This window comes from Pigmentiphaga litoralis (genome assembly GCF_013408655.1).
Classification (GTDB): domain Bacteria; phylum Pseudomonadota; class Gammaproteobacteria; order Burkholderiales; family Burkholderiaceae_B; genus Pigmentiphaga; species Pigmentiphaga litoralis_A.
This window is the reverse complement of sequence record NZ_JACCBP010000001.1, coordinates 2792866-2849425: the sequence shown is the minus strand read 5'-3', so window position 1 is coordinate 2849425 and position 56560 is coordinate 2792866. Positions and strand designations below refer to the sequence as shown.

General features: G+C 65.2%; 54 protein-coding genes and 1 other RNA gene (2 of these 55 running past the window's edge). 25 read left to right on the top strand and 30 right to left on the bottom strand.

Annotated features, from left to right (window positions below; translation table 11 throughout):
- The 7 genes from HD883_RS12830 to apbC all read right to left on the bottom strand — a co-directional run.
- A protein-coding gene (locus tag HD883_RS12830) for a formate dehydrogenase subunit alpha (RefSeq protein WP_179584868.1) crosses the window boundary here: on the bottom strand, window positions 1–1854 show its 5' portion. Its footprint begins 1113 nt before the window's first position; the window shows 1854 of its 2967 coding nt (coding positions 1–1854); its start codon is at window positions 1852–1854; its stop codon lies beyond the left edge, outside the window.
- Between the two features lie 13 nt (window positions 1855–1867).
- On the bottom strand, window positions 1868–2077 hold the full coding sequence (locus tag HD883_RS12825) for a ubiquinol-cytochrome c reductase iron-sulfur subunit N-terminal domain-containing protein (RefSeq protein WP_373563360.1): 210 nt from the start codon (window positions 2075–2077) through the stop codon (window positions 1868–1870).
- Window positions 2078–2239: 162 nt separating this feature from the next.
- Entirely contained in the window at window positions 2240–2872 is a 633-nt protein-coding gene (locus HD883_RS12820) for a TorD/DmsD family molecular chaperone (protein ID WP_179584872.1), read from the bottom strand.
- Window positions 2869–4953 carry a 4Fe-4S binding protein gene (locus tag HD883_RS12815; RefSeq protein ID WP_179584874.1) on the bottom strand — a complete coding sequence of 695 codons (2085 nt, stop codon included), beginning with the start codon at window positions 4951–4953 and terminating at the stop codon, window positions 2869–2871. Before HD883_RS12815 ends, HD883_RS12820 begins: the two co-directional genes overlap by 4 nt.
- Before the next feature lie 55 nt (window positions 4954–5008).
- Window positions 5009–5647 (bottom strand): DUF3306 domain-containing protein, encoded by a 639-nt coding sequence (locus HD883_RS12810; RefSeq protein WP_373563359.1) that lies wholly within the window; start codon window positions 5645–5647, stop codon window positions 5009–5011.
- A gap of 245 nt (window positions 5648–5892) precedes the next feature.
- Entirely contained in the window at window positions 5893–6471 is a 579-nt protein-coding gene (locus HD883_RS12805) for a DUF3305 domain-containing protein (RefSeq protein WP_179584878.1), read from the bottom strand.
- A 38-nt stretch (window positions 6472–6509) separates the two neighbouring features.
- Window positions 6510–7598 carry an iron-sulfur cluster carrier protein ApbC gene (gene apbC / locus HD883_RS12800; RefSeq protein ID WP_179584880.1) on the bottom strand — a complete coding sequence of 363 codons (1089 nt, stop codon included), beginning with the start codon at window positions 7596–7598 and terminating at the stop codon, window positions 6510–6512.
- A 189-nt stretch (window positions 7599–7787) separates the two neighbouring features.
- On the opposite strand from apbC, the gene mobA reads away from it, so the two are divergent.
- The 3 genes from mobA to mobB are packed head-to-tail and all read left to right on the top strand — an operon-like array spanning window position 7788 to window position 10265.
- Window positions 7788–8393: a molybdenum cofactor guanylyltransferase MobA gene (mobA, locus tag HD883_RS12795; RefSeq protein ID WP_179584882.1), complete on the top strand. Its 606-nt coding sequence runs from the start codon at window positions 7788–7790 to the stop codon at window positions 8391–8393.
- Window positions 8394–8397: 4 nt separating this feature from the next.
- Complete coding sequence (gene moeA / locus HD883_RS12790; protein ID WP_179584884.1) at window positions 8398–9717, top strand: molybdopterin molybdotransferase MoeA; 1320 nt, start codon at window positions 8398–8400, stop codon at window positions 9715–9717.
- Window positions 9717–10265: a molybdopterin-guanine dinucleotide biosynthesis protein B gene (mobB, locus tag HD883_RS12785; protein ID WP_179584886.1), complete on the top strand. Its 549-nt coding sequence runs from the start codon at window positions 9717–9719 to the stop codon at window positions 10263–10265. Before moeA ends, mobB begins: the two co-directional genes overlap by 1 nt.
- Here the strand turns inward: mobB and HD883_RS12780 are convergent.
- From HD883_RS12780 to HD883_RS12770, 3 genes are all read right to left on the bottom strand, one after another.
- Window positions 10249–11151, bottom strand: coding sequence for an NAD(P)-dependent oxidoreductase (locus tag HD883_RS12780; RefSeq protein ID WP_179584888.1), 903 nt, complete (start codon window positions 11149–11151; stop codon window positions 10249–10251). The two genes, mobB and HD883_RS12780, sit on opposite strands and share 17 nt — an antisense overlap.
- A 120-nt stretch (window positions 11152–11271) precedes the next feature.
- Window positions 11272–12774 carry a tripartite tricarboxylate transporter permease gene (locus HD883_RS12775; protein ID WP_179584890.1) on the bottom strand — a complete coding sequence of 501 codons (1503 nt, stop codon included), beginning with the start codon at window positions 12772–12774 and terminating at the stop codon, window positions 11272–11274.
- 10 nt (window positions 12775–12784) lie between these two features.
- Complete coding sequence (locus tag HD883_RS12770) at window positions 12785–13249, bottom strand: tripartite tricarboxylate transporter TctB family protein (RefSeq protein ID WP_179584892.1); 465 nt, start codon at window positions 13247–13249, stop codon at window positions 12785–12787.
- A 216-nt stretch (window positions 13250–13465) separates the two neighbouring features.
- Here HD883_RS12770 and HD883_RS27465 point away from each other — a divergent pair, with 216 nt between their 5' ends.
- Window positions 13466–14011 (top strand): response regulator transcription factor, encoded by a 546-nt coding sequence (locus HD883_RS27465; protein ID WP_373563358.1) that lies wholly within the window; start codon window positions 13466–13468, stop codon window positions 14009–14011.
- Here the strand turns inward: HD883_RS27465 and HD883_RS12760 are convergent.
- Entirely contained in the window at window positions 14004–15017 is a 1014-nt protein-coding gene (locus HD883_RS12760) for a Bug family tripartite tricarboxylate transporter substrate binding protein (protein ID WP_179584894.1), read from the bottom strand. The genes HD883_RS27465 and HD883_RS12760 overlap by 8 nt on opposite strands.
- Before the next feature lie 94 nt (window positions 15018–15111).
- On the opposite strand from HD883_RS12760, the gene HD883_RS12755 reads away from it, so the two are divergent.
- A complete protein-coding gene (locus HD883_RS12755) occupies window positions 15112–16254 on the top strand; it encodes a branched-chain amino acid ABC transporter substrate-binding protein (RefSeq protein ID WP_179584896.1) in 1143 nt (380 codons plus the stop codon).
- A gap of 94 nt (window positions 16255–16348) precedes the next feature.
- Here the strand turns inward: HD883_RS12755 and msrA are convergent, their stop codons facing one another.
- Together msrA and HD883_RS12745 are read right to left on the bottom strand one after the other, a co-directional pair.
- Entirely contained in the window at window positions 16349–16897 is a 549-nt protein-coding gene (gene msrA / locus HD883_RS12750; protein ID WP_179584898.1) for a peptide-methionine (S)-S-oxide reductase MsrA, read from the bottom strand.
- Between the two features lie 124 nt (window positions 16898–17021).
- Entirely contained in the window at window positions 17022–17357 is a 336-nt protein-coding gene (locus HD883_RS12745) for a c-type cytochrome (protein WP_179584900.1), read from the bottom strand.
- 152 nt (window positions 17358–17509) lie between these two features.
- Here HD883_RS12745 and lgt point away from each other — a divergent pair, with 152 nt between their 5' ends.
- Entirely contained in the window at window positions 17510–18301 is a 792-nt protein-coding gene (gene lgt, locus HD883_RS12740; RefSeq protein WP_179584902.1) for a prolipoprotein diacylglyceryl transferase, read from the top strand.
- 98 nt (window positions 18302–18399) lie between these two features.
- Here the strand turns inward: lgt and HD883_RS12735 are convergent, their stop codons facing one another.
- The 8 genes from HD883_RS12735 to HD883_RS12700 form a co-directional block, all read right to left on the bottom strand.
- Window positions 18400–19176, bottom strand: coding sequence for an SIMPL domain-containing protein (locus HD883_RS12735; RefSeq protein WP_179584904.1), 777 nt, complete (start codon window positions 19174–19176; stop codon window positions 18400–18402).
- A gap of 74 nt (window positions 19177–19250) precedes the next feature.
- The gene (locus HD883_RS12730; RefSeq protein WP_179584905.1) at window positions 19251–20069 is read right to left on the bottom strand and encodes a sulfite exporter TauE/SafE family protein; all 819 of its coding nucleotides are present in this window, start codon (window positions 20067–20069) and stop codon (window positions 19251–19253) included.
- A 107-nt stretch (window positions 20070–20176) separates the two neighbouring features.
- Window positions 20177–20360: non-coding RNA, 6S RNA (gene ssrS / locus HD883_RS12725), on the bottom strand.
- A gap of 138 nt (window positions 20361–20498) precedes the next feature.
- On the bottom strand, window positions 20499–20810 hold the full coding sequence (locus tag HD883_RS12720; RefSeq protein WP_179584907.1) for a cell division protein ZapA: 312 nt from the start codon (window positions 20808–20810) through the stop codon (window positions 20499–20501).
- Window positions 20797–21183 (bottom strand): hypothetical protein, encoded by a 387-nt coding sequence (locus HD883_RS12715; RefSeq protein ID WP_179584909.1) that lies wholly within the window; start codon window positions 21181–21183, stop codon window positions 20797–20799. Before HD883_RS12715 ends, HD883_RS12720 begins: the two co-directional genes overlap by 14 nt.
- A gap of 135 nt (window positions 21184–21318) precedes the next feature.
- On the bottom strand, window positions 21319–22161 hold the full coding sequence (gene panC, locus HD883_RS12710) for a pantoate--beta-alanine ligase (RefSeq protein WP_179584911.1): 843 nt from the start codon (window positions 22159–22161) through the stop codon (window positions 21319–21321).
- 124 nt (window positions 22162–22285) lie between these two features.
- The gene (locus HD883_RS12705; RefSeq protein WP_179584913.1) at window positions 22286–23170 is read right to left on the bottom strand and encodes a segregation and condensation protein A; all 885 of its coding nucleotides are present in this window, start codon (window positions 23168–23170) and stop codon (window positions 22286–22288) included.
- Between the two features lie 12 nt (window positions 23171–23182).
- Window positions 23183–23374, bottom strand: a complete 192-nt coding sequence (locus HD883_RS12700) for a DUF3460 family protein (RefSeq protein WP_179584915.1) — start codon at window positions 23372–23374, stop codon at window positions 23183–23185.
- A 216-nt stretch (window positions 23375–23590) separates the two neighbouring features.
- Between HD883_RS12700 and HD883_RS12695 the strand changes: the two genes are divergently transcribed.
- Window positions 23591–23821, top strand: coding sequence for a DUF6356 family protein (locus HD883_RS12695; protein ID WP_179584917.1), 231 nt, complete (start codon window positions 23591–23593; stop codon window positions 23819–23821).
- Here the strand turns inward: HD883_RS12695 and metG are convergent.
- Window positions 23814–25877 carry a methionine--tRNA ligase gene (metG, locus tag HD883_RS12690; protein WP_179584925.1) on the bottom strand — a complete coding sequence of 688 codons (2064 nt, stop codon included), beginning with the start codon at window positions 25875–25877 and terminating at the stop codon, window positions 23814–23816. The two genes, HD883_RS12695 and metG, sit on opposite strands and share 8 nt — an antisense overlap.
- 81 nt (window positions 25878–25958) lie before the next feature.
- Window positions 25959–26867, bottom strand: a complete 909-nt coding sequence (locus tag HD883_RS12685; protein WP_179584927.1) for a LysR family transcriptional regulator — start codon at window positions 26865–26867, stop codon at window positions 25959–25961.
- 61 nt (window positions 26868–26928) lie between these two features.
- Between HD883_RS12685 and HD883_RS12680 the strand changes: the two genes are divergently transcribed.
- A complete protein-coding gene (locus HD883_RS12680) occupies window positions 26929–28038 on the top strand; it encodes a 4-oxalomesaconate tautomerase (RefSeq protein WP_179584929.1) in 1110 nt (369 codons plus the stop codon).
- Between the two features lie 110 nt (window positions 28039–28148).
- Window positions 28149–29126 (top strand): Bug family tripartite tricarboxylate transporter substrate binding protein, encoded by a 978-nt coding sequence (locus HD883_RS12675; protein ID WP_179584931.1) that lies wholly within the window; start codon window positions 28149–28151, stop codon window positions 29124–29126.
- Window positions 29127–29236: 110 nt separating this feature from the next.
- On the opposite strand, the gene HD883_RS12670 is transcribed toward HD883_RS12675, so the two are convergent.
- On the bottom strand, window positions 29237–29593 hold the full coding sequence (locus HD883_RS12670; RefSeq protein WP_179584933.1) for a hypothetical protein: 357 nt from the start codon (window positions 29591–29593) through the stop codon (window positions 29237–29239).
- A gap of 118 nt (window positions 29594–29711) precedes the next feature.
- On the bottom strand, window positions 29712–31031 hold the full coding sequence (locus HD883_RS12665; RefSeq protein WP_179584935.1) for a hemolysin family protein: 1320 nt from the start codon (window positions 31029–31031) through the stop codon (window positions 29712–29714).
- Between the two features lie 439 nt (window positions 31032–31470).
- On the opposite strand from HD883_RS12665, the gene HD883_RS12660 reads away from it, so the two are divergent.
- Both HD883_RS12660 and HD883_RS12655 read left to right on the top strand, forming a co-directional pair.
- Complete coding sequence (locus tag HD883_RS12660) at window positions 31471–33276, top strand: autotransporter assembly complex protein TamA (protein WP_179584937.1); 1806 nt, start codon at window positions 31471–31473, stop codon at window positions 33274–33276.
- Window positions 33273–37436 (top strand): translocation/assembly module TamB domain-containing protein, encoded by a 4164-nt coding sequence (locus HD883_RS12655; RefSeq protein WP_179584945.1) that lies wholly within the window; start codon window positions 33273–33275, stop codon window positions 37434–37436. The genes HD883_RS12660 and HD883_RS12655 overlap by 4 nt, the downstream gene beginning before the upstream one ends.
- 663 nt (window positions 37437–38099) lie before the next feature.
- Here HD883_RS12655 and HD883_RS12650 read toward each other — a convergent pair.
- Window positions 38100–39143 carry a Bug family tripartite tricarboxylate transporter substrate binding protein gene (locus tag HD883_RS12650; protein WP_179584947.1) on the bottom strand — a complete coding sequence of 348 codons (1044 nt, stop codon included), beginning with the start codon at window positions 39141–39143 and terminating at the stop codon, window positions 38100–38102.
- Window positions 39144–39283: 140 nt separating this feature from the next.
- Window positions 39284–39871 (bottom strand): cupin domain-containing protein, encoded by a 588-nt coding sequence (locus tag HD883_RS12645; RefSeq protein ID WP_179584949.1) that lies wholly within the window; start codon window positions 39869–39871, stop codon window positions 39284–39286.
- 196 nt (window positions 39872–40067) lie between these two features.
- On the opposite strand from HD883_RS12645, the gene HD883_RS12640 reads away from it, so the two are divergent.
- The 5 genes from HD883_RS12640 (at window position 40068) to HD883_RS12620 (ending at window position 45601) form a co-directional block, all read left to right on the top strand.
- Window positions 40068–40841 (top strand): TetR/AcrR family transcriptional regulator, encoded by a 774-nt coding sequence (locus HD883_RS12640; protein ID WP_179584951.1) that lies wholly within the window; start codon window positions 40068–40070, stop codon window positions 40839–40841.
- Window positions 40842–40928: 87 nt separating this feature from the next.
- A complete protein-coding gene (gene dcd / locus HD883_RS12635) occupies window positions 40929–41495 on the top strand; it encodes a dCTP deaminase (protein ID WP_179584953.1) in 567 nt (188 codons plus the stop codon).
- 88 nt (window positions 41496–41583) lie between these two features.
- The gene (locus HD883_RS12630) at window positions 41584–43845 is read left to right on the top strand and encodes an arginine/lysine/ornithine decarboxylase (RefSeq protein ID WP_179584955.1); all 2262 of its coding nucleotides are present in this window, start codon (window positions 41584–41586) and stop codon (window positions 43843–43845) included.
- Complete coding sequence (locus HD883_RS12625) at window positions 43845–45119, top strand: NAD(P)/FAD-dependent oxidoreductase (protein ID WP_179584957.1); 1275 nt, start codon at window positions 43845–43847, stop codon at window positions 45117–45119. The genes HD883_RS12630 and HD883_RS12625 overlap by 1 nt, the downstream gene beginning before the upstream one ends.
- Window positions 45119–45601: an NUDIX hydrolase gene (locus HD883_RS12620; RefSeq protein ID WP_179584959.1), complete on the top strand. Its 483-nt coding sequence runs from the start codon at window positions 45119–45121 to the stop codon at window positions 45599–45601. The genes HD883_RS12625 and HD883_RS12620 overlap by 1 nt, the downstream gene beginning before the upstream one ends.
- Here the strand turns inward: HD883_RS12620 and HD883_RS12615 are convergent.
- On the bottom strand, window positions 45573–46310 hold the full coding sequence (locus HD883_RS12615; RefSeq protein WP_179584961.1) for a GntR family transcriptional regulator: 738 nt from the start codon (window positions 46308–46310) through the stop codon (window positions 45573–45575). The two genes, HD883_RS12620 and HD883_RS12615, sit on opposite strands and share 29 nt — an antisense overlap.
- A gap of 103 nt (window positions 46311–46413) precedes the next feature.
- Between HD883_RS12615 and HD883_RS12610 the strand changes: the two genes are divergently transcribed.
- From HD883_RS12610 to HD883_RS12600, 3 genes are all read left to right on the top strand, one after another.
- Window positions 46414–47391: a Bug family tripartite tricarboxylate transporter substrate binding protein gene (locus tag HD883_RS12610; RefSeq protein ID WP_257022159.1), complete on the top strand. Its 978-nt coding sequence runs from the start codon at window positions 46414–46416 to the stop codon at window positions 47389–47391.
- Window positions 47392–47435: 44 nt separating this feature from the next.
- A complete protein-coding gene (locus HD883_RS12605) occupies window positions 47436–48245 on the top strand; it encodes a sulfite exporter TauE/SafE family protein (RefSeq protein WP_179584965.1) in 810 nt (269 codons plus the stop codon).
- A 73-nt stretch (window positions 48246–48318) separates the two neighbouring features.
- Window positions 48319–49749, top strand: a complete 1431-nt coding sequence (locus HD883_RS12600; protein ID WP_179584967.1) for an amidohydrolase family protein — start codon at window positions 48319–48321, stop codon at window positions 49747–49749.
- 16 nt (window positions 49750–49765) lie between these two features.
- On the opposite strand, the gene HD883_RS12595 is transcribed toward HD883_RS12600, so the two are convergent.
- A complete protein-coding gene (locus tag HD883_RS12595) occupies window positions 49766–51013 on the bottom strand; it encodes a multidrug effflux MFS transporter (protein ID WP_179584969.1) in 1248 nt (415 codons plus the stop codon).
- A gap of 110 nt (window positions 51014–51123) precedes the next feature.
- On the opposite strand from HD883_RS12595, the gene HD883_RS12590 reads away from it, so the two are divergent.
- Window positions 51124–51558, top strand: a complete 435-nt coding sequence (locus tag HD883_RS12590) for a MarR family winged helix-turn-helix transcriptional regulator (protein ID WP_179584971.1) — start codon at window positions 51124–51126, stop codon at window positions 51556–51558.
- On the opposite strand, the gene HD883_RS12585 is transcribed toward HD883_RS12590, so the two are convergent.
- Entirely contained in the window at window positions 51555–52820 is a 1266-nt protein-coding gene (locus tag HD883_RS12585; protein ID WP_179584973.1) for a lipoprotein-releasing ABC transporter permease subunit, read from the bottom strand. The two genes, HD883_RS12590 and HD883_RS12585, sit on opposite strands and share 4 nt — an antisense overlap.
- 142 nt (window positions 52821–52962) lie before the next feature.
- Between HD883_RS12585 and HD883_RS12580 the strand changes: the two genes are divergently transcribed.
- The 5 genes from HD883_RS12580 to HD883_RS12560 all read left to right on the top strand — a co-directional run.
- Complete coding sequence (locus HD883_RS12580) at window positions 52963–54072, top strand: esterase (RefSeq protein ID WP_218863158.1); 1110 nt, start codon at window positions 52963–52965, stop codon at window positions 54070–54072.
- Between the two features lie 31 nt (window positions 54073–54103).
- Window positions 54104–55273: a glycine cleavage T C-terminal barrel domain-containing protein gene (locus HD883_RS12575; protein WP_179584975.1), complete on the top strand. Its 1170-nt coding sequence runs from the start codon at window positions 54104–54106 to the stop codon at window positions 55271–55273.
- A 42-nt stretch (window positions 55274–55315) separates the two neighbouring features.
- Window positions 55316–55696, top strand: a complete 381-nt coding sequence (gene gcvH, locus HD883_RS12570) for a glycine cleavage system protein GcvH (protein ID WP_179584977.1) — start codon at window positions 55316–55318, stop codon at window positions 55694–55696.
- 189 nt (window positions 55697–55885) lie between these two features.
- Window positions 55886–56308, top strand: a complete 423-nt coding sequence (locus tag HD883_RS12565; protein WP_179584979.1) for a hypothetical protein — start codon at window positions 55886–55888, stop codon at window positions 56306–56308.
- Between the two features lie 90 nt (window positions 56309–56398).
- Window positions 56399–56560, top strand: the start of a protein-coding gene (locus HD883_RS12560) for a TolC family protein (RefSeq protein ID WP_179584981.1). It continues 1083 nt past the right edge of the window; 162 of the gene's 1245 nt are visible here — the first part of the coding sequence; the start codon lies at window positions 56399–56401; the stop codon falls past the right edge of the window.

The window sequence follows — 56560 nt, the reverse complement described above, 5'->3', positions numbered from 1 at the left end:
GCGCAGGATGTCTTCGACCACGGGCTCGTCCATGCCCTTGACCTTCTGCATCTTGTACGGCTTGACCAGTTCATTGGCAAAGCCCAGCTTTTGCGCCAGCTGATACATGATCATGTGGTCGGAACGGCTTTCCCACAGCGGCTCGATGACCTTCTCGCGCCATTGCAGCGAGCGGTTCGACGCGGTACAGGATCCGCTGGTCTCGAACTGGGTCGAGGCCGGCAGCAGGTACACGGCGCGGTTGGGGTTCAGGTCTTCGGCCTTGCCGGGCATGGCAGCCATGGCGGCGGTGGCCGACGGATACGGGTCGATCACGACCAGCATGTCCAGCTTGTCCATCGCGCGCTTCATTTCCAGACCGCGGGTCTGCGAGTTGGGCGCGTGACCCCAGAAGATGACCGAACGCAGGTTCGAATCCTGGTCGATGAGCGCATTGTCTTCCAGCACGCCGTCGATCCAGCGCGACACGGTCATGCCGGACTTGGTCATCATCGCGGGCGACGAATAGCGGCCCTTGATCCATTCGTAGTCGACGTCCCAGACCTTGGCAAAGTGCTTCCACGAACCTTCGGCCAGGCCATAGTAGCCAGGCAGCGAGTCGGGGTTCGGGCCGACGTCGGTCGCGCCCTGCACGTTGTCATGGCCGCGGAAAATGTTGGTGCCGCCGCCGACCTTGCCGATGTTGCCCAGGGCCAGCTGCAAGATACAGGACGCGCGGACCATGGCGTTGCCGATGGTGTGCTGGGTCTGGCCCATGCACCACACGAGCGTGCCCGGACGGTTTTCATGCAGCGTGCGCGCCAGGCGGGCCACGGTTTCTTCATTGACGCCGCAGGCTTCCTCGACCTTTTCGGGGGTCCACTTGGCCAGCACGTCGGCCTTGACCTGGTCCATGCCGTACACGCGGGCATTCAGGTAGGCCTGGTCTTCCCAGCCGTTCTTGAAGATGTGATACAGCACGCCGAACAGGAAGGCGATGTCGGAACCCGACCGGATGCGGATGTGTTCGTCGGCCTTGGCGGCCGTGCGCGTGAAGCGGGGGTCGACCACGATCACCTTGCAGCCGGCTTCCTTGGCGTGCAGCAGATGGAGCATGGACACTGGGTGCGCTTCCGCTGCGTTCGAACCGATATACAGGGCCGACTTGGCCTTCTGCATGTCGTTGAACGAGTTGGTCATGGCGCCGTAGCCCCACGTGTTGGCCACGCCGGCCACGGTGGTGGAGTGGCAGATACGCGCCTGGTGGTCGCAGTTGTTGCTGCCCCAGAAGCTCATGAACTTGCGCAGCAGGTACGACTGTTCGTTGCTGTGCTTGGACGAGCCCACGACATAGACCGAGTCGGGGCCGCTTTCCTTGCGCAGCTGAAGCATGCGCGCCGAGATTTCTTCCAGTGCCGTATCCCAGCTGATGCGCTCGTACTTGCCGTTGACCAGCTTCATGGGATAACGCAGGCGGTGTTCGCCGTGGCCGTGTTCACGCAGCGACGCGCCCTTGGCGCAATGCGCGCCCATGTTGATGGGCGAGTCGAACACGGCTTCCTGACGGACCCAGACGCCGTTTTCAACGACGGCGTCGACCGAACAGCCGACCGAACAGTGCGAACAGACCGTGCGCTTGACGGTGACCGGCGTGTTGCCGATGCCGACCTTGGCGCCATCGGCGGCGGTGGCCTTGCGCACCAGGGTCAGTTGGGCGGCCGCGAGGCCCGCGCCGACACCGACACCCGACCGGCGCAGGAAGGTGCGGCGGTCCATGGTGGGCAGCGCCTGGGAAACGCCCCGGCGCAGGCTTTGTAAGAATGTGGATGCGGCGGCGCCGTGATCGGCCCCACCGGTTTTCTTGGTCAGCAACATGCCGCGCTCCGGATTAAACGAGGGTGGTCTTGTAGTAGCGCTTCACGTGTTCACTGACGTGATAGCCACCGCCGCGCTTGGGCGCGGGCGGCGTGGCGACCGCCGCGGTGGCGACAGGCTTGACGTGGGGCATGACGACGGCGCCCGCCGCCACGGCACCCGTGGAAGCCGCCGCGATGAAGAACCCCCGGCGGGACAGACGAGATGGGTTGTTGTCGCTCAAGGCGGTCTCCTGGAAATCTGACAGATATGAAGCAATTTGCATACTGTACCTGGGACGCATGCTCAGCGGCAAATCGCCGGCATAGCTATTTCCCCTGGCGTAGTGGTGGTGCGACGCGGAAAAACAGGCAAGCTTTCGATCATCGAAAGCTTGTGATGAAACTTACGCGAGAATGTCGAAACCTTGCGATTCCACGCTCATGAACGCTTGCGTGAAAACCGCCAGGGCGGCGTAGAAGCTGGCTCGCGGATGGCTGGTCAGGGCGGCGCACAGGGGCTCGACCCAAGGCTGCAGGTGGTCGCCAAAGAACTGGCGCTGGTGCGTCAGGTTGGCCACGGCCACGTCGTCCCCCGCGATCAGGTAACGCATCACCTCGCATTCGTAAGCGATGTGATCTTCGGTGTCGGGCATCTGTTCGTCGCGGCCCAGGCCCAATTCGGCCAGGTCGTGACGCAGCTTGATCAGGGGCTTCTCGTTCAAAAAGCCGCTCAGGTAGTGCGAGCCATACAGATAGATTTCGGGCTTGCCGATGCCGCCGAACAGCGTGTCGTATTCGGCGTGGATCTGCGCATCGGTCAGCGCGCGGGCCGATGCGACCAGGGCCTGCCACGAACTTTCCAGGTAGGCGCCCGCCGTGGGGGCGTCCGTGGGTGCTTCGCGCAGTTGCGCAAGCAGTTCGGCGGCGGGTGGGGCGTAGTACAGCTGCGCGAGCAGGCCATACACGTCGGCGCGGGCGGTTTCTTCGTCCATCTGGGACGAAGAAATGGCATCCAGGGATACGGAAGCGCTGCTCATAGCTCGGTGATCTTCGATTCGTTCTGGGCGGTGTACAGGTCGACGACGCGGCAATCGCCGCACATCTTCAGGCGTTCCAGGGCCGCGCCCTGGAACATGGCATGGCCACTGAGCTTGCCCAGCATGGCTTCGATCGCCTTGACCGTTCCAAAGGGCTTGCTGCAGCGGATGCACTGGTAGGGCTGCACTTCGTTCAGCACGCGAGACGCCTTGCGTTCCGGCGTCAGCAACAGGCGCGGCACCAGGGTGATGGCGTCTTCGGGGCAGGTGGTTGCGCACAGGCCGCATTGCACGCAGTTCTTTTCAACGAAGCGCAGCTGCGGGCGTTCGGCGTTGTCGCCCAGCGCGCTGGCCGGGCAGGCGTTGACGCAGCTCAGACAGAGCGTGCAGGCGTCCTTGTTCACATTCAGCGTGCCGAAGGGCGAGCCCGCGCCGGGAATGCCGGCGGGCAGCGCGATGGCTTCGGGCAGGGCTTCGGGCGCGGGCGCCTGCTGGATCAGGTGATCGATCGCCATGTCCAGCGTGCTGCGCTTTTCTTTCGCGACGGCAAAACGCGCGGGCTGGCGCGGTGTGGCGGCGCGCTGTGCCGCGACCGATTGCAGCGCGGCGTCCAGCACGGCGGGCGTGTCGGCGCGGATCAGGCGCAGGTGCGTCCCGGCATAGCCCAGCCCGGTCAGGATGGCTTGCGCGATGTCCATCTGCGCCTGCAGGCCGTCCAGGTATTGCGGGGCTTCTTCGTGCGTGGTCAGCACGGCAACCTGCGTTGCGCCAAACGCAATCGCGCTGAGCCACAGGTCGATGCCGGTGCTGGCCGTGTGCCACAGGCCTGCCGGGATCACGTGGGCCGGTACGCCATGCGCCTGCTTCAGTTGCGCGGCGCGGCCCAGCTTGTCGACCAGCTCGCGGCCGGCTTCCTGGCTGTGCAGCAGCAACACGGCGTCCTTGCCGCCCGCCTTGGTGTAGGTCGAGAGCAGGGTGCGAAAGTTCAGGCCCTGTTCCGATGCGCGGGGCGTGGCGTACGTGAGCGCGCCCGTGGGGCACGCGGTCGTACAGGCGCCGCAGCCCACACACAGATTGGGATTCACTTCGATGCGTTGACGGTGCTTGTCGCTGCTGATGGCCAGCGCCGAACAGATACGGATACAGGCATCGCAGCCGACCACTTCGTTGCGGCTGTGCGCGCACAGCGACTGCTTGTAGTCAAAGAACTTGGGCTTGTCGAACTCGCCCACCATGTCGCGCAGCTTCAGCAACGTGGGCAGGCTGACGCCGTCCCAGCGGAAGTAGCCTTGCGGCGGTGCATGCTGTGCAAACGCCGGTTCGGCACGCAGGTCCAGCACCAGGTCGAAGGGTTCTGCATCGGTCACGACCGGGCGATTGAAATCGATCGCGCCGGCCACCGTACAGGCGTTGACACAGGCTTGCTGCACGTTGCGGTCCAACGTGGCCCACCTGGCCATGTCGACCTGGTAATCCAGGCCGATCGCGCCGTCCGGACAGACGGTCAGACAGGCGTTGCAGCGGGTGCACAGGTCCAGGTCGATCGGATTGTCGCGGGCCCAGGTCAGCTCGAACGCGCCGAGCCAGCCGGTCAGGCTCGTGACGGTGCCGCCCAGCACCGGATAGCGGCGTTCCTGCGATGCCCCGGTCAGGCCCGGACCCTGCGTGAAGATCGTCACGTTCAGCACGTCGCTGACCATGTCGGCCGCGCGTTCGGCCTGGTCCATCGGGCCGATGATCAACAGGCGGCCCGCGCTTTTGTACGTGACGGTCGACACCGGTTCCGGTTCGGGCAGGCGCGCGGCGGCCAGCAGGGCGGCGATCTTGGGCGTGGCCTGCGACGCATCGCGGCTCCAGCCGCCGGTCTCGCGGATGTTGACGAAACGGATCGGAGACACCGCGCCTTCGGTGGCCGCGCCCAGTTCGGCGAACAGGCGTTTTTCCTGCGTACAGGCCACGACCACGTCGTCCCCCGACTGGATCGCCTGCTGGTAGGCGCCCGCATCCCGGCGGCACAGGGTCGAGTGCAGCGTGAGCGGTTCGTTGAGGGCGTTGCCCAACGCAGTCGCGTCGAGGGGCATCGTCCGATTGCAATCGCAGATCAGTGTGGACATGGAAACGCTTTCTGTCGCCGGCTCAGGAATGGCCGGACTGGGATGAATCAGGGGTGATGCCATCGTCGGCGGCGCGTGACGCGTCCGGCCGGGGCGCCGAGGCTAGCACGTCGGCAGCCGCTCTTGGGGCGGCTGTTGCAACGTGGAGACGGTCGTCGGGCCGCGCAGTCGGCTCGATCGGGAGAAGGTTCGACCCGGACTCGTCGGTGACGGTTCCCGGGGTTGGGGTAGATGCGGGGGTGGCGGCTTGCGCGGCCGCCACTTCGGCGGCTGCAAGTTCGGCGGCCGCCTGGTCGGCCGCGACGGCTTTCGCTTCGTCTTCGTCGGTAAACAGGTTCAGCACGCGCGCGCTGGCCATCTTGCGCAGCATGGACTGGGGCATGATCTCGGGCGACGAGTAGTCGTCGATGTAGATGTCCAGTCCGTCCATGATGTTGTAGTGCGGGTCCGAGAACAGTTTTTTCATGGCTGCGTTCTTGACCTCGGGCGCGACGCCCTTGGCCATGAACACGCTGTAGTCGGAGTCGGCCGTGAGCTTGGCGACGTCGGCCAGCGTAGGCAGGGGAGGGGCGTCGGGGTTGGCGTTGCGGTTGACTTCGGTGTGGGCAGCCGCGGGCACGGCGCGAGGATGCGCGGACGCATCGCCGGCATCGGTGCGCACGGGGGCGACGGGATCGGCCGCGATGGCGGTGTGCGGTGCCGGGGCCGGGGCATACGCTGAATCAACGGCAGTCGAAGATGCGCGAGTTGCCGATGCATCAGTTTCGAATGCATCAGTTGCAGATGCATCAGCCGCCAGCTTCGCCGCCGCTTCTTCCGCTGCCGCCTCCGCTGCTTCAACTTTCCGTGCTTCGATCTTGCGCCGCGACCAGCGGCCCAAAAACGTCCGTGACGACTCGTCCACGCCTAGCCCTCGCCTCCACCACCGCCGCCAAACTTCTTGGTGGTGGTGACGGATACCGGATTGCCGAACCGGTCCTGCAGCGATTCGAAGCTGACCGGCCGACGGCGCTTCTTCTTTTCGATCACGTAATTGGCGTCGACAAATTCGCGCAGCCAGTGATTGATCTGCGGCGGCGCGGGAATCAGTTCCACGGTTTCCTGCGCATCGAGCAGGCGGCCCGCATGGTAATAGCTCAGGGTGACGATTTCGGGCCGCGCGATGGGTTCGTCGGCCAGCGTGGCCGTTTCTTCCATGCGCCACATCACGAACCAGCAGGGCTGGTCGGTGCTGGCATTTAGGTAATAGCCCTCGGCGTCATCGCGATACAGGCCCACGGTAAAGCCGGGAAACAGCCACCGTTCCTGCTGCGCGTCGGCTACCAGCACGCGCGGCTCGGTGCCAAACTCGGGTTCGTTCATGACGACGTCTTCGAGCACCCAGCGCCACGTCTGCCACCGGCTCATGGGGCCGGTGACACGCTCGCGGCGCATCAGCACCGCCACGTCAACCGTGGGGGCTGCGTCCGGCTTCACGTCATCCATGACAGGCGATCCGCGTCGTGCTGCAGCAACCGGTCACGTCAGGTGTTCGCGCTGACGGTGATGGTCGGGAACTTGGACGAGAAGTCGCGGTTCTTGCCAGCGATCGCCACGGCCACCTTGCGCGCAATGTCCTTGTACATCATGGCCACGTCCCCATCGGGATCGGCCACGACAGTGGGCCGGCCGTTGTCGGCCTGCAGGCGGATGTTGATGTCGAGCGGCAGGCCACCCAGGTAATCCATCTGGTATTCGGCCGCCATGTTCTTGCCGCCGTTCTGGCCAAAGATATGTTCGACGTGGCCGCAGTTGCTGCACACGTGCACGGCCATGTTTTCGACAATGCCCAGGATCGGCACGGCAACCTTCTCGAACATCTTGATGCCCTTCTTGGCATCCAGCAGCGCGATGTCTTGCGGCGTGGTCACGATGACGGCGCCGGTCATGGGCACGCGCTGGCTCAGCGTGAGCTGGATGTCGCCGGTGCCCGGCGGCATGTCGATGATCAGGTAATCCAGGTCGCGCCAGTTGGTCTGGCGCAGCAGCTGTTCCAGCGCCTGCACGGCCATCGGGCCGCGCCACACCATGGCTTCATCCTGGCCGACCAGAAAACCGATCGACATGACCTGCACGCCGTAGTTTTCCAGTGGTTCCATGGTCTTGCCATCGTCGCTGACCGGACGGGCGTCAATGCCCATCATCAGCGGCTGGCTGGGTCCGTAGATGTCGGCGTCGAGCAGGCCCACGCTGGCGCCTTCGGCAGCCAGCGCCAGGGCCAGGTTGACGGCCGTCGTGCTTTTGCCGACGCCGCCTTTGCCCGAAGCCACGGCCACGATGTTCTTGACGCCCGGCATGAGCGCAACGCCGCGCTGCACGGCGTGCGGCACGACCACGGTGCGCAGGTTCACCGACACGTTTTCAACGCCCGGCACGCCCTTGGCGGCGGCAATCAGCGCGCGGCGCAAGGCCGGGATCTGGCTTTTGGCCGGGTAGCCAAGTTCGATGTCGAATGACACATCGCCACCCGTGACCTCGAGATGCTTGACGGACTTGGTCGAAACGAAGTCTTTGCCGGTGTTGGGATCAATGACGGCCTGCAGGGCCTGAAGTACGGAGTCGTTGGCGACCATGGGGGAGGTTCGTGAAGAAAATAAAAACTGCTGGCGGAAAATGCCGGGCTGGAGTAGCCAGATGAGCGTTTCATCATATCAGACCCTCCGGCGGGGGCGCTGAGGGCGGCGCTGACGGCAATGCCGGGGACGCCGGCACGCGGCGGGCTGCGCCATGAGCAAGGCAGGCCACGCCTTATACTGACGCCCATGATCGACAAAAATTCCATCACCGGCGTCATTCTTGCCGGCGGCCGCGCGACCCGCATGGGCGGTGTCGACAAGGGCCTCCAGACTGTGCAGGGCATTCCGATGGCGCTGCTGTCCTTGTTGCGCCTGTCGCCGCAGGTCGGCGAAGTCATGATCAACGCCAACCGCAATCTGGGTGCGTATGAATCCATGGGTGTGCCGGTGTGGCCCGATTCCATGTCGGGGTTTCCAGGCCCGCTGGCCGGATTCGTGACCGCGCTGGAACGCTGCGAAACCGCCTATCTGGTGACGGTGCCGTGCGATACGCCGCGCTTTCCCGATGACCTGGTGGACCGGCTGGCCGCGGCGCTGGAAGCCGAAGACGCCGAGATCGCCATGGTGGCGACGCAAGAGCCCGGTCAGGACGGCGGCGACGCCGTCTGGCGTACCCAGCCGGTGTTCTGCCTGATGCGCGCCGACCTGCTCGCCAGCCTGGTCGCCTTCACGTCCGCAGGCAACCGCAAGATCGACAGCTGGACCGCGCTGCACCGCTGCGTGGAAGTCCGCTTCGACGATGCCGACGCGTTCGTCGGCGCCAATACCATCGCCGAACTGCAGCGGCTTTGACATCATGACGTCCACTCCGTCCCCGGCTCCCCAGCCCGCCTCGGTGCCCGCATCGCTCGAAGAGATTTCGTCGTGCATCAACGGCTACGATCCCAACGCCTTGTCGGTCGACCAGGCGCGCGCCTTCATCGACCGCCTGGTGCCACGTCTGAATGCGGTTGAAATGCTCCCGCTGCGTTCCGCGCTGGGCCGCGTGCTGGCGCGCGACATCGTGTCCGCGATCAACGTGCCGTCGCACGACAACTCGGCGATGGACGGCTACGCCTTCCGCGGGCAGGACCTGGCCGATGGCGCCGAGACCACCCTGCGAGTCGTATCGCGCGCGATGGCCGGCCAGGAAGGCCAGCACGCCATTGCACCGGGCGACTGCGTGCGCATCATGACGGGCGCGGTCATGCCCGATGGGCTGGACACCGTCATCCCGCAGGAATTCACCAAGCTCGATGGCGATCAGGTCACGATCCCCGCGGGTATCGTGCGGCCGGGCGACAACCGCCGCCTGGCCGGCGAAGACCTGGCCAAGGGCGAAGCGGCCCTGGTCGCCGGACGCGTGCTGCGGCCTGCCGACCTGGGTGTGCTGGCCTCCTTGGGCCAGGCCGAAGTGCCGGTGGTGCGCCGGCTGCGCGTCGCCTTCTTTTCCACCGGCAATGAATTGCGGTCGATCGGCGAGACGCTGGACGAAGGCTGCGTGTATGACAGCAATCGCTACACCCTGTGGGGCATGCTGCAGCGCCTGAATGTCGAGATCCTGGACATGGGTGTGGTGCGCGATGACCCCGACGCGCTCGAAGCCACCTTTACCGCCGCGGCGGCGAATGCCGACGTGGTGATCACGTCGGGCGGCGTGAGCGTGGGCGAAGCCGACTACACCAAGATGGTCATGGCCAAGCTGGGAGACGTCCTGTTCTGGCGCATTGCGATGCGGCCCGGCCGCCCCATGGCGATCGGACGCATTGCCAGCGGCAGCCGCCACGCCGTGCTGTTCGGCTTGCCGGGCAATCCGGTGGCGGTCATGGTCACGTTCTATGCCCTGGTGCGTGATGCCCTGCTGGCCATGAGCGGCGCGCGTGTCGCCCCCATGCCGCTGTTGCGCGCGACCAGCGTCAACGCCATCCGCAAGAAGGCCGGGCGCACGGAATACCAGCGTGGCAGCGTAACGCCGGCTGCGGGCGGCGGCTGGGAAGTGCGCATGGCGGGCTCGCAAGGGTCCGGCATTCTGCGCAGCATGAGCGAAGCCAATGGCCTGGTGGTGCTGCACCACGACCAGGGTAATGTGGCGGCGGGCGAGACGGTTGACGTCCTGCCGTTTGACGGGCTGGCCTGATGACGCGTGTTCTAGGATTGGCGGGATGGAGCGGCGCGGGCAAGACCACGCTGCTGGCCAAACTCATACCGGTGCTGAATGCGCGCGGCTATACGGTGTCGACGCTCAAGCACGCGCACCATATGTTCGACATCGACAAGCCCGGCAAGGATTCGTACCTGCACCGTGAAGCGGGCGCCAGGGAAGTGCTGGTGGCGTCCGGCGCGCGATGGGCCCTGATGCACGAATTGCGGGACGAAAGCGAGCCGCGCCTGGCCGATCTGCTGGGCCACATGAGCGCGGTCGATTTCATCCTGGTGGAAGGCTTCAAGCGTGACAAGCACGTGAAGATCGAGATCCACCGCCGAAGCAACACCAAGCCCTGGCTGTATCCCGATGACAGTAGCATCGGCGCGATCATCAGCGATGCGGGTGAGGGCGCCACCGATGGGCCCCCCACCACGCTGCCCCGCGCGCACCTGGACGACATGGAAGGCATCGCCAACCTTGTCGTCGATCTGGCGTGGCCCCTGGACGATACCTTGCGGGTGCTCAGACCAGCCGCTTGACCAGCGACGAGGTATCCCACCGGCTGCCGCCCATCTGTTGCACGTCGGCATAGAACTGGTCGACCAGCGCCGTCATGGGCACGCGCGAACCGTTCAGGCGCGCTTCGTCCAGCACCAGGTTCAGGTCCTTGCGCATCCAGTCCACCGCAAAGCCGAAATCGAACTTGTCGTCGACCATCGTGCCGCCGCGGTTTTCCATCTGCCAGCTTTGCGCCGCGCCCTTGGCGATCACGTCCAGCACCAACTTCATGTCCAGGTCGGCGTTCTTGCCGAAGGCGATCGCTTCGGACAGGCCCTGCACGATCCCGGCAATGCAGATCTGATTGCACATCTTGGCCAGCTGGCCCGCGCCAACGTCGCCAATGCGCGTGAATGCGCGCGCATAGACCGACCCGACCGGCAGGGCACGATCGAATGCATCGACATCGCCGCCACACATGACGGTCAGCACGCCGTTGACGGCGCCAGCCTGGCCGCCCGACACCGGGGCGTCCACGAACGACACCTGTCTTGCCTTGGCGGCTTCATACAGTTCACGCGCCACCTTGGCCGATGCGGTGGTGTGGTCGACCAGCAGCGTGCCGGGGCGCAGGCCCGCCAGCGCGCCGTCGTCGCCCAGCATGACGCTGCGCAGATCGTCGTCATTGCCGACGCACGAGAAAACGATATCGGCCTTGGCGGCGGCTTCGCGCGGGGTGGGCGCATGCGCGCCGCCGAACTCGTCGACCCATGCCTGCGCCTTGGCGGAAGACCGGTTGTACACGGTCACGTTGTGACCCGCGCGGGCAAGGTGGCCGGCCATGGGAAATCCCATGACGCCCAGACCGATGAAGGCCACATCAACAGGTGTCGTGGCTTCGTAAGTTCTGGATCCGATCGATGACATAGGGGCTCTCCGTAAGTAGAGGTGAAGTCTAGCGTAAAGACGCGGACGAAAAAAAGGCGTCCCGAAGGACGCCTTTCTGCGTTCGATCCAGGCTGCGTGCTAGTGCGCAGCCTGTGTCGATCAGTCTTCCACGAAGGTTTCTTCGCGCTTCTTCCGGATCGATGGCGAGGCCACGATCAGCACCAGGATGGCGGCGATGATCAGCAGCGACAGCGACAGCGGACGGGTCACGAAGGTAGAGAACTCACCACGCGACAGCAGCAGTGCGCGGCGGAAGTTTTCTTCCATCATGGGGCCCAGGACCAGGCCCAGCAGCAGCGGTGCGCCTTCGCACTTCAGCTTCGACCACACGTAGCCCACGAAACCGAAGAATGCCGTCATCCAGATGTCGAACACGTTGTAGTTCAGCGTGTACACACCGATCGAGCAGATCATCAGAATTGCGGGGTACAGGATGCGGTAAGGCACCTTCAGCAGCTTGACCCACAGACCGATCAGCGGCAGGTTCAGAATCACCAGCATCAGGTTACCGATCCACATCGAGGCGATCAGACCCCAGAACAGTTCCGGGTTCGCGGTCATGACCTGAGGACCCGGCTGGATGTTGTGGATGGTCATGGCACCGACCATCAGCGCCATCACGGCGTTGCCCGGGATACCCAGCGTCAGCAGCGGAATGAACGAGGTTTGCGAAGCGGCGTTGTTTGCCGATTCCGGACCTGCCACACCCTGGATCGCGCCAGTACCGAACAGTTCAGGATGCTTGGCGATCTTCTTTTCGATCGTGTAGGACGCGAACGATGCCATCACAGCGCCGCCGCCTGGCAGGATGCCCAGTGCCGAACCAATGGCCGTACCACGCAGAACCGGACCCGTTGCCGCCTTGATGTCGTCCCAGTCGGGATACAGGTGGCTGATCTTGTCGAGGAAAACCTCGCGCTCTTCTTTCTGCTGAACGTTGTTCATGATTTCAGAGAAACCGAACACGCCCATGGCGACCGCGGCAAAGTCGATACCGTCGGTCAGTTCCGGAATGCCGAACGAGAAGCGGGCAACACCCGAGTTCACGTCGGTACCGACCATGCCCAGCAGCAGACCCAGCAAGATCATGCAGATTGCCTTGACCAGGGAGCCCGATGCCAGCACCACGGCGCCGACCAGACCCAGGACCATCAGCGAGAAGTATTCGGCAGGACCGAACTGGAATGCCACTTCAGCCAGCGGAGGTGCGAAGGCAGCCAACAGGATCGTTGCCACGCAGCCTGCGAAGAACGAGCCCAGTGCCGCGATCGACAGTGCCTGACCGGCACGTCCTCGACGGGCCATCTGGTACCCGTCCAGACACGTCACCACAGCCGACGTTTCACCTGGCAGGTTCACCAGAATGGCGGTCGTGGAACCACCGTACTGCGCGCCGTAGTAAATACCGGCAAGCATGATCAGGCCGGCGATAGGGGGCAGTGCGTACGTGATTGGCAACAGCATTGCGATGGTGGGCACGGGACCCAGACCAGGCAACACGCCAACCAGCGTTCCGATCAACGCGCCAAGAAACGCGTAGATGATGTTCTGAAACGACAGCGCGGTGGAAAAACCCAACGCAAGGTGGTCAAACAATTCCATGCGGGGCTCCTTAATTCAGGCCGAGGAAGGTGGGCCAAAGCGGGAAAATCAATCCCAGACCCTTGACGAACACCGCCCAGGCGAAAACTGCCAGGCAGAGTGCGTTGATGACAGCGACTTTCCAGTTGAACTCGTGGCTGGCAAAGCTACTGAGCACGACAAGGATAAAAATCGAAACGTAGATACCGAGGGGACGCAGCAGGGCACCGAACAGAATGACCGAACCGAGAACCAGGAACATGACGCGGAAATCCCAACCTTCGACTTTGGTTGGGATGGCTTTGGCCGAAAGACCCGAGATGCCGATGACTACACCCAGCAACGCGAGAATGACCCCGAGCCAGAAGGGAAAATAGCCAGGGCCCATTTTGGCGGCCGTGCCCATGGAATACTCGACGGCGTTGCCGGCGAAGAATATTCCGATGGCAATGAACATCAAGCCGGACCAGAAGTTTTGTTGTGACCGAATACGCATTGGAAGTGGGCTCCTATCTGACTTCACTAGCAAGCCGCGAATGTTAGCTGAAGAGATTCGTGCCGCAACGATGATTTTCGCGCCGGTTGCTCGGGGTTTTCCCGACAATCGGTGGAAATGTGGGAACTTGGTCCCACCTGCTTGTGCGCGCTTTCAGGAGCCTGTCAGTGTTGACAGTTTTTCTGTCTTTTGAACCCTGCAAGACTTGGCTTACCAGTGTGGCTAGTCCTTATCTGCCACACGATCACGAAGTTCAAGGAAGGCAACATGGCGGCGCACAACTATCCCGGCGAACAAGAATGGACCAATCGGCTTACGCCGCGTGAACGAGAAGTGATGGCTTTGCTGCTCGAAGGCCGCGCCAACAAGGTGATAGCCGACAGGCTGGGCATCTCCACCCGTACGGTTGAGGTCCACCGGGCCCGCGTGATGGCGAAGTTGGGCGTACGCAACGCCGTCGAACTCTCCGCGCGCGTTCACACCCGATATATCGACTGGCTCATGTCGCAGATGAAAACAGGCGCGCCGTTGGGGCAGCCCATGCTGGCCGAACCGGGGGCGCCTGCCTTGGCAGCGGGAACCGGCATGCCGGCGATGGGCGGACCTGGCGCGGCGCCGGGGCCGGCCCCGATGTCCGCCGCCCCTGCGGGATCGATCGCGGGCGCCATCCCTGTCGTGCCTCCGGCGGCGCGGCCGGGTGGCGGTGCGGCCAGCGGGGGATCCGGCGCCCAGACCGGATCCACCATCCACCGGCTCAGTTGAGCTTGGCGCCCGACACCTTCACGATCTCGGCGTACTTGGCCAGGTCGGCCTTGACCAGGGCCGCGAAGGCGTCGGGCGTGGTGGGTTCGGCGTCCGACCCCATGGCTTCGAGCCGCTGACGCACGTCGGGGCTGCGCAAGGCGGCCATGGTCGCCTCGCTCAGGCGCTGCACCACCGGTGCCGGGGTGCGGCCGGTGGTGAAGACGCCGAACCACGTGCCCAGGTCAAAGTTCTTGATTCCTGCCTGCATCAGGGTCGGTACGCCGGGCAGCAGGGGCGACGGGGCGGCGGTGGTCACGGCCAGCGCCTTCAACTTGCCCGACGCGATCAGCGGCGCGGCCGATGCCAGGTTGTCGAACATGAAGTCGGTCTGCGCGCCGAGCAGCGCAAGCTGCGCGGGCACGGACCCCGGATACGGGATGTGCGCGGCGAACACCTGCGCGCGGGCCTTGAGCAGTTCGCCGGCCAGATGGCCCGCGCTGCCATTGCCACCCGACCCCATGTTCAGCTTGCCCGGGTTCTTGCGCGCGTAGGCCAGCAGGTCGGCCACGTTGCGGATGCCGAGCTTGTCGGCCGTGGCCGGATTCATGACCAGCACATTCGGCACGGACGCGACCAGCGTGATCGGCGCAAAGTCCTTGATGGCGTCGTACGGAATGTTGGGGAACAGCGCGGGGTTGATCGCGTGCGTTGCGACGGCGCCCATGACCAGGGTGTAGCCGTCGGGCGTGGCCTTGGCCACCAGGTCTGCGCCGATGTTGCCGCCGGCGCCGGGCTTGTTTTCGACCACCACGGTCTGGCCCAGGCTGACCCGCAGCTTTTCCGCCAGTGCGCGGGCCATGACGTCCAGCGGGCCGCCGGGCGGGTAGGGCACGATGAAGCGCAGCGGGTGGGTGGGCCAGGCAGGCGTGGAGGGTGTCTGGGCAAAGGCGGGCGCAAGCGCGCTGCAGGCGGTGGCAACGGCGGCGCTTAGCAGGGCGCGCCGTGTCCATGAGTGTCTCGACATATCGACCCTGATGTGCGGTTTTTCATGTATGTTTGTTGCTGCGAAATTGTACGCTGGCGCAGCGGGCCCAGCGGCACGAACCCCTGGAGTGTCCATGTCTACTCGTTTGCTTCCGTTCGCCCTGGCCGCCGGCCTGACCTTGGTGTCCTTTGGCGCCCTGGCCCAAGAAGTCGTGGTCAAGCTCGGACACGTTGCGCCCACCACCGGCCCCATCGCCCACCTGGGCAAGGATATGGAAAACAGCGCGCGCATGGCGGTGGAAGACCTGAACGCCGCGGGTGTCACGCTGGGCGGCAAGAAAGTGAAGTTCGAACTGCTGGCCGAAGACGATGCGTCCGATCCCAAGCAGGGCACGGCAGCTGCCCAGAAGCTGGTCGACGCCAAGGTCAACGGCGTGATCGGCCACCTGAACACCGGCACGTCGATCCCGGCCTCCAAGATCTACTACGACGCGGGCATCGTGCAGATCTCGCCGGCCTCCACCGGCACGGCCTATACCAAGCAGGGCTACGACACCACGTTCCGCGTGGTCGCCAACGACGGCCAGCTGGGTGGCACGCTCGGCCGCTACGCAGTCAAGGAACTGAAGGCCAAGAACTTTGCCGTGGTCGACGATCGCACCGCGTACGGCCAGGGCGTGGCCGAAGAATTTGCCAAGTCGGCGGCCGCTGCGGGCGGCAAGGTCGTCAGCCGTCAGTACACCACCGACAAGGCCACCGACTTCCAGGCCATCCTGACCTCCATGAAGGCCAACAAGCCCGACGTGGTGTTCTTTGGCGGCATGGACGCGGTGGCCGGCCCGATGCTGCGCCAGATGAAGGCGCTGGGCATCGACGCGCACCTGATGGGCGGCGACGGCATCTGCACCACGTCGCTGTCGCGTCTGGCGGGTGATGCGATCGGCAACGGCAAGGTGGTGTGCGCCGAAGCGGGTGGCGTGGCCGGCGAACAGAAGACGACGATGGACGCCTTCCGCGCCAAGTACAAGAAGCGCTTCAACAGCGACGTCCAGCTGTATGCGCCTTACGTGTACGACGCCATGATGGTGATGGTCGAAGCCATGAAGAAAGCCAATTCGTCGGACCCGGCCAAGTACGGTCCCGAACTGTACAAGATCAGCTACAAGGGCGTCACGGGCCCGATCACGTTCGACAAGAACGGCGACATCAAGAACGGCGCACTGACGCTGTACACCTACAAGGGCGCCGACCGGTCGGAACTGGCCGTGGTGCGCTGATCTTCCTGCAGGGCATGTGACAAGGGCGGGATCACTTCGGTGATCCCGCCCTTTTTGCGTGCGGTGCAGACTGCGTCGACAGCGGAAAAAAACGTCAGGCTGGCGTCTTCAGCTTGTCGGCAAAGGTCTTGCGCAGTTTCGCCACCTTGGGTGCGATCACGACCGCGCAATAGCCCTGACCCGGATTACGCAGGAAGTAGTCCCGGTGATAGTCCTCGGCCGGCCAGACCTTGGCGGGCGGAAGGAGTTTGGTCACGATCGGCGCGCCGAAGGTATTCGCTGCCGACAGTTCTTCCATATAGGCGTTGGCCAGTTCGCGCTGGTCGGGGGTCTGCCAGAAGATGGCCGACCGGTATTGCGGACCGGCGTCGTTGCCCTGGCGATCCAGGGTGGTCGGGTCGTGCGACGCAAAGAAGACCGTCAGCAGTTCCTTATAGGTAATGACCGACGGATCGAACGTGACCTCGGCAACTTCGATGTGCCCGGTGTTGCCGTCGCAGACCTGATGGTAGGTCGGGCGATCCACATGGCCACCTGCGTAGCCCGATTCGACCTTGGTCACGCCCTGCAACTGCTGGAATACGGCTTCGACACACCAAAAGCACCCGCCGCCGAATACGGCCTTTTCGTTCTGAGTCGTCATGATTCCTCTCTTTGATCGACGCTGCACTGATTGCCGCGGATCGTCGCAAGACTTGATCCCGATGGCGACGTTATATCACCGCACCGGCGTAGTCCGTGGCGTACAGGAAGGATGAGTTCGGCGCTTACTTATTGAGGGTCAGGATCCAGGCCGCCAATTGTCGGGCTTCCTCTTCCGACACATGGGTCTGTGCCGGCATCGGGACCTTGCCCCACTTGTTTGCGCTGCCGCGGCGAATGGACGTTTCCAGTCTGGCCTGTGCGTCGGGCTGACCGGCGTACTTGGCGGCGACGCTCTTCCACGCCGGACCCACGCGCTTGCTGTCGATCTGGTGGCAGGCGAGGCAAACGCGAGCCTTGGCCAGTTCGGGCCCGGTCATCTGGGCCGCGCCCACGGTGGGCGCTGCCGCCAGCGCACCCAGCAGCAGGAAAGGAAGCAGCGCGAAAGACGGGCGAAACATGGGCGATCCGGAAAAAGTGTCGCCCGAAGTCTCGCGCACGGGCCGGGCGGAGTCAAATCACCGCGCGCCGGTCCTTTTCCTGTCGCGCGCAGCGGTTATCATCCTGCTCATTCTTTACGCGGCGGCGCCCGCCGTCCCTACAAGGCTAGGCTATGCTGGTTCATCCTGAATTTTCTCCGATCGCGTTTGCCATCGGCCCCGTCGCGGTCCGTTGGTACGGCCTGATGTACCTGCTCGCTTTCCTGTTTGCGTGGGGATTGGGACGCTGGCGCATTTCGCACGGCAAGACGTCGCTGACGCATCGTGATCTGGACGATCTGTTGTTCTATAGCGTGCTGGGCGTCGTGATCGGCGGGCGGCTGGGGTATGTCTTCTTCTACAAGGCCAGCTATTACCTGGCGCACCCGCTGGAGATCTTTGAAGTCTGGCAGGGCGGCATGTCCTTCCACGGCGGCCTGCTGGGTGTGCTGTTCGTCATGGCCGTGTTCGCGCGCAGCCGCGGCAAGCGCTTTCTTGAAATCGGCGACTTCGTGGCGCCCCTGGTGCCGCTGGGCCTGGCCGCTGGCCGCATGGGCAACTTCATCAACGGCGAACTGTGGGGCCGCGCCACCACCGTGTCGTGGGGCATGATCTTCCCGCAGGCCGGCGACAACATTCCACGTCACCCGTCGCAGCTGTATGAATTCGGCGCCGAAGGTTTGCTGCTGTTCCTGCTGGTGTGGGGCTTTGCCAGCAAGTCGCGGCCGATCGGCCAGATCAGCGCCGTCTTTTTGATGGGATATGGCGTGGCGCGCTTCCTGGTGGAATACACCCGCGAGCCAGACAACTTCCTGGGCTTGCTGGCGGCGGGGTTCACCATGGGGCAGTGGCTGTCGATCCCGATGGTGGTGATCGGCGCGATCATGTTCTACCTGTCGCGCCGCAGTCCCCACGCGGTGGTCTGAACCCTGCTTCGGGCATGAAAAAAGGCACCGGGGATTCCGGTGCCTTTTTTACGTCCGCTGGTGAAGACGGATCACCAGGGACGCTGCCGACGCGGAGTTCAGCGTTGTTGCGTGCCCAGCAATTCCACGGTGCCGCGCACTGACACGGTTACCGTGGCCTTGCCGGCTTCCAGCGGCAGGGCCTCGGCCATCTTGGCGTCGGCAGACGCCGCGCGCATCATCATCGGGCGGGGCGAGTACACCGTGCCGCTGCCGCTCAGGTCCAGCGTCTTGACCGCATAGCTGCCAAAGCCGAACGCTTGCGCAGCGCTGGTGGCCCGCACACCAAAGGCCTTGGCGGCTTCCTGCAGCAGGCGCTGTTCTTCGGCCTCGCGGGCTTCGCGCGACAACGAGAAGTTGATGTTGGACACCGCCATGGCCTGGCCCAATTCGCCAGCCAGGGTCGATGCCGCCACGAAATCCTTGGATTCCAAGAACAGTTCGGCGCGGCCGCGCCAGCCGGTGATCTTGCCGTTGCGGTCGGTGTTGGCCCACACGCGGTAGTTGCCGCTGCGGGACTCGACCTTGGTGTTGCGTTTGGCCGTCGCCAGCGTCGATGCCAGCACCTTGTTCAACTGGTCCGACAGCTGCGCCTGGTCAGCACCTTCGATTTCCTTGGCCAGGGTGACCTCGACCTTGTCCTGGGCCACGTCGCTTGACGCCGCGGCTTCCAGCGACAGCTGTGGCAGTTCCGGACGGGCCGGGGCCTGGGCATACTGCGCTGGCATCTGCGCGGACGCCACGCCCGGCGCAAGCAGGGCGGCGGTCAGCGCCGTGGTGGACAGCGCGGCGGACAAGGCGGCGGACAGGGCAGTACGAGTCAGAAAACGGGCCATAACGATCTTCCTTTATCTATCAGGGGACTGCTGGCCGAACGTGCGCGATCTGACTCGCCAAGGTGGTGCGACGGTCAGACGGCGAACGCGGTGTACGCCTTGTAGGCCATGTAGAGCGCAAGCGCCATCAGGACCCAGGCAAACACCCGTTTCAGGGTCGCGACCGGCAGCTTGTGGGCCGCATTGGCGCCAAGCGGCGCGGTCAGGACACTCGAAACGATGAGCACGAGCAGTGCTGGCCAATATACATAGCCGAACATGCCGGGGTAGGTGATCTGCTGCTGCATGCCTGACCAGATGTAACCCGCCGTATTGGCCAGCGCGATCGGAAAGCCCAGCGCCGCCGAGGTCGCCACGGCGTTATGCAGCGGTACATTGCACCAGGTCATGAAAGGTACCGACACAAAGCCGCCGCCCGCGCCGACCAGGCCGGACAGGAAGCCGATGCCCGTGCCGGCCGCGGCCGTGCCCACGACGCCGGGCATCTGCCGGCTGGGCTTGGGCTTTTTGTTCAACAGCATCTGTACGGCCGAATACCCCACGAACAGGGTAAAGAGCAGCGCCAGCCAGCCGGTCTTGAGCACCGCGAACACCGCGCCCCCGGCCAGGAGGCCGCCGATCACCAGTCCGGGCGCGAACTGCCCGACGATGTTCCAGCGGATGGCGCCCTTCTTCTGATGGGCGGTCACGCTGGAGACCGAGGTGAACAGGATGGACGCCATCGACGTGGCGATGGCCGCGTGGATGATCAGGTCCGCCGGCATTTTCTGCCAGGTAAACAGCAGGGTCAGGAACGGCACCATGATCATGCCGCCGCCAATGCCAAGCAGGCCGGCGGCAAAACCGGTGGCAGCGCCCAGCACAAGCAGGGCGGCAATAAAGGAAAGGTCCATGCGGGGATACTCGAATGTGGGAGGCGCACGCATAGTGCCACGGACTGAGCGTGTTGCTCCGCACAAAAACAAACGACCCGGAGCGCTGAACGCTCCGGGTCGCGGAATAGATCCCCGCCTGTGCCGCTAGGCCGGCATCCTGAACCGTTAAGTTCAAGGTCGGTCGCAGTCAGCCACTCATTGGGTTCGTTTGACAGAGAAACGATCACGCCTGAGGGGCGATTCCCGCAACCTCATGCCATAGCATGGGTCCAAGGAATATATGGCCAAACACGAACACTGCAGGGAAGACAAATCGGTACTGCGGTCAGGTGTTCAACGTTCTGAACAACCTAGGCTTTAAATTACACCATTTCGCCGGGATTCAATACCCCGTAGGGCGACTTTTGTACAACTCGTTGCGTACGCAACGCGTGCGACAGACCTGGATCAAAAAAGCTTGTCTTGCGAACCGAGCTCGGCGTCGAGCATCTGGTTCATGCCTTCAATCTTACGCTTGTAGTCACCGACTGCAAGTTGCGACAGCGGGCCATCGGGCGCCTTCGCATTCAGCAGGTCGCCAGCAATCTGCAGGGCTGCCAGGACGGCGATGCGTTCCGTGCTGCCGATCTTGCCGGCGGCTTTGATACGCTGCATGGCCCGATCGACCATGCTCGCGGCTTCGAGCAAGGCTTCCTGTTCTTCCGGGGCGCAGGCAAGCGGATACTCGCGTCCCAGAATGGTGACGTCAAGGCGTTCCATGAGCACTCCGCACGCCGTGACCGGCTTCGTCAGAAAGAGAGGGGTCGGTATCGGCATCGGTCCGGGCTTCCGCCCAGTCGCCATCAGCGTCATCGGCCTGGACGTCGTCCAGATCGATATCGGTGTCGGTGTCCGCAGCGGAGGCGGCGTCGGCGTCCGCGCCGTCCGCGGCCTCGGGCGGCTTGCCGGGCAGGCGGGCAAGCACGTCGTCGACGCGGATCTGCGCCATTTCCACGGTGTCGCGCAGTTGCTGGATGCGCACGTCGCGCTTGCCGAGCTCGTCACGCAGCGCCTGATTTTCGGCACGGACGTGTTGAGTCAGCTGCACCAGCTGGGCAATACGGGTCGAGAGTTGGTCGAGGTCTTCGAGCATGGGCGTAATCGTAAACCATCCTGAGACCGATGTCGTACCCGAACCGGTCTCCTACGATGTATCAATTCCTTGCAGTCACTAGGACGGCGCAGTGGCGGCACGCGGTGTCAGCGCGCGATGTAGGTGCTCGCTAAGTCAGAGCTCGAGGTTGTCGATGAGGCGCGTTGCGCCCAGCTTGGCGGCCGACAGCACGACCAGCGGTTCGCCGCCGTGCATGTCGTCGGCGGTGGGCGCCTTCAGGTCGCGCTGGCGGCGCACGGCCACGTAATCGACCTTCCAGCCGCGGGCATTCAGATGGTCGGTCGCGAAGCGGCCCAGCGCGTCGGCATCACGTTCGCCTTCGTGCAGGCGCGTCTTGACCGACTGCAGCGCGGCGTACAACTGCGGCGCTTCGGCCCGGTCGTCTGGCGTCAGATACATATTGCGCGACGACAGGGCGAGGCCGTCGGCGGCGCGTACCGTTTCCTGCGGGATGATCTCGATCGGCAACTGGAACTGGCGGCACATGGCGCGCACCACCATCAGCTGCTGATAGTCCTTCTTGCCGAACACCGCGACCTTGGGCTGGACACAGGACAGCAGCTTGAGCACTACGGTGCACACGCCCTGGAAAAAGCCGGGGCGAAATTCCCCTTCCAGGATGTCGCCCAGCTCCGACGGCGGCTGCACCCGGTAGCTTTGCGGCTCGGGATACATCTCGCGCTCGTCCGGGGCGAACAACGCATACACATTGCGGTCGGCTTCCAGCTTGGCGATGTCGGATGCCAGGGTGCGGGGATAGCGGTCAAAGTCTTCGTTCGGCCCGAACTGCAGGCGGTTCACGAAGATACTGGCCACGACCGGGTCGCCATGGTGCCGCGCGGTCTTCATCAGCGCCAGGTGACCTTCATGCAGGTTGCCCATCGTCGGCACGAACGAGACTCGCAACTGGCCGCGCAATTGGTCGCGCAGCTCTTCAATGGTGTGGACAACCTTCATGGGCGTAGCTTGTGAAAAGTAGGGAATCGGAAAGCGGGCCGGGGCTTGAAAGCCCGCAAGGCACATCGTATCGGGCGCATGCTACAGGAGCGGCGCGGGCGCGCCAAATGCTCAATCGGACGAGTCAGGCGTCCTGAGCAATGGCGGTGAATCCCAGGCGCACATAGATGGGTGCGTAGGGTTCGGCCTGGGTGATATCCAGCAGCGATTCGCGCGCCAGTTCCAGCATGGCGATGAAGTGCACGACAATGATCGGCACGCCGGCGCCTTCCTGCACCTTCTGCATGAACAGCTCGGTGAATTCCATGTAGCGCACGCCCTGCAGGCGGCGCAGGATCTGGCTCATATGGTCGCGCACCGACAGTTCTTCGCGCGAGATATGGTGGTGGGCATTGAGCTTGGCGCGGCGCACGATCTCGGCCCAGGCATCGCGCAGGTCAATCGCGGTCACGTCGGGCAGGCGCCGTTCGGTGGTCTGGTCCAGCAGCACGCCCGTGCGCACAAAGTCGCGGCCCAACTGCGGCAGCGCGTCGATCTTGCGGGCGGCCAGCTTCATCTGCTCGTATTCCAGCAGGCGGCGGACCAGTTCGGCGCGCGGATCCTCGACGTCTTCGTCGGAATCGGATTTGCGCACCGGCAGCAGCATGCGCGACTTGATCTCGATCAGCAGCGCCGCCATCAGCAGGTATTCGGCAGCCAGTTCCAGGTTGTGCACCCGGATCTGTTCCACATACGACAGGTACTGCTTCGTGACCTCGGCCATCGGAATGTCGAGGACGTTGAAGTTCTGCTTGCGGATCAGGTACAGCAGCAGGTCCAGCGGGCCTTCGAAGGTTTCGAGAAAGACTTCGAGCGCATCGGGCGGGATGTACAGATCGTTGGGCAGCGCGAACAGGGGCTCGCCGTACAGGCGAGCGATCGCAACGCCGTCGATGGTATCGGGCGTGCTATCCACGTCGGGCGCGCTCAAGGCGGCCAACGCCTTGCCGCTGGGCAGCTGTCCGGCCACGACGCCGGGCGATCAGTCGGCGGAGAAGTAGACGTACGGCTTCTGCGAAACGGTGGACGCATCGAATTCCTGCGTCAGTTCCGGATCGATGGTCTTGTCCCACAGGCGGGCGCGGCCTTGCTGCTGCTCGGCATCCAGCTGGGGACGCTCTTCCTTCAGTTTTTGCAGGAAGTGCGTGATTTCGGACTCGTAACTCTTGGCCATGACTACCCTTTGAACGATGGCGACGGAATGCGGGGCGAGTGTACTGCACCGGGCGGGAATCGCCCCAGTCCCCTCGGCGTTGAAATAATTTTCACTTTCCACCCGACATACAGGAATGAAAGTGCCTAGCAAGACGATTTGACGTCAGTATTGGCAGAAATTTTGCCTGCCTCTACTGATAACATTTTTCGTAGATCAAGATTCAGGAGAACCCCGATGTCCAAGCTGTCTTTCACCGAACACCCGCGCAACGTCGGTGAAACCTATGTCGAACACCTTGGCGTGTCCTGGAGCTTCGCCCGCAGCATGTTTCGCGCCGGTTTCGCCGCGCTGATCCACGGTTTGTTTCCGTTCCTGTGCGTGACCACCGGGTCGTCCATCGTCAAGCGCCTGAACGACCGGATGGTCGTGAACCGGATCCGGCAACAGTCGAAGACGACTACCTGACCCGCATGCCGGGCGTGGCGCCGTCCACCGGCTCCAGCACATAGATACCCGGCTTGGCCTTCTCGTCGCGATCGCTCGCGGCGAGCACCATCCCTTCCGACACGCCGAACTTCATCTTGCGCGGCGCCAGGTTGGCGACCAGCACCGTCAGCTTGCCGATCAGATCGGCCGGCTCGTACGCCGATTTGATCCCCGAAAACACATTCCGCATCCGGCCTTCGCCCGCATCCAGCGTCAGGCGCAGCAGCTTGTCGGATCCGTCGACGTGCTCGCAGTTCACGATTTTGGCGATGCGCAGGTCGATCTTGGCAAAGTCATCGATGGTGATGGTGTCGGCGATCGGCTCGCCCCCCGGAATCAGGGCAGGCGCGGCCGGGGCCGGGGGCGGCTCGAACAGCGCGTCCAGCATCTTGGGGTCGACCCGCTGCGCCAGGTGCTGATACGACGCCACATGGTCGGGCAGCACGGCGGCGTCCGACCACACAAAATCGCGGTCCAGGCCGAACAGTTCGCGGGCCACGCGCGTCGCGATCACCGGCAGCACCGGCGTCAGCATGACCGACAGGGCCTTGAAGCCGGCCACGGCGCGTGAACACACGTCCTGCAAAGCGGCTTTCTGTTCCGGATTGGCGGCGGCCTGCTTGGCCATCACCCACGGCTGGGCCGCGTCGAACGCCTGGTTGATGCGGTCGGCGCACGCCATGATTTCGCGCAGGGCCTTGCCGTATTCGCGCGCTTCGAACGCGGCGCGAACGGTGTCGGTCGTGCCGGTGAGTTCGTCGGTCAGGGCAGCCGTGTCGCCGTGGTAGGCCAGGGCGCCGTCAAAGTGCTTGGTGATGAAGTTCGACGCGCGGCTGGCGATGTTGACGTACTTGCCGACCAGGTCGCTGTTCACCCGCGCGATGAAGTCGTCGGGATTGAAGTCCAGATCTTCGACATGCGCGTTGAGCTTGGCGGCAATGTAATAGCGCAGCCATTCGGCATTCATGCCGATGTCCAGGTAGCGCAGCGGCGAAATGCCGGTGCCGCGGCTCTTGGACATCTTTTCGCCACTGACCGTGATGAAGCCGTGCACGTTCAGGCCGTCGGGCGTCTTGCGGCCGGCGAACTTGAGCATGGCGGGCCAGAACAGCGCGTGGAAATACACGATGTCCTTGCCAATGAAGTGGTATTGCTCGGTGCTGCTGGCCGGATCGAGCAGGGCGTCGAAGTCCAGGCCGGTCTTGGCGCAGTACGCCTTGAGCGACGCCAGGTAGCCCACCGGGGCGTCCAGCCACACATAGAAGTACTTGCCCGGCGCATCGGGAATCTCGATGCCGAAGTAGGGCGCGTCGCGGGAGATGTCCCAGTCGTTCAGCTTGCCTTCTTCGCCCAGCCATTCGCGGGTCTTGGCATAGACCTCGGGCTGCAGGCGCGGCAAGCCCGACGGGTTGGTGCCCAGGGTCCATTGCTGCAGGAATTCGACGCAGCGCGGATCGGACAGCTTGAAGAAGAAATGTTCCGAGCTTTTCAGCACCGGGGTGGCGCCGGTCAGCGTCGAATACGGGTCGATCAGGTCGGTGGGCGCGTACACGGCGCCACAGACTTCGCACGAATCGCCGTACTGGTCTTTCGACTTGCACTTGGGGCAGGTGCCCTTGATGTAGCGGTCGGCCAGGAACATGCCCTTGACCGGGTCATAGAACTGTTCGATGGTGCGCGTTTCGATCAGGCCGGCGTCGCGCAGGCGGCGATAGATGCCCTGCGACAGCTCGGTGTTTTCGGACGAGTGTGTCGAATGCCAGTGGTCGAAGGCAATGTGAAAGCCGCTGAGGTACTGCGGGCGTTCGGCGGCGATCCGGGCGACCAGCGCTTCGGGCGTGATCTGCTCGGACTCGGCCTTGAGCATGATCGGGGCGCCGTGCGCGTCGTCGGCACACACGAAATGCACCGTGTGACCCTGCATGCGCATGCTGCGGACCCAGATGTCGGCCTGGATGTATTCCATGATGTGGCCGATATGGAAGGACCCGTTGGCGTAGGGAAGGGCGGTGGTGACGAAGATCGTGCGCGACATTGGCAATGAAAGACTCTGGTCTGGGGATCCTCTGATTTTAGCCCCTGCGCGGGTTTCGCGCCGCCATCCCCGCCGTCATGCCTAACTGCGGGCGGCTTTGCCGGCGTCGCGCAGCATGCCGTAGAGCACGCTGGCCGCCGGCGACAGCGTGTGGCCATGGCGCGAGATCAGTCCCAGCGTGCGGCTGACGCGGGGTTTCATGAGCGGAATGCCGATCAGGGTGGGGTGGGTGGTCAATGGCAGCGCCAGTTGGGGCACCGCGGCCACGCCCAGCCCGGCTTCGACCATGCCCAGCAGGGTCAGCACGTGGCTGACTTCGAACGCGCCCTGCGCCCGCTTGCCGCCTTTGGCCAGCGCGGCGTCGATCAGCAGGCGGTTGCCGCTGTCCTTGTGCACGGTCATGAACCGTTCGCCCGCCAGGTCTTCCCAGGTGACGGACTTGCGGGTGGCCAGCGCGTGATCGTTGCGTACCGCCAACACGAAGTCTTCCTTGAAGATGGAACGGAATTCGACTTCGGTTTCCTGGGTGCCGATGAAGTTGATGCCGAAATCGGCGCGGCCGGACGTCACGGCGTTAAGCACGAAGTTGGCGCCCTCATCGATCACCCGCACCCGGATCCGCGGGTAGCGGGCGGCAAATTCCTTCAGTACCGACGGCAGGAAGTAATAGGCGGCGGACGGCACGCAGGCCACGCTGACCAGCCCGCTCAGTTGCGCGGCCAGGTCGACCACGCCCAGCATGGCGCTTTCCAGTTCGGCCAGCGCGGCGCGGGCGTGTTCCAGGAACACGCGCCCCACGTTGGTCAGGGCCACATGCCGTGTGGTGCGGTCGAGCAGGCGCGCGCCTAGGATGGTTTCCAGCTTTTCGATGCGACGGCTGAGCGCCGGCTGCGACAGGTGCAGGTCTTCGGCAGCGGCGCGAAAGCTGGAACGTTCAGCGACAGCAACGAATGCCTGCAATTCCTGGAGGTCGAAATTGATGCGCGCCATGCATTAATTGATCTAAGAGTTGCAATTCACAAATTATCCCACAGCGCGCACTATGCGCTCCATGCAAAAAACCATTCCCTGCGTCTTCATGCGAGGCGGCACCTCCCGCGGTCCTTATTTCCTCAAGGACTGGCTTCCCCAGGATATCGAAACGCGCGACAAGGTCCTCCTGTCCGCGATGGGCTCGCCCCACGAACTCCAGCTGGACGGCCTGGGCGGCGCCAATTCTTTGACGAGCAAGGTCGCCATCGTCTCGAAGTCGGCCCATCCGGACTGCGACGTCGATTACCTGTTCGCGCAGGTATCGATCGACCGCGCCCTGGTCGACACGCGACCCAATTGCGGCAACATGCTGTCGGGCGTCGGCCCGTTCGCCATCGAGCAGGGCCTGGTGCCCGCGCAGAACGGCGAGACCCTGGTCCGCATCTACAACGTGAATACCAAGTCGACCATCAATGCCGTCGTGCAGACGCCCGGCGGCAAGGTCGAATATGAAGGCGACGCCAAGATCGACGGCGTCAACGGGACCGGCGCGCCGATCCGCCTGAACTTCCTGGATGCCTGGGGCACGGTCACCGGCAAGGTGTTCCCGACCGGCAACCTGATCGACGAGATCGACGGCGTGCAGGTCACCTGCATCGACGCCGCCATGCCCATGATGATCGTCCGCGCGACCGACATGGGCTGGAAGGGCGACGAAAAGCCGGTGGATCTGGACGCCAACCTGGAATTCATGGCCCGCCTGGAAAAGATGCGCCGCGAAGCGGGCCTGAAAATGGGCCTGGGCGACGTGTCGGACAGCGTCATTCCCAAGCCGGTGCTGGTGAGCAAGGGCGCGCACGACGGCCAGCTCGTATCTCGTTACTTCACGCCCCTCAAGTGTCACCGTTCGCATGCCGTTACCGGTGCCATCGGTGTCGCCACGGCGTATGTCACGCCGGGCACGGTACCCTATGGTCTGTCGGTAGAACGGCAGCCCGGCATCCACCGGATTGAAATTGCCCACCCCTCTGGCCGCATCGAAGTCGATGTGGAACTGGCTCAAGGGGAAACCTCGGTCGAAGTCACCGGCGCGGGACTGATCCGCACGGCGCGCAAGATCATGGAAGGTCAGCTCTACATTCCCAGCCATATCCTGCCTGAGACTATTCTGCCCGGTACGACCTCGTAATCCGGCTGCGATTCGACCAGGCCGGTCCAAGAACCGGCATAAGAATCTGGCATGCGTCCACTGCAATGTCCGCATGCCATCAACCCATAAGCAAAGTCATGGAGACTTCAATGCAACTTTTCGGACACCGCCTGTCGGCGATCGTCATCGGCCTGACCGCCTGCGGTTTCGCCGCTTCCGCCGCCCAGGCTGCCTACCCTGACCACGCGATCACCATCGTCGTCCCGACCGCGGCCGGTGGCGGCAACGACGCGTTTGCGCGTATCGTCGGCCAGAAGATGAGCGAAGGCCTTGGCCAGACCGTGGTCGTGATCAACAAGGCTGGCGCGCAAGGCGCGATCGGCACCGAATTCGTGGCCCGCGCCCCGGCCGACGGCTACACGATCCTGCTGGGCTACATCGCCACGCACGGTATCAACCCCGCGCTGCAGAAGCTGCGTTACGACCCGGTTGCGGACTTCAAGGGCATCGGCCGCCTGGCCAACTCGCCCACGCTGCTGATCGTGTCGTCGGCCTCCAAGATCAACTCTGTCAAGGAACTGATCGAGCGCGGCAAGGCAGCGGACAGCAAGCTGAACTACGCATCGGCGGGTCAGGGTACGGCGCCGCACGTGACGGCCGAGCTGTTCAAGCTGGCGACCGGCACCAACATGCTGCACGTCCCGTACAAGGGTTCGGCCCCTGCCGTGACCGACACGCTGGCGGGCACGACCCAGGTCATGTTCCCGAGCCTGTTCGGCGCCTACCCGCACCTGTCGACCGGCAAGATCAAGGCCCTGGCCGTGGCCGGTGACAAGCGCACCCCGCTGCTGAAAGACGTCCCGACGCTGGCTGAACTGGGTGTGAAGGGCGTGGACGTACCCCAGTGGTATGCGCTGTTTGCCCCGGCCAAGACCGATCAGGCGATCATCGACCGCCTGAACAAGGAACTGAACATTGCACTGAAGGATCCGGACGTGCAGGCCAAGCTGGCCGAGCAGGGCGCGGACGTGAGCCCGAGCACCCCGGCCGAGCTGGATGCCTTCGTGAAGAGCGAAGTCACCCGCTGGAAGGGTGTCGTGAAGCAGGCCAACATTCCGGTGGAATAAGGCTGAACGGGCGGCAACGCCCGTGCTGACGACGCAATAAAAAAGCCCCCGTGTCCTTGACCGGGGGCTTTGTCGTTTCTGGCCGTCTGGGACTGCGTGGCGGTCAGTCCTTACGCGACGTCGCGTGCTTCAACGTCGGTCACCTTGCTGCGGTCCATACGGACGGCGGGGCGGGGACGACGGGCAGTGCCGGCGTCATTGGCCGCGCCGCCGCGGGCCGCTTCCTGGGATTGCGATTGGCCGCCGGTGCGGAAGGTGAAGCCCTGCGAGCGCTTGAAGCCACCGCGCGACAGCGTGGTGAACAGGTCCGCCGCCATGAATGGCTTGCCGCGAACCTTGGCGATCAGGAACATCACCCCCACTGCGATCGCCGCCGAGGCGACGAAGACGAGGGCCATGAACAGCCCCGCGAGCGCGATGGCGGCCACGAGGGTGATACGGATGAGTTTGCCGAGAGTGTCAGTCATAGATAAAAGAGCCTGAAAGATCACGAAAGTTCAATTCGGGACGGATCGCGCGAGTGCGGGTAAACCAGCAGGCGGCATGCCTGCGCCTGTGCCTGTGCCTGCGCACGGCAACCGCCACTCAGCCGGTTTCGTCTTCGGGGTCGACCGGATCGGGCAGCCGGGTCGCCAGGACCTTGTCGATCCGCTTGCCGTCCATGTCCACCACTTCGAACGACCATTCGGCCAGCGTCACGATGTCGCCCGTGACCGGAATGCGGCCCAGCATCAGCATGATCATGCCCGAGAGCGTGTGATACGACTCCGACTCGCCTTCCGGCAGGTCGCTGATATCCAGGCGGTCTTCGAGTTCGCCTACGTCGAGCAGGCCGTCCAGCAGCCAGGACCCATCCGCGCGCTGGATCGCCGACGATTCTTCCGGTTCGGTGGTGTTTGTATGGAATTCGCCAACGATAGCCTCCAAAACGTCACGAAGGGTAACGAGGCCCTGCACGTCGCCATACTCATCCACCACCAGGGCGGTTTGCGTATGGGAGCTGCGGAAGTTTTCGACCAGTTCGGTGCCGGTCAGTGTTTCGGGCACATACAGCGCCGGGGTCAGCTTGCCGGTCAGGTTGAACGGCTGGCCGGCCAGTACCTGGGCCAGCAGGTCCTTGGCGCGCGCAAAACCGATCACGTCGGTCAGGTCGCCGCGGCAGACCGGAAAGCGCGAGTGGTGCGACGCTTCGATCTTGGCCTTGGACACTTCGATCGAGTCATCCACGTTCAGATAGATGATGTCGGACCGGGGCACCATCAGCGATGACAGCTTGCGCTCGTCCAGGCGGAACACGTTGCGCACCATCTGGCGCTCGGCCTGCTCGAAAATGCCGGCCGTGGCGCCCTGCGTCATCAGTACCTGGATTTCTTCTTCGGTAACGTGATGCTCCTGGGTGTCCTTGGCGCCCATCAGCTTCAGGGCGGTGTCGGTGGCCAGGGACAGCAGCTTGACGAAAGGCGTGGCGACCCACGACAGGATCCGCATGGGGCCGGCAATCATGCTGGCCACGGCTTCGGGGTGCATCTGCCCGAAGCGCTTCGGGACCAGTTCACCGATCACGATCGACAGCAGGGTGATGATCACCACGACGATGCCCAGCGCGACGCCCGACGCATAGTCGGCCATGGCGGGAACGTGCAGGCGGATCAGGTCGGCCAGGGGCTGCGCAAGCGCGTTTTCACCGACGATACCGGTCAGGATACCGATCGAGGTGATGCCGATCTGGACGGTGGAAAGAAAGCGGGTGGGATGTTCGGCGAGTTCGAGCGCAGCTTTGGCGCGCTTGTCACCCTCGTCGGCCATCTGGTGCAGGCGGGAGCGACGTGCCGTCACCACCGCGATTTCACTCATGGCAAAAATGCCGTTGGCAACGAACAGTACGAGAAGTAAGGCGATTTCCATGGACTCAGGCGCCGAATGGCTTGGCCGGTTGCCATCGCGCGGAGCGACGGCCTGCGGGTCAAATTCGATAGCCCTGATGTTGATAAGGCCTTCAAGCATAGCCGACGCGCACGATATTCCAAATCGTCAATATGTCTCTATCGCGCCGTCAATCATGGGCTTGGTGCAAGTCCGGTGCGCGCCCCGGCGTCGGCGGCCTCACGGGGTCCTCACTGAAACGCTTGCGTACATCCTTGTTGCAGGCGTGACTAAGCGGTCGTGTCGTTCCGCTATGCTTGCGGCAGGGTTATCTGCGGGAAGTCTTATGTGCGTGTGTGTAGCAGTGGTCCAGGCGGCAAATGCCACTGCGATCCAACTCTTTTCCAGAAGGGGAAGGAAGCCCCGCGCGCGCCGCCTGCAAGCGTCCCGATTCGTCAGTTGGTGGCTGATTGCCGCCTGCATGCCCGCCGCGGCGTGGGCGGCCAAGCCGGAAATCACGATCGACCCGGGCGGCGTGCCGCCGTCGGTGCTGGAAGCCGTGACCCTGGCCGTCGACAGCATTGCCGCGCTGGCCGATGACGTGGACGGGGGGGAATCCACCCGCCTGCGCCGCCGTGCGCGCGAAGCCACCATTACCGCGTTGGCCACCGAAGGGTATTTTTCGCCCGAGGTGGTGCTGGATGCGGGCACCGATGTGGGCGGCGCCACGTGGGACATCACCCTGGTGCCAGGCGAACGCACGCAGATCGAGGCGGTTGATATCGCCTTTGCGGGCGCCATTACCGGCCCTGCGTTCGAAGCGCGCACGGCCACGCTGCGCAACGCCTGGAGCCTGAAGCAGGGCGACCCGTTCCGGAACGAGATCTGGGAAACGTCCAAGCGCGACTTGCTGGACAACGTGACGTCCAAGGACTTTCCGGCGGCGCGTTTTGTCGAGACCGCGGCCGACGTGAACGCGGACCGCGCCAAGGCGCATCTGCACATCAAGCTCGACAGCGGACCCGCGGTCAAGCTGGGTGAAGTGACGGTGATCGGGCTGAAGCGGGTGCCCGCCGGCACGGTCGAGCGGTATGTGCGGATCAAGCCGGGCGAGCCGTATGACCGCAACCGCCTGGTGGACTATCAGCAGAGCCTGCAGGCGACCCCGTTCTTTCGCGGCGCCAAGGTGGATGTCGACCTGGGATCGCTGTCGCCCAAGCCGCCTGATGAACCTGCGCTGCTGCCCGAAGGCGCGGCGCCGCAAACGACCGAGACCGCCCCCGAATATGCGGGCCCGCCCGAAGTGACCCTGCCGGTGCGCGCCGAGGTGGTCGAGTCGCGGCCGCGCAGCGCCAGCATGGCCCTGGGCTTTGACGACGAAGCCGGCGCGCGTGCCGAAGTGGTGTACCGCCAGAACGTGGTGGCGAACAAGGCGGTGGAGCTGGAAAGCGGCCTGCGGGTCGACCGCTTGCGTCAGCTTGCCTATGCCGACATCCATCTGGCCCCTGACGAAAACGGCAACTACGACAGCTTTGGCGTGCTGGCCCTCAATTCCGATATCAACGGCCTGGGCGTGCGCCGGTATGCGTTGGGCGCCATCCGCAAAAAGACCTTCCGGCCCGACGACCTGAGCAGCCGGGTGGAATACGAAACGCGCCTGGGCGGCCGGCTGGCCAACGAACACACCACCATCGACGGGGTGGAGTCCTACAGCGCGAACACGCTGACCAGCACGTTCGAGATCCTGCGCCGCGACGTGAACGACAAATACGATCCCCGCGAAGGCAATCTGGTGGCGCTGGGCACCGGCCTGGGCACCGAGCTGGGCGGCAACAACGTGTTTGGCCGCCTGACCCTGCGCGGCCAGTACTGGTGGTCGCTGAGCAAGGCCGACGTGATTACGGTGCGGGGCGAGGTCGGCAAGCTGTGGTCGCGGGATGTGACGCGGGTGCCCGATGACTTTGCGTTCCGGACCGGTGGCGCGCGCACTATTCGCGGCTATCGCTATCTGGGCCTGGGCCGCAAGGTGGGCGATGCCATTCTGGGTGACTCGACCATGGCTGTGGCCAGCGTCGAAGGTATCCATTACTTCGATGAACGGTTTGGCGGCGCCCTGTTCTTTGACGTGGGCAACGTGGCCCCCAAATTCAGCGAAATGAAACTGGCCAGCGCGATTGGCGTGGGCGCCCGGGTCAAGACCCCGGCCGGCCCGCTGAACCTGGACCTGGCCTACGCCTTGCGCGACAACAACGTGCGTCTGCACTTTTCCCTGGGGATCGCGTTTTGAGCGACGCACGGACACCGCCTTCGTCTTCTTCACCGGCACCGGCCGCGGCCCCCGCGCCTTCGTCTGCGCCTCGCAAGCGCCGCCGCTGGCCGTGGGTCGTCGTGGGGGTGGTCGTGGTGGGCGTCGTTGCCGTGGGCAGCGGGGTGGCCTGGGTCGCGACCAGCACGTCGGGCGCCGATTGGGCCTTGCGGACCGGCTTGAACGTATCGGGCGCCACGGGGGGCTACGAAGGCCTGAGCGGCACCCTGAAAGATGGCCTGACTTTGCAGCAGTTGCGCGTGCAGCATCCCAGCGCCGATGTCGAAGTCGACGCACTGCGGGTCGAACTGGACTGGAGCGCATTGTGGACGGGCCGCGTGCATGTGCCGGTGCTGTCGGCGGACCGCATCAGCCTGAATCTGAAGCCGTCCGACACGCCCAGCGAACCCTTGACGACCCTGCGGCTGCCGGTCCAGGTCCAGGCCGACCGCGTGCAGATTGGCGTCTTGCAGATAGCGCAGGAAGGCACGGCCTTGCCGGTGTCGTTCGCCGACATCGATCTGCAGGCCACCCTGGGTGAAAACGAACACCGGTTGCGCATCACGCAGCTGCGGGCGCTGGCGCCGGAAGCGCAGGCCAGCCTACGGGGCCAGGCCCGGATTGGCGTCGACAAGCCGTTCACGACCGACATTGGCGTGGACATCGATGGCCGTCAGGGGAACCGCGCGTTCACGCTGCGCACCGACGCCAATGGCACGCTGGAAGCCTTGCCTTTCACCTTGAAAGGCGAGGGCGAAGGCGTGGCCCTGGATGCCACGGGCAGCCTGGCGCTGCTTGACGGGTTTCCGCTGCGCGGGCTGCGTCTGGCGCTGGAAGGCGTGGACCCCGCCGCCTGGGTGCCCGGTGCGCCCAAGGCCAAGCTGGATGTGTCGGCTGACCTGACCGTGGGGACGGACGGAGGCAAGGGGCCTTTGTTGCTGCGGGGGCCGTTTTCGCTGACCAATGGCATTCCCGGTCCGATCGACGAAAACGCCTTGCCGCTGGCGCGGCTGGCGGGCCAGTTGACGGTGCCGGTCGAAACGTTCGACAGCGTGCAGATCGGCGCGCTGCAGATCGCGCTGCCGGGCAAGGGGCGGATCGCCGGCGCCTTGTCGTGGAAACGCGGCGCGCAGCCCGACGATGCGATCGGCCAGGTTCAGGGCACGCTGACGGCGACCGAGATCGATGCGTCCCGCCTGCATGGCGCGGCGCTGCCGACCCGGCTGTCGGGCCCGATCACGTTCGAGGCGGACGCGCAGCGTCAGCAGGTCAAGGCCAATCTGAAGGAAGCGGGCCGGGCAGTGCCCATGTCGATCGCGCTGACGGCGGCGATTGAAGATCAGCTTGTGAAGATTTCGCAGGCCGATGTGCAGGCGGGCGAGGCCAAGGCGCGCGCGACCGGCGAACTGGCGCTGCAAGGCGATCGCAAATTCAAGGCCAATGTGCGGCTGGACAGGTTCGATCCGTCTTTCTTTTTGCCGGGGTCCTCGCTACCGCCGGCACTGGTGTCGGCCACGGTGGATGCGGCCGGGGCGCTGTCGCCCGAGATCGCGGGCACTGCCGCGTTGCGCTTTGACGAAGGCAGCCGCTGGAACAACGCGCCGCTGGGTGGCCGCATCGATGCCGCCTTTGCCGGCGAGCGGCTGTCGCGCCTGGATGCCGCGGTCACGGCGGGCAGCAACCGGCTCAATGCCCAGGGCGCGTTTGGCCGTCGTGGCGATCGCCTGACCTTTGATCTGGATGCGCCACAACTGAACCTGCTGTGGCCATCGTTGCGCGGCACGCTGAGCGCGCAGGGCGGCGTGGCCGATACGCTGGCGTCGCCTGCCGTGGACGTGCGGCTGAAGGCCGACAACCTGCAATTGCCGGGCGGCATCCGGGTGGATTCGGTGCGCGGCACGGCCGACGTCGGCAACATTCCGGCGACGGCCGCGGCGCGTGGCCAGACGGCCGGCATGGATCTGTCGCGCGCGCCCGTCAAACTGGATGTGACGGTGGAAGGTGCGCGGATGGCTGACCGGCCCGACGCGGCGCTGCGCAAAGGCACGCTGGTGCTGAACGGCACGCTGGCGGATCACGCCGGGCGGCTCGACGCCGATTTCTTGCAGAACGGCACGGCGCCACCGGCCACGGTCAAGGGCGCATTCCAGGGCAGCTGGGGCAACGGGGGCAACGCCCGGCAGCCGGTGGGCTGGCGCGGCAGGATTACCGAATTTGCGTCGGTGCGCGACCCGTTCGGCCTGACGCTGTCACGACCCATCACCCTGAGCTACCTGCCGACGGCGGTGGCCCCTGCGTGGCAATGGGAAGCCGGCGCGGCCGACTTTGCCGTCAAGCTGCCGGGCGGGCAGACCGGCAAGATTCTTCATGCCGGATCGCGCGGCGGCCAGGGTCGATGGGAATCGGCCGGCCGGATCGAAGGCCTGGCCTGGGCGCCCGAAATGTTGATGGATGCGGTGTCGGGCAAGCCGGTGCCACCCGAACGCATCGTGATTGTTGATGCCGACTGGAACGTGCGGTTTGCCGACGCCCTGCAAGGCACGGCGCAGATCCGCCGGCGCAGCGGCGACCTGTGGCTGCCGGGCACGCCGCCCGTGGCACTGGGGCTGAACGCCCTTGAGCTGAATCTGCAGGCCACGCCGACCGGGCAGCCGGGACGCAGCCGGGTGACCGTCAAGGCCAACGTGGCGGGCGAGCGGCTGGGCACCGTACGGGTCGACGGCGAAGCCGGGGTTCGCGCCGTGAATGGCGCCATCGGTCTGGACGCCGACCGGCCCGCGTTTGCCGATGCCGACCTCGACGTCAAGGACCTGAGCTGGCTGGGGCTGTTGATTGGCGATACCCTGGAACTGGGCGGCGCGGTCAAGGGCAAGGTGCGGATCGCGCAAGAAGGCAATACCTGGGGCGCGCGCGGCGCCATCACCGGGGAAGGCATCCGCGTGATCCAGGTGGACAACGGCATCCGGCTGCTGAATGGCACGCTGCAGGCGCGGCTGGAAGGCAACCGGATCGTGCTGGAAGCCCTGCGCTTTCCGGGGGTGATTCGCGTTCGCCCGCGCGATTCGCGGGTGACCCAATGGATAGACAGCGAAGGGCAGAAGTCCGAGCTGGTGATCAGCGCCGACTGGAACCTGGCGCAGGCATCGGGCCACGCCACCATCCAGGCAGACCGTTTTCCGGCCATCCAGCGGGCGGACCGTTTCGTGGCGGGTTCCGGCCGGGTGGACGTGGACCTGGCGCCGACCAAGCTGCGGGTGGCGGGCCTGTTTGAAGTGGACGCCGGCTGGATCAACCTGGGCACGCAATCGCCCCCCACCTTGTCGGATGACGTGCTGGTGGTGCGCAGCGGCGACGAAAAGCGGGAAGTGCCGCGCGGCATCACGTTCGACGTCGGCCTGAAGCTGGGCGAGCGCTTCTTCCTGCAAGGCTATGGCCTGGATACGGGCCTGATCGGCCAGATCCGGGTGATCGGCGAAGGCAGTTCGATGCGGGCCAGCGGCCTGGTGCGGACGCGCGGCGGGGTGTTTTCCACCTACGGCCAGACACTGACGGTACGTCGCGGCGCCATCACGTTCCAGGGCCCGATCGATGACCCGCTGCTGGATATCGTGGCCTTGCGCGTCGGGCCGGCGGTGGAGGCGGGCGTGCAAGTCGCCGGCACAGCACGCCGTCCGCGCATCACGCTGTTTTCGCAGCCGGAAGTGAGTGATGTCGAGAAGCTGTCGTGGCTGTTGCTGGGCCGCGGGCCGGATGCCGGCGGTGGCGGCGCGGATGCCGGCTTGCTGTTAAGCGCGGCGACATCATTGCTGGGGCCGAAGGGCGGCGAGCCATTTACCCGGCGGCTGGGGATCGACGAGCTGGGCGTGCGTTCCGGGAACGTGGGATCGACGCGGGGGTTGTTGCCTGAGCGGACGGTGGCGGGGAACAGTACGTCGGCGACGAATACGCAGCTGGCGAGTCAGTTCTTCATCATTGGAAAGCGGATCACCGACACGATCTACGCAAGTTTCGAGCAGGCCTTGTCGGGGCGCGATGGCGTCGTGAAGTTGAGCTACAAGCTGACGGATCAGCTGTCTGTGGTCGGGAAGGGTGGGACGATCAACGGGGTGGATCTGTTGTACATGTTCATGTTCAACGATTGATCTGGTTGATGGTCGTAGGTTGATGTGGTGATCCGGAGGGCGGCTCTGATTCGTGAAGGCGGATCGGGGCCGTTTTCTTTTTGCGGGTGTCTCGCCGGGGAGGGCGCTGATTGCGCTGGGCGTGGCGTGTCATGCCGCTCGGGTGCAGAGTTCGCTGGGTTCCGGCCTACGCCGGAACTCCGGGGTTTGCGCCCGGATCGGGGCGGACGCGCAAACTCGCGGCATCGACTGTCCCCCGGACAGTCGATAAGCGTGCCGCTCAAACAGGCGCGCCCTTGCTTCCCCGATCCGGGCGCAAACCCCGGCGCGCCCAATGCCCCCGACCGGCATGACACACCCCACCCCGGACCAGAGAGGGCCGACGCTGCGCTGGGCCGCGTCTCGCTGGAAATTGGTTTCGAGCGCCCCCGCCGCATTAGGCATGTTGCACCCACAACCCCCCAAAAAAGATCGGACGCCCGCACTAGCCCCCAGCCGAGGCCAGCCGAAGGCGCTGTACAAACAGGGAGGGAGCGGACAGTCGGGTTGGGAGGCTTTGCTATGCCCAGGCCCGGCGTAGGCCGGGACCCAGCGAGCTCGGCCTTCCAACCCGACTGTCCGCTCCCTCCGGGCTCCCAGCCAGCAAATTTTCCGCGATATCCCTACATCCGACCTGCAACCCCCTCAGTTCCCCGTATTCAACAACCCCAACGACTGTATCAACGCCTTGTTTGTCTCAAGGTCGCTAGCCAGTTTGGAAGCAAAGTCTGTCGCATTCAGATAGCTGATCTGCTGGAACAACTGGCTCGCGGCGGTCTTGAATTCAGGCTTGGCCGACGCCGTCTGGCAGGCGCGTTCCAGCGTCGTGCGGACCGCGGCGGGGGTGCTGTGGTGCACATACAGCCCATTGCGCGCGATCACGGCGTGGGGAATGCCGGACTCGGTGATCGCGGGGACGTCGGGCAAGCCCGGCAGGCGGCCGGTGCCATACACGGCCAACAGACGCAGGTCCTTGCCCGCCACCGACGACACACCCAGGGCGCCAAAGTCGACATGGCCGCCCAAAATCTGCGGAATCACCTGCGCGTCGCCCCGGAACGCGATCTCGTTGAAGCTCACCTTGCTCGCCTTGGCCAGATTCGCCGTCGCCAGGTGGGGGACCGAGCCCGGGCCGGCGTGGCCGTACGACAGCGCGCCAGGTTTGGCGGCGGCGCGGGTCAGCAGGTCCTTCAGGTTGGTGATGGGCGATTCCTTGCGGACCGCGATCACGAACGGGTTTTCGAAGATCTGGCAGATCGGCACGATCTGGTCGACCTGGTACGGCAATTTGCCCATCAGAAAGGGCGCTTGCGTCAGCGGTGACGAGGGCGAAAACAGCACGGTGTAGCCGTCGGGCCGGCCGTTGGCAATGGCGGCCACGCCGATGGTCCCGCCGGCGCCATCCCGATTGTTCACGACGATTTGCTGGCCCAGGATCTCGGCCATTTCTTTCGTGAAGGCGCGCGCCATGATGTCGACGCTGCCGCCGGCGGAATACGGCACGATGACTTCGACCGACCGGGTGGGGTAGGGCGTCTGCGCCGCGGCGGAAGGGATGCCGACGAACGCCTGCGCGGCAAGGGCCGCCATCGCGGCGCCGGTGACAGTCAGGGCGCGGTTCTGCGGGCGGGCTGCGGGCGCAGCGGGTGCAACCGGCAGGGCGCGGCCGGTGGGTGTCGTGACGGGCATGGATGTCTCCTCGTAGTGCTTTTTTGTAGGTGTGGTGTCGGTGGAGGGCAGGGTGGCGGCCGCCGACTTGCTCTGCGGCGCAGGCGCAGGCGCGTCAGCGGCTTTGGCCGGCCGGTGGTCAGGCTCGCCTGGCTTTGCGCTTACGCGTGGCCGTCCTGGAATTTTTCGGCCAGCGCGGGTTCGAACTGGCCGTCGATCAGCACGAACAGCACCTTGCACGGCGCGTCGCTGCGGTTGGTCCAGGCATGGTGCGTCCCGCGCTGGACGAGCATGTCGCCGGCCTTGAGCGTGACTTCGGACTCGTCCAGCAGCATGGTGATTTCGCCCGTCAGGACCACCGCGTAGTCGATGGTTTCGGTGCGGTGCATGAAGGGATGACGGGTGTTGGGCGCATGTTGCGCAGTCAGCGCTTGCTGTCCGCCGAACAAGGCAAACGCGGCCTTGGCGGCGTCCGGGTCCAGGTTACGCAACTCCAGGGCGGCCGGTGGAAATTCGATTACGCGGATCACGCTGCCCAGGGGCGGCGGTTGCAGCGCGACGGGACTGAGCGTGGGGTCGGGGCCGTTGTCGATCGGCGCGGGCGACGTGGGCGTGATCCACAGCTGCGTCAGGTAATACCCGGGCCGCGCGGGGTTGTGACGGACATTGGGTGCGGGGCCGTCTTCGATGACGATCGCTCGCCCGTCGGCGTCGTGGCCGGTTACAACGCGGCGGATGGTGCCTTGCATGGAGTCTCCCGAGGGCGTGGATGCCTGTGTTCAAGCATCTTGTTGTAGGGGCGGCGCGTTTCGAACGTCGCGTCTCGAACGTCGCTTTTCTGGGCATCATAGAGACGAGACGGAATCGAAGTCAAACGAATGATTCAAGCAGTCGACTTAATTATTCCGAGGTCGGAATGGTTCCGCATCCGGTTACGATGACGTCATGGCCACCCCGTCCCTTCCCACTGCTTCCATGCCCCAGACGACCCCCCACGACGCCTTCACGCCGGCGCCATCCACCGAGCTGAGCCCGTCAGCCGCGGCTAGGGACGCCGAACTGTCCACGCGCGACCGCATCATCGACGTGGCCGAGCGCCTGTTTGCCGAGCAGGGCTACAACGGCGTGTCCTTGCGTGCGATCACGGCGGCGGCGGACGCCAACATGGCGGCCGTGCACTACTACTTCCGCACCAAGGAAGGTCTGCTGCGCGCGATCTTTGAAGGTCGGGTGGTCGACATGAATGCCGAGCGCCAGGCGCTGCTGGACGCCTGCTTCCCGACAGACGGGCAGGTCACCCAACCGGACGTGCGCCAGGTGCTGGCCGCCTTTCTGGGTCCGGGGCTGCGCATGGGCGACACCGACAAGGGCGCGATCTTCAACCGGCTGTCGGCGATCTGCTCGGTGGAACCCGACCGGACCGTCAAGAACATCGTGTTCGGCGTGCATGACGCGGTGGCCCGGCACTTCGTGCTGGCGCTGGAAGCCGCCTGCCCGCACCTGACGCGCGACGAACTGTTCCTGCGCCTGCAGTGCGTGTTCGGCAGCATGATGTACCTGCGCGCCGACAACGGCCGCGTCGCGCGCCTGATGCCCGACGCCAGCGGGAACGGCCCCACCCTTGGCCCGTCGTCGCAGACCCTGGCGGGCATGCTGGATTTTCTGGCGGCCGGGCTGAACGCGCCGGGAACAAGCCCTGCGCAGGACAGGTCGGACTAAAGCGTCCAGGTGCGGCGCGGAGCTGTCGCATTAGACGGCTACAATCGCAGCCTTTACTTCATTTGTCATCCGCCGAGGCCCCTGTTCATGAGCATCAAAAGCGACCGCTGGATCCGTCGTGCTGCCACCGAAGATGGCATGATCGAGCCGTTCGAACCGGGACAGGTGCGGAACGTGAACGGCGAACGCATCGTCAGTTACGGCACCAGCAGTTACGGCTACGACGTGCGCTGCGCACGCGAGTTCAAGATCTTCACCAATATCAATTCGACCATCGTCGACCCCAAGGCCTTCGATTCAAAGTCGTTCGTCGACTTTGAAGGCGATGTCTGCATCATCCCGCCAAATTCGTTCGCGCTGGCCCGCACGGTCGAATACTTCCGCATTCCACGCAGCGTGCTGACGATCTGCCTGGGCAAAAGCACCTACGCGCGCTGCGGCATCATCGTCAACGTGACCCCGCTGGAACCCGAATGGGAAGGCCACGTCACGCTGGAATTTTCGAATACGACGCCGTTGCCCGCCAAGATCTACGCTGGCGAAGGATGTGCGCAGATGCTGTTCTTCGAAAGCGACGAAGTCTGCGAAACGTCCTACAAAGACCGCGGCGGCAAGTATCAAGGCCAGCGCGGCGTGACACTGCCAAGCACCTGACCCCTGGCCTTGCGCATCATTCGTCCCCTCGCCGCGCGATCCGCGCGGGGGTGACGGTTCAACCTTATTTCTGGCTGCAGGAGCGTCCATGAAATTCCGCTTTCCCATCGTCATCATCGACGAAGACTTCCGTTCTGAAAATGCGTCCGGCTTCGGCGTGCGCGCCCTGGCTGCCGCGATCGAAGCGGAGAGCATGGAAGTCCTGGGCGTGACCAACTACGGCGACCTGTCTTCGTTCGCGCAGCAGCAAAGCCGCGCCAGCGCCTTCATCCTGTCGATCGACGACGAAGAGTTCGGCGCCGGCATGCCCGACGACGTGGCGCACGCGGTCAAGAAGCTGCGCGCGTTCATTGGCGAACTGCGCTTCCGCAACGCCGAAATCCCGATCTACCTGTACGGCGAAACGCGCACGTCGCGCCACATCCCGAACGACATCCTGCGCGAACTGCACGGCTTCATTCACATGTTTGAAGACACGCCGGAGTTCGTGGCACGCCACATCATCCGCGAAGCCAAGAGCTATCTGGATTCGCTGGCGCCGCCGTTCTTCCGCGAACTGGTCAAGTACGCGCAAGACGGGTCGTACTCGTGGCACTGCCCCGGGCACTCGGGCGGCGTCGCTTTCCTGAAGAGCCCGGTGGGCCAGATGTTCCACCAGTTCTTTGGTGAAAACATGCTGCGCGCCGACGTCTGCAACGCGGTGGACGAACTGGGCCAACTGCTGGACCACACCGGCCCCATCGCCGCGTCGGAACGCAATGCCGCGCGCATCTTCAATGCCGATCACTGTTTCTTCGTGACCAACGGCACGTCCACGTCCAACAAGATCGTCTGGCATGCCAACGTGGCGCCGGGCGACGTGGTCGTGGTGGATCGCAACTGCCACAAGTCCATCCTGCACGCGATCATCATGATCGGCGCCGTGCCGGTGTTCCTGCGCCCGACGCGCAATCACCTGGGCATCATCGGGCCGATTCCGCTGGACGAATTCCGCGAGGAAAGCATCCAGAAGAAGATCGCCGCGAACCCGTTTGCGAAGGGCAACGGCGCGCGCAAGCCCCGCATCCTGACCATCACGCAAAGCACGTATGACGGCGTCGTCTACAACGTCGAGATGATCAAGGAATTGCTGGGCAGCACGATCGACACGCTGCACTTCGACGAAGCCTGGGTGCCGCATGCGGCGTTCCACGACTTCTACAAGAACATGCACGCGATCGGCAAGGACCGCCCCCGCAGCGCCGAGGCCGTCGTGTACGCGACGCACTCGACGCACAAGCTGCTGGCCGGCCTGTCGCAGGCGTCGCAGATCATCGTGCAGGAATCCGAGACCCGCAAGCTGGACCGCCACATCTTCAACGAAGCGTATCTGATGCATACGTCCACCTCGCCGCAGTACGCGATCATTGCGTCCTGCGACGTGGCGGCAGCCATGATGGAGCCGCCGGGCGGGACCGCGCTGGTCGAAGAAAGCATTCTGGAAGCGCTGGATTTCCGCCGCGCCATGCGCAAGATCGAAGCCGAGTTCGGTGACGAAGACTGGTGGTTCAAGGTCTGGGGACCGGACAAGCTGGTGGCCGACGGCATTGGCGAGCGCGAAGACTGGATCCTTGAAGCGAACGATGAATGGCACGGCTTCGGCAATCTGGCGCCGGGCTTCAACATGCTCGACCCGATCAAGGCCACGATCATCACCCCGGGGCTGGACGTGTCGGGCAAGTTCGGCGAAACCGGCATTCCAGCGTCGATCGTCACGCGCTTCCTGGCCGAACACGGCGTGATCGTCGAAAAGACCGGCCTGTATTCGTTCTTCATCCTGTTCACCATCGGCATTACCAAAGGCCGCTGGAACACGCTGCTGACCGCCTTGCAGCAGTTCAAGGACGACTACGACCGCAACGTGCCGATGTGGCGCATCCTGCCCGAGTTCTGCCAGGACTACCCGGAATACGAAAAGGTCGGCCTGCGCGATCTGTGCCTGAAGATCCATGCGCTGTACCGCGAGTACGACGTGGCGCGCCTGACGACCGAGATGTACCTGAGCGACATGGAATCGGCCATGAAGCCGTCCGAAGCCTTTGCCAAGATGGCGCACCGCGAGATCGAACGCGTGGACGTCGACCAGCTGGAAGGGCGCGTGACCAGCGTGCTGCTGACCCCGTATCCGCCGGGCATTCCGCTGCTGATCCCGGGCGAACGCTTCAACAGCACGATCGTCCACTACCTGCAGTTCGCACGGAAGTTCAACGCGCAGTTCCCGGGTTTTGGCACCGACATCCACGGCCTGGTGGCCGAGGTCAACGCCGAAGGCCAGATCCGTCACTACGTGGACTGCGTCAAGGACGCCTGATGGCGGCCGGAACTGGCACGGCGGCGGTGGACGTCGCCGTGATCGGCGCGGGCGCGGCCGGCATGATGTGCGCGGCAACGGCCGGGCGGCGTGGCCGCCGGGTCGTGCTGATCGACCACGCCACCAAGCTGGCCGAAAAGATCCGCATCTCGGGCGGTGGACGCTGCAACTTCACCAACCGCGATGCGGGGCCGGCCAACTTCCTGTCGGCCAATCCGAATTTCTGCCGGTCGGCGCTGGCCCGCTACACGTCGCAGGACTTCATCGATCTCGTCACGCGGCACCGCATCGCGTGGCATGAAAAGCATCGCGGCCAGCTGTTCTGCGACGAGTCCAGCGAGGACATCATCCGCATGCTGCGCGCCGAAACCGACGCGGCCGGCGTGTCATGGCGCATGCCGTGCAGCGTGACGGCGATCACGCGCAACGTGCCGGCATCGCAGACGGCGCCGGATGCCGACCCCTCTGGATTCCCGACCCGCACTGGTTTTATCATCGAGACGTCGCACGGCCCGATCCATGCCGGGCGCGTCGTCATTGCCACCGGCGGCCTGCCGATTCCCCAGATCGGCGCCACCGATTTCGGCTTGAAGATCGCCCGCCAGTTCGGCCTCAAGATCATTGAACCGCGCCCGGCCCTGGTGCCACTGACCTTCGACGCGGCCGCGTGGAAGCCCTTCGTGCCCCTGGCCGGGGTCGCGCTCGAAGTCGATATCCGGACCGGCGAAGGCAAGAAGGCGCCGCGCTTTCGCGAGGACCTGCTGTTCACGCACCGGGGTCTGTCGGGTCCGGCCGTGCTGCAGATTTCCAGCTTCTGGGAGCCGAACACGCCGATCACGATCGACCTGGCGCCAGGTCTGGACCTGGCGGCCGCGCTGCTCGACGCCAAGCCCGGCAACCGTCAGCAGGTGGTGACCGTGCTGAGCGGGCTGCTGCCACGGCGGCTGGCCGAGCAATGGCTGGTGGCGCATGGCGACCTGTGGCCTGGCCTGGCGACCCAGCGCCTGGCCGACGTGCCCGACAAGACGCTGCGGGCGCTTGCCGCCAGCCTGGCTTCGTGGGCGGTGGTGCCCAGCGGGACGGAAGGCTACAAAAAGGCGGAAGTGATGCGTGGCGGTGTCGACACGCGAGGACTGGATCAACAGACGATGGAGGCCAAGACTGTGCCGGGGCTGCATTTCATTGGAGAGACGGTCGACGTGACCGGTTGGCTGGGGGGCTACAACTTCCAGTGGGCATGGGCATCGGGCGTGGCTGCCGGGCAGGCCGTCTGATGGAAGCCGTCGACCCCATCCCTTTGCCGCTGTCAGCGCCGTTTGGCGGCGCCAAGCTGGCGCTGCGTTTCGAAGACAGCCTGCTGGTGTACCGGCGCGACGACTTTCCTGACTTGCCCTATCCCAACTGCTGGGACCTGCCCGGCGGTGGGCGGGAAGTCAAGGAATCGCCCTGGGAATGCGCCGCGCGCGAGCTGTTCGAAGAATTCGCGCTGGTGCTGCCCCCCACGCAGATCACCGTGGCCCGCGCCTACCCGGCCGTCGCGCCGGGCGGCCTGCCCACCTGGTTGTTCGCCGGCTGGCTGACCGCCGCCGACGTGGCGTCGATCCGGTTCGGCGACGAAGGCCAGCACTGGCAGCTGATGCCGATCGCCGACTTCATCGAGTGCGACCACGCCATCCCGCACCTGCGGGAGCGCGTGGCGCGTTTCGTCCAGGAAGACGCCTGGGTGGTCAGCCCATCCGACGCCGCTCCACACTGAGGCTGTAGCTGAAGCGGTCGCTGCGATACGTGGTGGACTCGAAGTGCAGGGGCGACCCGTCGGGCGCCAGCAGCACCCGTTCCACCTGCAGCAGGGCCGCGCCAGGATCCACTGCCAGCGGCTTGACGTGCGAGTCGTCCGCCGTCAGGGCAGTGATCGACAGGTCGGCACGCGTAATGGTCAACCCCACGTCATTCTCGAAAATGGCGATCAGGTCCCGGTTGGCCAGGTCGGCCTTGCGGATCCGCTCGCCCAGCTCCACCGACATATACGAATGGTTCAAGGACAGCGGCGCGCGGTTCAGGTAGCGCACGGTGCGCAGTTCGCTGACCGGACTGCGCGCGGGCACGCGCAGATGCCCCGCGACGACCTCGCTGGCCTTGACGGTTTTGTGCGACAGCATGCGGGTGTGGATCACCCGGCCTTCTCCGGACAGGGATTCCGACAGTCCCCGCAACTGGGTCAGATCCTGCGCCACGACGGGTTGGGACACGAAACTGCCCTTGCCGTGCACCCGCACGATCAGCCCTTCGCGATGCAGGTCGGTCAGGGCCTGCCGCACGGTGATGCGGCTGACGCCATACTGCAGGGTCAGTTCGCTTTCCGAAGGCAGCTTGGCGTGCGGTCCGAGCTTGCCGTCCAGGATCTGCTGCTTGAGGCGATCGCGCAGCTGCGCATATAGGGGCGTGGCATTTGGTTTCAGTGGCACAGCTTTTGCTTCACTTGTCATAACTTGTTATGACAAGTCTAATGCGCATCGTCATGGTGCGATTCCCTTGAAATCCACTCGGGCGTGAATCATGCAAAAGCCAATGGTACTGATAAAGATCCTCCTGGGCAGCCTTGTTGCTGCCGTATCGCACGCCGGTGTCGCGCAGACCACGGCCTATCCCTCGTCGCCCATCACGGTTGTGGTGCCCTTTGCACCAGGAGGCAGCGTGGACGTCGCCGCCCGCATCGTGATGCCGCGCCTGGCCGAACGCCTGAAGCAGCCCATTGTGGTCGAAAACGTCGTGGGCGCGTCGGGCACGATCGCCACGCAGCGCGTGATTCGCGCCAAGCCCGACGGCTACACCCTGCTGTTCGCGGTGGCCAGCCCGGTCACCGTCGCGCCCCTGGTCTCGCCCAATACCTTCAAGTACGACGGCCTGAAAGAGCTCCTGCCCATCGCGCCGGTGGCCTCGTCGGCCTTCGTGCTGATCGCGCGGCCCACGCTGGCCGTGGATTCGGCCGACGCCCTGGTCAAGCTGGCGCGCAGCCAGCCCGGCAAGCTCAATTACGGCACGGATGGGGTCGGCACGTCGCTGCACATCACCGCCGAAATGATCAAGCAGATGGCCGCCATCGACATCATGCACGTGCCGTACAAGTCGGGTCCGCAGGTGCTGACCGAACTGGCCGGCGGGCAGATCGACCTGGCAGTGCTGCCGGTCGGCCTGGCGCAGAACTTCATTCGTGACAACAAGGTGAAAGCGCTGGGCGTGACGTCCCAGGCGCGCTGGGAAGGCTTGCCCAATGTGCCCAGCCTGTCCGAGACCGCCGAGTTCAAGTCGATGAACGTGGATTCCTGGCAGGGTCTGATGGCGCCGGCGCATACCGATGCGGCGATCGTGGATCGCATCGCCAGGGAACTGGCCGCGGTGCATGCCGACCCGGAACTCAAGCGCAAGCTGGCGGATGCGGGTTTTGCGCCGATGGACATGGCCCCGGCCGCGTTCGCGACCTATCTGGCGCGTGAAAAGCAGATGCTGTCCACGGTGATCAACACCGCCGGCATCCGGATGGACTGAGGCATGGCTATCGTCCCGCCGCCTTGCCCACCTGAAGGTCAGCCATGAGCGCCCTGGTGCTCGCGCTGATCGTCGTGGCGGGGCTGGCGGTGGGCGCGACCAGCATTGGCGGGATCCTGGTGGTGCCGGTGCTGACGACGCTGGCCGGCCTGCCGGTGGCGCAGGCCGTGCCGGCGTCGACCTTCGGCTTCATGTTCACTGGCATTGCCGCGATGGTGTGGCTGCGGCGGCGCCGGAAGGCGCAAGCCGCAGCGGACGCCCTTGCATCGGGCAATGCCGGGCCGGGTGCCCGGAGCCCCGCTTCGACGGCGCAGCCTCTGGCCCTGTACGCCTGGGCGTTGGCTGGCGCCGCGCTGGGGGCATTGACGCTGCAGTGGCTGCCCGCCACGGCCGCGCAGCTGGGCGTCGCCGCCCTGGCCATCGTGTCGGGCTGCCAGACCCTGCTGGCCCGCAAGGCGCGGGCGGAAGGGGGCATGCCCACCTCCTTGCACGGGCGGGCCGCGGTGGCGGTGTTGGGGCTGGCCGTGGGCTGCGGGTCGGCCTGGTCGGGTACGGGTGGGCCGGTGATTCTGCTTCCGCTCCTGATGTGTTTTGGTGCGCCGACGCGGCTGTCGATCGCCTGGGCGCAGGGCATCCAGTTGCCGATCGCGCTGTCCGCCACGGCGGTCAACCTGGCGACCGGCCAGCTGGATGTCCGCCTGGGCCTGATGCTGGGCGCGCTGCTGGTGGCCGGTTGGGTTGCGGGCACCGCCATCGCCGCGCGGATGCCCACGCGGGTAGTGAAGATCGGCGTGGCCGTGGCGCTGATCGCGGTCGGCCTGGCGTATTGCCTGCGCAGTCTGCTGGCCGCGTAGCACCCGAAAAATGTGACGCAAGAAGGCGGCGATTGCACGTGTGCCGCCGTCTTTGACGAATCTGGAAACCATGATGACTTCTTACGAACCGACCGATCGCACCTTTTCCGCCTCGTCGGCAGGACTGACCGCGTCCGCCTTGCTGGCCGACGAATTGCTGCTGGCCCCGGAATGGCTGCTGCTTCCCGATGGGCCGGCCCAGGGCATGGCGGTGCGGATCGCGCAGGGCGTGTTTGCCGAGATCGGCCCGGTGGAACAGCTGCGCCAGGCCCACCCGGCCTTGACGATGCACCTGCTGCCCGGCCGTCTGCTCATGCCGGGGTTTGTCGATGCCCATCATCACCTCACGCAGTCCTTCGGCAAGGCCCTGGCATTTGGCGAGCCATCAGAAATTTTCCGCCGCATCTGGGTGCCGCTGGAAGGCAGCCTGAATGAAGAAAGCCTCTACCTGTCGGCCAAGCTGGCGTCGCTGGAAGCGCTGCGCGGGGGCTTCACCACCGTGTGTGATGCCGGGACGCGGGCGCAATTGGGGCTGGAAGCCGTGGCCCGTGCTGCCAAGGACGTGGGCGTGCGCTGCGTGCTGGGACTGATCTGCAACGACGCGGGCGCCGAAGGGCAGCGCGATGCGCTGCTGCAGGCGGCCGAACGGCATATTGACGTGTGGGCGGACGACGCCCTGGTGCATCCGTCCTTGGCGATCTCGACGCCTGAAGCGGCCAGCGACGGACAACTGACGGACGTGGCGCGGCTGAGCGCCGAGCGCGGCGTCGTGTTCCAGACGCATGTGAATGAACACTTGGCGTCGGTGGAACGGTCGCTGGTGGCGCGGGGCCTGCGGCCGCTGGAACATCTGGACAGCGTGGGCGCACTGGGCCCGCAGACGCTGGTCGCGCATGCCACGCTGGTGACACCGTATGAAATGCGTCTGCTCAAGGAAACGGACACCGCCGTCAGCTACAACCCGGTCGCCAGCGTGTGGAAGGGCAATGCCGTGGCCGACGCGGTCACGATGTCCGCCATGGGCATCCGTGTCGGCCTGGGCACCGACGGCACCCGCAGTGACGGCTTTCGCCTGATGGACTCGGCAGAGACCAATCAGCGGCTGGCGTTCGGCTTGATGCGGGGCGATTCGTCGGCAGGTGGCGGGGCGCTGTGGCTGGAGCAGGCCACGGCGGGCGGCGCCGACGTTGCCGGACTCGGCCAACGCATCGGACGGATTGCCGAAGGCCTGGCGGCGGATTTCCTGCTGGTCGACATGGACGTGCCGGAGATGCTGCCTTCCTGGGACATGAGTTGGGAGCTGGTGCGGCTGGCCAACCGGGACCAGATCGACGCGGTGTTCGTCAACGGCGCGCTGCGTCTCTGGCGGGGCTGGCCGGTGGATTGGGATGCCCGCGCCTTGATGGCCGAAGTGCGGCGCATTGCCGCAACAGCGGTGGCCAAGGCGCCGATCCAGAAGATCCACCCCTTGTCAGCCGCCTACCGGGCGTCGGTGCGGCGCTAGGCCCTGCGCCTGCGATCTAAGCCGCCGCGGCGGCCTTCGCCAGCGCCGGCTTCAGCATCCACAGGTACACGATCGCGGCGCCTGCCGCGCACAGCAGCATCGTGCCTGTCATGGCAATGGCGCTTTCGCCGTCATACAGCGACGCGACCAGGCCGCTGGCCGCGGCGCCGCAGGCCATCTGGATCGCGCGCAGCACGGCCGATGCGACCCCCGCCGTACGGCCCATGGGCTGCAGCGCGCCGTGGGTCGAATTCGGCATCACGATGCCCAGCGAAAAGGTCGTGACGGCGATCAGGGGCACCAGGACGGGCACCGTCAGGCTGCCCGTCAGCGTCAGGATCACCAGCAGCAGGGGCGACGCCACCAGCAAGGCCATGGCGGTGCGAAACAGCATTTTGGGGCTCATTTCGCGCGTGGCCGCCCAGCCGTTGACCGACGAGCCCACCACCATGGCGCCCGCCGTGATCGCAAAGATCAGGCTGTAGGCGCCGGTGGACAGGCCCATATTGGCCATCAGCACGAGCGGCGACCCCGAGATATACGCGAACATGGCCGCGAACGTCAGGCCGTTGACCAGCGCAAACCCCAGAAAGACGCGGTGGCTGAGCACATTGCGGTAGTTGCGCAGGATGTCGCGCGGACGCAGGCTGCTGCGCTGGCCGGGCTTGGCGCTTTCACCGAATGACCAGAAGGCCACGACAAAGATGATCGCGCCGGCCAGGCTCAGCGCGCCGTAGATTTCGCGCCAGCCGCTCAGCGCCATGATCCCCGCGCCCAACGCCGGGGCAACGATAGGCCCGATACCCAGCACCAGGGTGACATAGGACATGCGGGCCCGCGCCTGCGCGCCGGTGAACAGATCCCGCACGATCACCACGGGCAGCATGGCGCCGGCACCGGCGCCAATGCCCTGCAGCACCCGGAAGCCCAGCAGCGACCCGATGGACGGCGCCATGGCGCAGCCCAGGCCCGCCACGGTAAACACCGCCAGACCCCACAGCAGGATGGGCCGGCGGCCATAGCGGTCGGCCAGCGGGCCCAGCACCAGCGGCGCCATGGCAAAGCCCAGCAGGAACAGGCTGAGTGTCATGGTCGCCTGGTTGGCGGTGGCGTTCAGGCTTTCCTGGACCTGGCCCAGGCCCGGCAAACCCATGTCGATGGACAGCGGGGGCAGGGCGGCCAGCGCACCCAGGAACAGGATGAACGCCGTCGTGGCCGGATTGATCGTGGCGCGGGCGGAGCGCAGGGGCGGAGTGTCTGGCATGAAGGGGTCTCAACGCGAAGGGTCGGGTTAGACCGGATGGGAGCCGGCAATAACTATGCGGTAAACTCATAGTGAGGTACCACACTATTTGTTTGCCATTATGAGGATCCATGCCAGAACCGTCAACGCCTTCCGATGTGGCTGAAGCGCTACTCGCCGTATGGCGCGTGCTGCGTCCCCGTATCGACTCCGTCATGGCGGCCCATGGCCTGTCGATGTCGCGGGGAAAACTGCTGACGGCGCTGCAGCGCGAAGGCCCCTGCCGCCCGGGTGAACTGGCAGAGTTGTTCGGGCAGTCGCCACGCACACTGACAGACGCGATCGACGGGCTGGAACGGGATGGGCTGGTGGAACGTCAGCCGCACCCGACCGACCGGCGCGCGCAACTGATCGTGATCAAGCCGGCCGGCGAAGCCGCGCTGGCTGCCGTGGCCGAACCGCGTCGGGTCGCGATGGATGCGCTGTTTTCCTGCATCGAGCCGGAAGACCGGGCGACGCTGGTGGCCATGCTGCGCACCATCGAACGTCACGGAAAGTCGACCTAGGACTCCCGCAGCGCCTGCGCCGGCCGCACGCGTGCGGCGCTCCAGCTGGGATACAGCGTGGCGACGAACGCCAGCAGCACCGCAAACCCGCCGATCAGCCCGACATCGTGCCACCGCAGTTCCGAAGGCAACTCGGTAATCAGGTAGATGCTCTGGTTCAGGAACTGCACGTTCAGCAGCCGTTCGATGAACGGAATGACCGTGTGGATGTTGAGCGCCAGCAGGGTGCCCAACAGCACGCCCGACAACGTCCCGACCAGGCCCACCACCGCGCCCTGGATCACGAAGATCTTCATGATCGATCCGGGCGTCGCGCCCAGTGTGCGCAGGATGGCGATGTCGGCCTGCTTGTCTTTCACGGTCATGACCAGCGTCGACACCAGGTTGAACGCCGCCACCGCAATGATCAGCGCCAGGATCAGGAACATCATGCGTTTTTGCGTCTTGACCGCCGCAAACCACGTGGCGTTCTGCTGGGTCCAGTTGCGCAGGTAGATGCTGGGGGGCAGGTCGGCCGCCAGTTGCCGCGCGACCTCGGGCGCCTGCAGCACGTCGCGGATCCGCAGCCGCACGCCGCTGGGGGCGGGCTGGTGGAATAGGGTCTGGGCATCCTGGATATGGATGTAGGCCAGCGACGAATCGAATTCGAAATGGCCGGCGCTGAAGATGCCGGCCACCTTCAGTTGGGTGAGCTGGGGCAGGGCGCGCGATTGCAGCGACTGGCCGTCGGTGGCCATCATGGTGACCGAGTCGCCCACCTTGACCGACAGGGCCGACGCCAGCTCGGATCCCAGGATCACATTGAATTCACCGGGTTTGAGCACGTCCAGCGTGCCTTCCTTCAGGGTGTTGACGATGTCGGTGACCTTGGGTTCTTCCGAAGGCAGGATCCCGCGCATCACGACGCCGCGCAGCGTGGTGCCGCGCGTCAGCAGCACCTGGCCGTCCAGGAAGGGGGCCGCGCCCCGGACTTCGGGATTGCGCTCGGCGTAGCGGGCCAGTTCCTGCCAGTTGGGCGACACCCCGGCGCGGTCGACGATTTCGATGTGCGCCACTACCGCCAGCATGCGGTCGCGCACCACGGTCTGGAAACCATTCATGACCGAGAGCACGGTGATCAGTGCGGCCACGCCCAGGGCGATGCCCAGCATGGACGTCAGCGCGATGAACGAGATGAAGGAATCCCGGCCGCTGCGCCGGCCTGCCCGCGTGTAGCGCAGCCCTACCGCCCATTCGTAGGGCACATTCTTCAACCAGCTCAACTCGGACTCCCGGAAAGAGGATGCAGTGTGCCACAGCGCGTCGGCGGTCCGGACGGGCGGGCTTGTCGCCGCGGCGGTGCGCCGATAGACTGGGGCCACGATCCCCGCCGCAACGACGCCGGGGCGCACCGCAGGAGACACAATGACCTTGTCCACCCCGACCTTTCCGTCGACCTCCCGTACCCCTTCCTTGCCTGGCCGCCCGGCCCTGTCCACGCTGGCCCGATGGCTCGCGGGCGCCGCTGTCGTCTGCGGGCTGCAGGCCTGCGCGCCCGGCATGACATCGGGCCAGAACAGCCTGTCGCCGGACTCGCCGCTGACGCTGGCCCGCCAGGGCAGCTTCTTCCTGGGTGGCAAAGAGGTCACGTCCGACACGCTGTCCACGCTGCCTGCCTACGCGCCGTCCGGAACGATCACGGTCGAGCAGATGTATGTCCGCTATCAGGTGCCGGTCAATCCGCGTCCCTTGTCGCTGGCGCTGGTCCACGGCTGCTGCCTGACCGGCAAGACCTGGGAATCGACGCCCGACGGGCGGATGGGCTGGGACGAATACTTCGTGCGCAGCGGCTTTCCGACGTACGTGGTCGACCAGGCCGCGCGCGGGCGATCGGCAGCCACGCCGGCCGCCATCAACGCCGTCAAGATGGGCAAGGCCCCGGCATCCAGCTTGCCGACGGTCTATTCGGTGGGCCATGCCGATGCGTGGATGGTGTTCCGTTTCGGGGCCACCTATCCGCAGGTCTTCCCGGGCCTGCTGTTCCCGCTCGAAGCCCAGAACGAATTCTGGAAGCAGATGGTGCCGGACTGGATCAACACCTTGCCCACGCCCAACCCGACCGTGCCGGCGTTGTCCGAACTGGCCAAGCGGGTCAAGAACACGGTGCTGGTCAGCCATTCGCAATCCGGCATCTATCCGTTCCAGACGGCGGCGTTGGACCGTGACGGCATCGCCGGCATCGTGTCGATCGAACCGGGTGCCTGCCCGGCGGCCAATGGCGATCTGAAACCTTATGCCGGTCTGCCCATCCTGGTGCTGTGGGGTGATTACGTCGACCTGTCGCCCCGCTGGGCGCCGCGCTTCAAGGCCTGCCGCGAGTTCATCGAAGCGGTCAACAAGGTGGGCGGCAAGGCCGAAATGATTTCCCTGCCCGACCTTGGCATCAAGGGGAATTCGCACATGCTGATGCAGGACCGGAACAGCCTGGAACTGGCAGGGTGGCTGGTCGGCTGGCTGGATCGCAACGTGCGGTAGATCCGCGCGGATCGGGAAGAGGGATGCCGCCATGAGCCTGCTGCCCCGCCGTTCTCCCCTGGCCAGCGAACATCGGGCGCTGGGCGCCCGGATGGTCGAGCATGAAGGCTGGGCCTTGCCTGGATCGTATGGACCCGACGGTCCGGGCACTGACGAACACCAGGCCGTGCGGCATACGGCCGGCATGTTCGACATCTCGCACCTGCTGGTGGTGGATGTGCAGGGGCGCGACGCACGCACCTATCTGCGCCACATTCTGGCTAATGACGTCGACGGGGTGGCCGGGGCAGGCGGGGCGCTGCTGTCCTGTCTGCTGTCGGACCAGGGCGGCATCATCGACCACCCCATGGTGTACCGGCTGGGCGCCGACGCCTGGCGGATCGTGCTGAATGCCGGGTGCGCCGACGCGGCCGTGGCCTGGATGGACCATGTCCACCAGACCGGCGGGTGGCGGCTGGCGATCCAGCCCCGCCGCGACCTGGCCATGCTGGCGCTGCAAGGCCCCCACGCCGCCGAACGGTTCTGGGTCGCGCGCCCGGGCAGCCGGCCCCTGACCGAACCCTTGCCACGCCGGCGCTTTACCGACGTGGCCGGGCTGATGGTGGCCCACACCGGCTATACCGGCGAAGGCGGCTATGAATGTTTCGGACCGATCGATACCGTGATCGAACTCTGGCGCGATCTGGTTGCGCTGGGCGTGCGGCCGTGCGGCCTGGACGCGCGTGACAGCCTGCGGATCGAAGCCGGGCTGGTGCGGTATGGCGTGGACACCGGCGCCGACGCGTCGCCCCACGAATCGGGCCTGGGCGACACCGTCTGCCGGCACGACGCGGCCCGTGACTTCATCGGGCGGCGCGCGCTCGAGGCCCGGCCCGCGCCCTGCCGGCTGGCCGGCCTGATCGTGACCGATGCCGACGCCGACGAAGGCGCCGATGCCGATCTGCCGCCTGCCCACGAACGCCCCCGCGTCCGGCTGCCCGGCATCCTGATCGCCGGCGAACCGGCCGAGGGGTATGTGACCAGCCTGATCCGGTCGCCGACCCTGGGCGTGCCGATCGCCCTGGCGCGGATCCCCACCCGCGCGGCCGAAGGCACGTTGGCCCAGGTCGAGATGGGCGGGGTCTGGCGCAACGCCCGCGTTTGCGCGCTACCATTCGTCAGACGCGGTCATGCCATTGCGCCTGCACCGCCCCCGCTCTGACCCGTGAACCGAAATTTCGAATCTGCCCTGCAAGGACCGATGATGCCTACGCCTCCCGACCGCCACTATGCCGTCACGCATGAATGGATCCGCACCGAAGACGACTTGATCGTGGTCGGCATCACCGACACGGCGCAAGACCGCCTGGGTGACCTGGTGTTCGTGGGCGACGTGAAAGTCGGCACCCGTCTGGCCGCGGGCGACCCGGCCGGCGTGGTCGAATCGGTCAAGACTGCATCGGACATCCACGCGCCTGTAACCGGAGATGTCATCGCGTTCAATGACGCCCTGTCCGACAATCCGGGGCTGCTGAACGAGTCGCCCTACGACACCTGGATCTTCAAGATGCGAGCGGAAAACCCTGACGAAAGATCAGGGTGGCTCGACGCCGCGGGGTACGAGGAACGCGCCGGCATCCGATGAGCCAACCCCCGTTGACCCAACAACAGCGCGGGTCGCGGAGGGTTTGTAACAGCCCCGAATTGCAAAAAGCCGTTCAGCCGTTAAAATGCTGCAATGCGATTCGTTCTCATCATATTCACACTGGTACTCATGCCGCTGCACCTGGCGTGGGCGTCTGCCGTGGATTGCCGGAACGCGCATGAGTCGGTCGTGACCTTTTCGCCAACGTCGGTGGCGTTCGCCACAGGCGGCATGGGCCAGCCTTCGTTTGGCCTGGGCGACTTCGGTTTGGGCGATCTGGCCAACACTTCGGCCATCGACCTGACTGCCATGGCCATGATGGCCGCCCAGTTCGACGACTGGGAATTCTTCGACGACGACACGCCCCACATCGTGGACCAGCTGTCGGCGCTCGACTTGCGTGACGTGAATGTCGATCGCCTGGCCTGCCGCGTGTATACGGACACGTCGTCCGCCAGCGCCGGTCCGGTCGACCCCCACGAGTTCGACCTGCCCATCCAGGGCGTGATCCATACCATCGTCAGCAGCCGCGTCATCGCGCCGGCTCGCCCCTCTCTCCCGTTGCCGGCCCCGGTGTTCCGCACCTATCGGCCGCCGATGGCGACGCTGTAATTTCGCTTCCCTAGTCGGGTCGGCGTATTGCCGTCCCTGCTTTTGCGCGCGACTTCCGTCGCCGTGCCTGTTCGTCCCTTGTTGATATCAATGAAACCGATCACCCTAGCATTTGCGGTGTGGCTGGGCTTCGCCGCGCCTCAGGCGATGGCGGCTCAGCCCTATACGCTCGACCAACTCGTCAGTATCGCCCTGACGTCCAACGCAGGCGTCCGTTCCACCGCCGCCGGCGTGGACGCCGCGCGGGCCGGC

What these genes read in the sequence shown, in the direction of transcription:
- HD883_RS12820 (WP_179584872.1), bottom strand. Translation starts at nt 2,872, where the DNA reads ATGAGCAGCGCTTCCGTATCCCTGGATGCCATTTCTTCGTCCCAGATG.
- HD883_RS12815 (WP_179584874.1), bottom strand. Translation starts at nt 4,953, where the DNA reads ATGCCCCTCGACGCGACTGCGTTGGGCAACGCCCTCAACGAACCGCTC.
- HD883_RS12805 (WP_179584878.1), bottom strand. Translation starts at nt 6,471, where the DNA reads ATGGATGACGTGAAGCCGGACGCAGCCCCCACGGTTGACGTGGCGGTG.
- apbC (WP_179584880.1), bottom strand. Translation starts at nt 7,598, where the DNA reads ATGGTCGCCAACGACTCCGTACTTCAGGCCCTGCAGGCCGTCATTGAT.
- mobA (WP_179584882.1), top strand. Translation starts at nt 7,788, where the DNA reads ATGATCGACAAAAATTCCATCACCGGCGTCATTCTTGCCGGCGGCCGC.
- moeA (WP_179584884.1), top strand. Translation starts at nt 8,398, where the DNA reads ATGACGTCCACTCCGTCCCCGGCTCCCCAGCCCGCCTCGGTGCCCGCA.
- mobB (WP_179584886.1), top strand. Translation starts at nt 9,717, where the DNA reads ATGACGCGTGTTCTAGGATTGGCGGGATGGAGCGGCGCGGGCAAGACC.
- HD883_RS12780 (WP_179584888.1), bottom strand. Translation starts at nt 11,151, where the DNA reads ATGTCATCGATCGGATCCAGAACTTACGAAGCCACGACACCTGTTGAT.
- HD883_RS12775 (WP_179584890.1), bottom strand. Translation starts at nt 12,774, where the DNA reads ATGGAATTGTTTGACCACCTTGCGTTGGGTTTTTCCACCGCGCTGTCG.
- HD883_RS12770 (WP_179584892.1), bottom strand. Translation starts at nt 13,249, where the DNA reads ATGCGTATTCGGTCACAACAAAACTTCTGGTCCGGCTTGATGTTCATT.
- HD883_RS12760 (WP_179584894.1), bottom strand. Translation starts at nt 15,017, where the DNA reads ATGTCGAGACACTCATGGACACGGCGCGCCCTGCTAAGCGCCGCCGTT.
- HD883_RS12755 (WP_179584896.1), top strand. Translation starts at nt 15,112, where the DNA reads ATGTCTACTCGTTTGCTTCCGTTCGCCCTGGCCGCCGGCCTGACCTTG.
- msrA (WP_179584898.1), bottom strand. Translation starts at nt 16,897, where the DNA reads ATGACGACTCAGAACGAAAAGGCCGTATTCGGCGGCGGGTGCTTTTGG.
- HD883_RS12745 (WP_179584900.1), bottom strand. Translation starts at nt 17,357, where the DNA reads ATGTTTCGCCCGTCTTTCGCGCTGCTTCCTTTCCTGCTGCTGGGTGCG.
- lgt (WP_179584902.1), top strand. Translation starts at nt 17,510, where the DNA reads ATGCTGGTTCATCCTGAATTTTCTCCGATCGCGTTTGCCATCGGCCCC.
- HD883_RS12735 (WP_179584904.1), bottom strand. Translation starts at nt 19,176, where the DNA reads ATGGCCCGTTTTCTGACTCGTACTGCCCTGTCCGCCGCCTTGTCCGCC.
- HD883_RS12730 (WP_179584905.1), bottom strand. Translation starts at nt 20,069, where the DNA reads ATGGACCTTTCCTTTATTGCCGCCCTGCTTGTGCTGGGCGCTGCCACC.
- HD883_RS12720 (WP_179584907.1), bottom strand. Translation starts at nt 20,810, where the DNA reads ATGGAACGCCTTGACGTCACCATTCTGGGACGCGAGTATCCGCTTGCC.
- HD883_RS12715 (WP_179584909.1), bottom strand. Translation starts at nt 21,183, where the DNA reads ATGCTCGAAGACCTCGACCAACTCTCGACCCGTATTGCCCAGCTGGTG.
- panC (WP_179584911.1), bottom strand. Translation starts at nt 22,161, where the DNA reads ATGAAGGTTGTCCACACCATTGAAGAGCTGCGCGACCAATTGCGCGGC.
- HD883_RS12700 (WP_179584915.1), bottom strand. Translation starts at nt 23,374, where the DNA reads ATGGCCAAGAGTTACGAGTCCGAAATCACGCACTTCCTGCAAAAACTG.
- HD883_RS12695 (WP_179584917.1), top strand. Translation starts at nt 23,591, where the DNA reads ATGTCCAAGCTGTCTTTCACCGAACACCCGCGCAACGTCGGTGAAACC.
- metG (WP_179584925.1), bottom strand. Translation starts at nt 25,877, where the DNA reads ATGTCGCGCACGATCTTCGTCACCACCGCCCTTCCCTACGCCAACGGG.
- HD883_RS12685 (WP_179584927.1), bottom strand. Translation starts at nt 26,867, where the DNA reads ATGGCGCGCATCAATTTCGACCTCCAGGAATTGCAGGCATTCGTTGCT.
- HD883_RS12680 (WP_179584929.1), top strand. Translation starts at nt 26,929, where the DNA reads ATGCAAAAAACCATTCCCTGCGTCTTCATGCGAGGCGGCACCTCCCGC.
- HD883_RS12675 (WP_179584931.1), top strand. Translation starts at nt 28,149, where the DNA reads ATGCAACTTTTCGGACACCGCCTGTCGGCGATCGTCATCGGCCTGACC.
- HD883_RS12670 (WP_179584933.1), bottom strand. Translation starts at nt 29,593, where the DNA reads ATGACTGACACTCTCGGCAAACTCATCCGTATCACCCTCGTGGCCGCC.
- HD883_RS12665 (WP_179584935.1), bottom strand. Translation starts at nt 31,031, where the DNA reads ATGGAAATCGCCTTACTTCTCGTACTGTTCGTTGCCAACGGCATTTTT.
- HD883_RS12660 (WP_179584937.1), top strand. Translation starts at nt 31,471, where the DNA reads ATGCCCGCCGCGGCGTGGGCGGCCAAGCCGGAAATCACGATCGACCCG.
- HD883_RS12650 (WP_179584947.1), bottom strand. Translation starts at nt 39,143, where the DNA reads ATGCCCGTCACGACACCCACCGGCCGCGCCCTGCCGGTTGCACCCGCT.
- HD883_RS12645 (WP_179584949.1), bottom strand. Translation starts at nt 39,871, where the DNA reads ATGCAAGGCACCATCCGCCGCGTTGTAACCGGCCACGACGCCGACGGG.
- HD883_RS12640 (WP_179584951.1), top strand. Translation starts at nt 40,068, where the DNA reads ATGGCCACCCCGTCCCTTCCCACTGCTTCCATGCCCCAGACGACCCCC.
- dcd (WP_179584953.1), top strand. Translation starts at nt 40,929, where the DNA reads ATGAGCATCAAAAGCGACCGCTGGATCCGTCGTGCTGCCACCGAAGAT.
- HD883_RS12630 (WP_179584955.1), top strand. Translation starts at nt 41,584, where the DNA reads ATGAAATTCCGCTTTCCCATCGTCATCATCGACGAAGACTTCCGTTCT.
- HD883_RS12625 (WP_179584957.1), top strand. Translation starts at nt 43,845, where the DNA reads ATGGCGGCCGGAACTGGCACGGCGGCGGTGGACGTCGCCGTGATCGGC.
- HD883_RS12620 (WP_179584959.1), top strand. Translation starts at nt 45,119, where the DNA reads ATGGAAGCCGTCGACCCCATCCCTTTGCCGCTGTCAGCGCCGTTTGGC.
- HD883_RS12610 (WP_257022159.1), top strand. Translation starts at nt 46,414, where the DNA reads ATGGTACTGATAAAGATCCTCCTGGGCAGCCTTGTTGCTGCCGTATCG.
- HD883_RS12605 (WP_179584965.1), top strand. Translation starts at nt 47,436, where the DNA reads ATGAGCGCCCTGGTGCTCGCGCTGATCGTCGTGGCGGGGCTGGCGGTG.
- HD883_RS12600 (WP_179584967.1), top strand. Translation starts at nt 48,319, where the DNA reads ATGACTTCTTACGAACCGACCGATCGCACCTTTTCCGCCTCGTCGGCA.
- HD883_RS12595 (WP_179584969.1), bottom strand. Translation starts at nt 51,013, where the DNA reads ATGCCAGACACTCCGCCCCTGCGCTCCGCCCGCGCCACGATCAATCCG.
- HD883_RS12590 (WP_179584971.1), top strand. Translation starts at nt 51,124, where the DNA reads ATGCCAGAACCGTCAACGCCTTCCGATGTGGCTGAAGCGCTACTCGCC.
- HD883_RS12580 (WP_218863158.1), top strand. Translation starts at nt 52,963, where the DNA reads ATGACCTTGTCCACCCCGACCTTTCCGTCGACCTCCCGTACCCCTTCC.
- HD883_RS12575 (WP_179584975.1), top strand. Translation starts at nt 54,104, where the DNA reads ATGAGCCTGCTGCCCCGCCGTTCTCCCCTGGCCAGCGAACATCGGGCG.
- gcvH (WP_179584977.1), top strand. Translation starts at nt 55,316, where the DNA reads ATGCCTACGCCTCCCGACCGCCACTATGCCGTCACGCATGAATGGATC.